Source organism: Skermanella sp. (genome assembly GCF_059503625.1).
The window spans coordinates 1-57,671 of the sequence record NZ_JCACHA010000818.1; the positions used below are offsets into that span (position 1 = coordinate 1).

44 protein-coding genes and 6 pseudogenes (1 of these 50 running past the window's edge) are annotated in these 57,671 nt (G+C 64.6%); 16 read left to right on the forward strand and 34 right to left on the reverse strand.

Annotated features, from left to right (window positions below; genetic code table 11):
• Nucleotides 1-31: 31 nt before the first annotated feature.
• The 6 genes from AC5JJ6_RS29145 to AC5JJ6_RS29170 form a co-directional block, all read right to left on the reverse strand.
• The gene (locus AC5JJ6_RS29145; RefSeq protein ID WP_496045416.1) at nucleotides 32-310 is read right to left on the reverse strand and encodes a hypothetical protein; all 279 of its coding nucleotides are present in this window, start codon (nucleotides 308-310) and stop codon (nucleotides 32-34) included.
• Between the two features lie 812 nt (nucleotides 311-1,122).
• Nucleotides 1,123-1,299 (reverse strand): putative quorum-sensing-regulated virulence factor, encoded by a 177-nt coding sequence (locus tag AC5JJ6_RS29150; RefSeq protein ID WP_496045417.1) that lies wholly within the window; start codon nucleotides 1,297-1,299, stop codon nucleotides 1,123-1,125.
• A gap of 18 nt (nucleotides 1,300-1,317) precedes the next feature.
• Entirely contained in the window at nucleotides 1,318-1,833 is a 516-nt protein-coding gene (locus tag AC5JJ6_RS29155; protein WP_496045418.1) for an exonuclease domain-containing protein, read from the reverse strand.
• A gap of 244 nt (nucleotides 1,834-2,077) precedes the next feature.
• Complete coding sequence (locus AC5JJ6_RS29160) at nucleotides 2,078-5,515, reverse strand: TM0106 family RecB-like putative nuclease (RefSeq protein ID WP_496045419.1); 3,438 nt, start codon at nucleotides 5,513-5,515, stop codon at nucleotides 2,078-2,080.
• A 70-nt stretch (nucleotides 5,516-5,585) separates the two neighbouring features.
• The gene (locus AC5JJ6_RS29165; RefSeq protein ID WP_496045420.1) at nucleotides 5,586-5,939 is read right to left on the reverse strand and encodes a hypothetical protein; all 354 of its coding nucleotides are present in this window, start codon (nucleotides 5,937-5,939) and stop codon (nucleotides 5,586-5,588) included.
• Between the two features lie 9 nt (nucleotides 5,940-5,948).
• Entirely contained in the window at nucleotides 5,949-6,818 is an 870-nt protein-coding gene (locus tag AC5JJ6_RS29170; RefSeq protein WP_496045421.1) for a hypothetical protein, read from the reverse strand.
• Between the two features lie 96 nt (nucleotides 6,819-6,914).
• Here AC5JJ6_RS29170 and AC5JJ6_RS29175 point away from each other — a divergent pair, with 96 nt between their 5' ends.
• The 3 genes from AC5JJ6_RS29175 (at nucleotide 6,915) to AC5JJ6_RS29185 (ending at nucleotide 11,606) form a co-directional block, all read left to right on the forward strand.
• Nucleotides 6,915-7,364 carry a hypothetical protein gene (locus AC5JJ6_RS29175; protein WP_496045422.1) on the forward strand — a complete coding sequence of 150 codons (450 nt, stop codon included), beginning with the start codon at nucleotides 6,915-6,917 and terminating at the stop codon, nucleotides 7,362-7,364.
• Nucleotides 7,365-8,005: 641 nt separating this feature from the next.
• Nucleotides 8,006-10,129 (forward strand): AAA family ATPase, encoded by a 2,124-nt coding sequence (locus tag AC5JJ6_RS29180; RefSeq protein WP_496045423.1) that lies wholly within the window; start codon nucleotides 8,006-8,008, stop codon nucleotides 10,127-10,129.
• 466 nt (nucleotides 10,130-10,595) lie between these two features.
• On the forward strand, nucleotides 10,596-11,606 hold the full coding sequence (locus AC5JJ6_RS29185; protein ID WP_496045424.1) for a helix-turn-helix transcriptional regulator: 1,011 nt from the start codon (nucleotides 10,596-10,598) through the stop codon (nucleotides 11,604-11,606).
• 432 nt (nucleotides 11,607-12,038) lie between these two features.
• Here AC5JJ6_RS29185 and AC5JJ6_RS29190 read toward each other — a convergent pair whose 3' ends face one another.
• The gene (locus AC5JJ6_RS29190) at nucleotides 12,039-14,195 is read right to left on the reverse strand and encodes a VIT domain-containing protein (protein ID WP_496045425.1); all 2,157 of its coding nucleotides are present in this window, start codon (nucleotides 14,193-14,195) and stop codon (nucleotides 12,039-12,041) included.
• Nucleotides 14,149-14,556, reverse strand: a complete 408-nt coding sequence (locus tag AC5JJ6_RS29195; RefSeq protein WP_496045426.1) for a helix-turn-helix domain-containing protein — start codon at nucleotides 14,554-14,556, stop codon at nucleotides 14,149-14,151. The genes AC5JJ6_RS29190 and AC5JJ6_RS29195 overlap by 47 nt, the downstream gene beginning before the upstream one ends.
• Nucleotides 14,557-14,751: 195 nt before the next feature.
• Here AC5JJ6_RS29195 and AC5JJ6_RS29200 point away from each other — a divergent pair, with 195 nt between their 5' ends.
• On the forward strand, nucleotides 14,752-15,786 hold the full coding sequence (locus tag AC5JJ6_RS29200; protein ID WP_496045427.1) for an IS630 family transposase: 1,035 nt from the start codon (nucleotides 14,752-14,754) through the stop codon (nucleotides 15,784-15,786).
• Between the two features lie 95 nt (nucleotides 15,787-15,881).
• On the opposite strand, the gene AC5JJ6_RS29205 is transcribed toward AC5JJ6_RS29200, so the two are convergent.
• Entirely contained in the window at nucleotides 15,882-16,007 is a 126-nt protein-coding gene (locus tag AC5JJ6_RS29205) for a hypothetical protein (protein WP_496045428.1), read from the reverse strand.
• Nucleotides 16,008-16,073: 66 nt separating this feature from the next.
• On the reverse strand, nucleotides 16,074-16,574 hold the full coding sequence (locus AC5JJ6_RS29210) for a hypothetical protein (protein ID WP_496045429.1): 501 nt from the start codon (nucleotides 16,572-16,574) through the stop codon (nucleotides 16,074-16,076).
• Between the two features lie 260 nt (nucleotides 16,575-16,834).
• Between AC5JJ6_RS29210 and AC5JJ6_RS29215 the strand changes: the two genes are divergently transcribed.
• Complete coding sequence (locus AC5JJ6_RS29215; RefSeq protein WP_496045430.1) at nucleotides 16,835-17,530, forward strand: hypothetical protein; 696 nt, start codon at nucleotides 16,835-16,837, stop codon at nucleotides 17,528-17,530.
• Nucleotides 17,531-17,639: 109 nt separating this feature from the next.
• Here the strand turns inward: AC5JJ6_RS29215 and AC5JJ6_RS29220 are convergent, their stop codons facing one another.
• The 14 genes and pseudogenes from AC5JJ6_RS29220 to AC5JJ6_RS29285 all read right to left on the reverse strand — a co-directional run bounded on the left by AC5JJ6_RS29220 (nucleotide 17,640) and on the right by AC5JJ6_RS29285 (nucleotide 33,302).
• Nucleotides 17,640-18,581, reverse strand: a complete 942-nt coding sequence (locus tag AC5JJ6_RS29220; RefSeq protein ID WP_496045431.1) for an IS5 family transposase — start codon at nucleotides 18,579-18,581, stop codon at nucleotides 17,640-17,642.
• 665 nt (nucleotides 18,582-19,246) lie between these two features.
• The gene (locus AC5JJ6_RS29225) at nucleotides 19,247-19,633 is read right to left on the reverse strand and encodes a hypothetical protein (RefSeq protein ID WP_496045432.1); all 387 of its coding nucleotides are present in this window, start codon (nucleotides 19,631-19,633) and stop codon (nucleotides 19,247-19,249) included.
• Nucleotides 19,634-19,959: 326 nt separating this feature from the next.
• Complete coding sequence (locus AC5JJ6_RS29230) at nucleotides 19,960-20,682, reverse strand: NAD-dependent deacylase (RefSeq protein ID WP_496045433.1); 723 nt, start codon at nucleotides 20,680-20,682, stop codon at nucleotides 19,960-19,962.
• A gap of 121 nt (nucleotides 20,683-20,803) precedes the next feature.
• The gene (locus AC5JJ6_RS29235; protein ID WP_496045434.1) at nucleotides 20,804-21,001 is read right to left on the reverse strand and encodes a hypothetical protein; all 198 of its coding nucleotides are present in this window, start codon (nucleotides 20,999-21,001) and stop codon (nucleotides 20,804-20,806) included.
• A gap of 1,202 nt (nucleotides 21,002-22,203) precedes the next feature.
• Nucleotides 22,204-23,592: a hypothetical protein gene (locus AC5JJ6_RS29240; protein ID WP_496045435.1), complete on the reverse strand. Its 1,389-nt coding sequence runs from the start codon at nucleotides 23,590-23,592 to the stop codon at nucleotides 22,204-22,206.
• 202 nt (nucleotides 23,593-23,794) lie between these two features.
• Nucleotides 23,795-25,341 (reverse strand): annotated as a pseudogene (gene tnpC, locus AC5JJ6_RS29245) (IS66 family transposase).
• Between the two features lie 96 nt (nucleotides 25,342-25,437).
• Nucleotides 25,438-25,785 carry an IS66 family insertion sequence element accessory protein TnpB gene (tnpB, locus tag AC5JJ6_RS29250; RefSeq protein ID WP_496045436.1) on the reverse strand — a complete coding sequence of 116 codons (348 nt, stop codon included), beginning with the start codon at nucleotides 25,783-25,785 and terminating at the stop codon, nucleotides 25,438-25,440.
• Nucleotides 25,785-26,234 (reverse strand): IS66-like element accessory protein TnpA, encoded by a 450-nt coding sequence (gene tnpA / locus AC5JJ6_RS29255; protein ID WP_496045437.1) that lies wholly within the window; start codon nucleotides 26,232-26,234, stop codon nucleotides 25,785-25,787. The genes tnpB and tnpA overlap by 1 nt, the downstream gene beginning before the upstream one ends.
• Before the next feature lie 210 nt (nucleotides 26,235-26,444).
• Nucleotides 26,445-28,598, reverse strand: a complete 2,154-nt coding sequence (locus tag AC5JJ6_RS29260) for an N-6 DNA methylase (RefSeq protein ID WP_496045438.1) — start codon at nucleotides 28,596-28,598, stop codon at nucleotides 26,445-26,447.
• A complete protein-coding gene (locus AC5JJ6_RS29265; RefSeq protein WP_496045463.1) occupies nucleotides 28,595-28,756 on the reverse strand; it encodes a hypothetical protein in 162 nt (53 codons plus the stop codon). Before AC5JJ6_RS29265 ends, AC5JJ6_RS29260 begins: the two co-directional genes overlap by 4 nt.
• Nucleotides 28,757-28,804: 48 nt before the next feature.
• Nucleotides 28,805-29,920 (reverse strand): annotated as a pseudogene (locus tag AC5JJ6_RS29270) (5-methylcytosine restriction system specificity protein McrC); the annotation flags it as partial.
• Entirely contained in the window at nucleotides 29,921-31,468 is a 1,548-nt protein-coding gene (locus tag AC5JJ6_RS29275) for an McrB family protein (protein WP_496045439.1), read from the reverse strand.
• Between the two features lie 221 nt (nucleotides 31,469-31,689).
• Nucleotides 31,690-32,595 (reverse strand): DNA adenine methylase, encoded by a 906-nt coding sequence (locus tag AC5JJ6_RS29280; protein WP_496045440.1) that lies wholly within the window; start codon nucleotides 32,593-32,595, stop codon nucleotides 31,690-31,692.
• A gap of 110 nt (nucleotides 32,596-32,705) precedes the next feature.
• Nucleotides 32,706-33,302 carry a recombinase family protein gene (locus AC5JJ6_RS29285; protein ID WP_496045441.1) on the reverse strand — a complete coding sequence of 199 codons (597 nt, stop codon included), beginning with the start codon at nucleotides 33,300-33,302 and terminating at the stop codon, nucleotides 32,706-32,708.
• A 187-nt stretch (nucleotides 33,303-33,489) separates the two neighbouring features.
• On the opposite strand from AC5JJ6_RS29285, the gene AC5JJ6_RS29290 reads away from it, so the two are divergent.
• Nucleotides 33,490-34,685, forward strand: a protein-coding gene (locus AC5JJ6_RS29290) for an IS3 family transposase (protein WP_496045442.1) whose coding sequence is annotated in 2 segments (ribosomal slippage) — nucleotides 33,490-33,787 and nucleotides 33,787-34,685 — 1,197 coding nt in all. Because the reading frame shifts where the segments join, the coding sequence is not laid out codon by codon here.
• Nucleotides 34,686-35,460: 775 nt separating this feature from the next.
• On the opposite strand, the gene AC5JJ6_RS29295 is transcribed toward AC5JJ6_RS29290, so the two are convergent.
• The 8 genes and pseudogenes from AC5JJ6_RS29295 to AC5JJ6_RS29330 form a co-directional block, all read right to left on the reverse strand.
• Complete coding sequence (locus AC5JJ6_RS29295; RefSeq protein ID WP_496045443.1) at nucleotides 35,461-36,075, reverse strand: M23 family metallopeptidase; 615 nt, start codon at nucleotides 36,073-36,075, stop codon at nucleotides 35,461-35,463.
• Nucleotides 36,076-36,216: 141 nt separating this feature from the next.
• Nucleotides 36,217-37,177 (reverse strand): annotated as a pseudogene (locus AC5JJ6_RS29300) (IS5 family transposase).
• A 276-nt stretch (nucleotides 37,178-37,453) separates the two neighbouring features.
• Nucleotides 37,454-37,948, reverse strand: coding sequence for a hypothetical protein (locus tag AC5JJ6_RS29305; protein ID WP_496045444.1), 495 nt, complete (start codon nucleotides 37,946-37,948; stop codon nucleotides 37,454-37,456).
• 257 nt (nucleotides 37,949-38,205) lie between these two features.
• A complete protein-coding gene (locus AC5JJ6_RS29310; RefSeq protein WP_496045445.1) occupies nucleotides 38,206-39,138 on the reverse strand; it encodes an IS5 family transposase in 933 nt (310 codons plus the stop codon).
• A 350-nt stretch (nucleotides 39,139-39,488) separates the two neighbouring features.
• A pseudogene (locus AC5JJ6_RS29315) lies at nucleotides 39,489-39,762 on the reverse strand (transposase); the annotation flags it as partial.
• Between the two features lie 205 nt (nucleotides 39,763-39,967).
• Nucleotides 39,968-40,879, reverse strand: a complete 912-nt coding sequence (locus AC5JJ6_RS29320) for an NAD(P)-dependent oxidoreductase (RefSeq protein ID WP_496045446.1) — start codon at nucleotides 40,877-40,879, stop codon at nucleotides 39,968-39,970.
• A gap of 11 nt (nucleotides 40,880-40,890) precedes the next feature.
• Nucleotides 40,891-42,204: pseudogene (locus tag AC5JJ6_RS29325) on the reverse strand (ABC transporter substrate-binding protein).
• 253 nt (nucleotides 42,205-42,457) lie between these two features.
• Nucleotides 42,458-43,332, reverse strand: a pseudogene (locus AC5JJ6_RS29330) (IS5 family transposase).
• Between the two features lie 274 nt (nucleotides 43,333-43,606).
• Here AC5JJ6_RS29330 and AC5JJ6_RS29335 point away from each other — a divergent pair.
• From AC5JJ6_RS29335 to AC5JJ6_RS29345, 3 genes are all read left to right on the forward strand, one after another.
• Complete coding sequence (locus AC5JJ6_RS29335; protein WP_496045447.1) at nucleotides 43,607-44,266, forward strand: nucleotide-binding protein; 660 nt, start codon at nucleotides 43,607-43,609, stop codon at nucleotides 44,264-44,266.
• Nucleotides 44,263-45,057: a hypothetical protein gene (locus AC5JJ6_RS29340; protein ID WP_496045448.1), complete on the forward strand. Its 795-nt coding sequence runs from the start codon at nucleotides 44,263-44,265 to the stop codon at nucleotides 45,055-45,057. Before AC5JJ6_RS29335 ends, AC5JJ6_RS29340 begins: the two co-directional genes overlap by 4 nt.
• A gap of 278 nt (nucleotides 45,058-45,335) precedes the next feature.
• Nucleotides 45,336-45,572 carry a transposase gene (locus AC5JJ6_RS29345; RefSeq protein WP_496045462.1) on the forward strand — a complete coding sequence of 79 codons (237 nt, stop codon included), beginning with the start codon at nucleotides 45,336-45,338 and terminating at the stop codon, nucleotides 45,570-45,572.
• A gap of 155 nt (nucleotides 45,573-45,727) precedes the next feature.
• On the opposite strand, the gene AC5JJ6_RS29350 is transcribed toward AC5JJ6_RS29345, so the two are convergent.
• Together AC5JJ6_RS29350 and AC5JJ6_RS29355 are read right to left on the reverse strand one after the other, a co-directional pair.
• Entirely contained in the window at nucleotides 45,728-46,696 is a 969-nt protein-coding gene (locus AC5JJ6_RS29350) for a replication protein RepA (RefSeq protein WP_496045449.1), read from the reverse strand.
• A gap of 502 nt (nucleotides 46,697-47,198) precedes the next feature.
• Nucleotides 47,199-47,891 carry a hypothetical protein gene (locus AC5JJ6_RS29355; RefSeq protein WP_496045450.1) on the reverse strand — a complete coding sequence of 231 codons (693 nt, stop codon included), beginning with the start codon at nucleotides 47,889-47,891 and terminating at the stop codon, nucleotides 47,199-47,201.
• Nucleotides 47,892-49,328: 1,437 nt separating this feature from the next.
• Between AC5JJ6_RS29355 and AC5JJ6_RS29360 the strand changes: the two genes are divergently transcribed.
• From AC5JJ6_RS29360 to AC5JJ6_RS29390, 7 genes are all read left to right on the forward strand, one after another.
• Nucleotides 49,329-50,003: a hypothetical protein gene (locus tag AC5JJ6_RS29360; protein ID WP_496045451.1), complete on the forward strand. Its 675-nt coding sequence runs from the start codon at nucleotides 49,329-49,331 to the stop codon at nucleotides 50,001-50,003.
• Between the two features lie 119 nt (nucleotides 50,004-50,122).
• Entirely contained in the window at nucleotides 50,123-53,560 is a 3,438-nt protein-coding gene (locus AC5JJ6_RS29365; RefSeq protein WP_496045452.1) for a hypothetical protein, read from the forward strand.
• Between the two features lie 189 nt (nucleotides 53,561-53,749).
• Nucleotides 53,750-54,508 (forward strand): hypothetical protein, encoded by a 759-nt coding sequence (locus AC5JJ6_RS29370; protein WP_496045453.1) that lies wholly within the window; start codon nucleotides 53,750-53,752, stop codon nucleotides 54,506-54,508.
• Complete coding sequence (locus tag AC5JJ6_RS29375; protein ID WP_496045454.1) at nucleotides 54,505-54,723, forward strand: hypothetical protein; 219 nt, start codon at nucleotides 54,505-54,507, stop codon at nucleotides 54,721-54,723. The genes AC5JJ6_RS29370 and AC5JJ6_RS29375 overlap by 4 nt, the downstream gene beginning before the upstream one ends.
• A gap of 444 nt (nucleotides 54,724-55,167) precedes the next feature.
• Nucleotides 55,168-56,157, forward strand: coding sequence for a Bug family tripartite tricarboxylate transporter substrate binding protein (locus tag AC5JJ6_RS29380; RefSeq protein WP_496045455.1), 990 nt, complete (start codon nucleotides 55,168-55,170; stop codon nucleotides 56,155-56,157).
• Between the two features lie 920 nt (nucleotides 56,158-57,077).
• A complete protein-coding gene (locus tag AC5JJ6_RS29385; protein ID WP_496045456.1) occupies nucleotides 57,078-57,239 on the forward strand; it encodes a hypothetical protein in 162 nt (53 codons plus the stop codon).
• A 307-nt stretch (nucleotides 57,240-57,546) separates the two neighbouring features.
• Nucleotides 57,547-57,671, forward strand: the 5' end (the start) of a protein-coding gene (locus AC5JJ6_RS29390) for a hypothetical protein (RefSeq protein WP_496045457.1). The gene runs 136 nt beyond the window's last position; only the first 125 of its 261 coding nucleotides appear in the window; the start codon lies at nucleotides 57,547-57,549; its stop codon lies off the right edge, out of view.

A 57,671-nucleotide genomic window follows, 5' to 3' on the forward strand; every position in this document is an offset into this window, starting at 1 on the left:
TGGGTGTCTCCAACATCGGGTTCGGCCTTGCTCAAGGGCCGCGACGGTCGGCTTGAGAGCTACCGAGCCTGGCTGGAGAGCGGCGGGCCGGGGCAGTCCTCCAGCCCGGCAGGCTGCCGAAGCAGCCGCCGGGCTGGCCCGACCCGCCGCCGGTCAGGCGGACGGCCCGCGTCGGGGCGGCCAAGCTGGCGAGCCGGCCTGAACACCGCCGGCGCGGCTCCATCCGGGGCAGATCCGCCGCGGCTGGCGCGGCGGGGCCGGTGCGGCCGGCTTCGGGTGAGGGAAGCGGGCACCGGGTGGGCGTTGTCATCGCCATCCCGTGCCACCGCTGGCAGGGTCAGGGTTCGCAGAAGCGGCCGGCTCAGTGCCGGATGCGCGGTGCCGGGCACCCCCAGCGCCAGGGATGACGCTGGGGGTGCCCGCCGAATGGGATGACAAGGGGGGAGGGGAGAGGACAGCGGTCCCGCCGCTGCACGCGGCCAGGGGCAGCACTAGGCATCATCGCTGATGCCCTGGCGCCGTCCTGAACCGGCCAAGCTGTGCCTGGCTCCCGGTGGATGGACTGCGTTGCTGTCAGGAGCCAGGGGCCAAGCAGGGCCGTGCCTCTCACTACCCACATGGGAATGCCACCAGTCAATTTCAAGATCGCAACTAAAAGATTGTGGCTCCACCCACCCTCAAGCCACTCGGCAACGCCTGGGGTGCAGCCGATCAGCCTTCCGCTAGATGTTTGATCCCGGGATTTGATGGTGCAGTCTTCCAGCAAGCGTGGAAGGACGCGCTATGGGCCAGGTTCACCATTGGAGCGCCACAACGACAGCGGCGATCCGTGTTCGCGTCCGCGTCGACATCGGCGCAGATCACCTTGTTCTCCAGCCCCGCCGCCGCTGCCAGCACGATCCGGGCCCGCCGTGCCATTGCCTGGCCAGTCTTGCGAGCCCGCGCCAGTGACTCCAACTAGCGCCGCTCGGCCGCGCTCAACGTGATCGACACCGCAGGCTTGCCCACCACCGCCTCCTATGATCAGCCATGTGATCATAGGAACTTTTCGATCAGGACACTCGTGTCCCGAGGTCAACGCCGATCGAGTATCTCGAGCTGAGCACCAAAGTCCATGCTCGTTCAGAGTGTACGGCGTGCCAATTCTTGCTTGGCATTCCACACGACCTCCTGGTCCATGTCAGTCTGGCGGATCACCCACTGCAGGTAGTCGAGCGGCGCATCTGCCCAGGGCACGCCACGGTGCTTGCCGAAGGGAATATTGGGCAGAAGCTTCGGCTCCTGGGTCCAGGCGATCATCTGTTCGACTGGCGCCACCTACAGCAGTTCGGCTAACAGGTGGGCTGTCACCCAGGCATCCGGGCCCGCCCGGTGCGGCGGCATGGCCAAGCCCGGATCGAGGCGGAGCTGGCGCCAATAGCGCAGAACCTGGTTGGAGTGCCGCGGGGCTTCCGGCCAAATGCGCAACGCGACCTTGTAGGTACAAATCCACGGCAGGCCGTCGGTCACAGCCTCCGTCACGAACTGACGTTCGAACTCACAGTGATGAGCGACAAGGATGTCGGGCGGCGGACCGCCCCAGACTGCCAGGCGTAGCCGGTCGGGTGTGCAAACCGGTGTGTCGCCGGTAAAATCCGCTTCGGTTATGTGATGCACCGCCATCGTCTCGGGCGGGATCCCGTTCATGGGCCGGTAGAGGCGCGCCATTGGCTTTTCCACCGTAACCCCGCCAGCATCGCTTACTACGTCGGCACGACCGAACTCGATGATCTCGGCCGGCGGCGCCGTGCCGGTGGTTTCCAGATCGATGATGCGTAGCCGGGTCGTGTCCAATGATTGGTTCCACCATTTGGCGCTTCGTTGCCGTGGCCGCCTCTTCTGAGAAGACTGCTCGTCTCTCATCCAAGGCGGTTCCCATCAGGCGGGAGGCTCGTACGGCTGATCCAGTGCGGAAAAACTTGCGCCGGACGCTGGCTCGTGCCTGCAGCTACGTCTGGGGTGGCCTCGCTCAAAGATAGGCGCCCTGGGCATCGCGGAAGCTGCTTCTGTCGGTGCCGAACGAGAAGGACGTCGCAACCTACTCCCCGGCGACTTCGGGCACCGCCTGCTCCGGAAGCGTCCAGTTCTGACCGGGCTGACGCCAGGATGGCATGAGAGCCGGATCGGCTGCGAGCGGATCATCGCCCAGCCACACACGCGCGCTACAGAGCGTGTTGACCAAGTGCAGCTCCTCCACCGTACCACATTCGACTTCCAAAAGTCCCGGGCTGGCGAGAACCACGGCGAGGCATTTTGCCCGACTGACCGCGACGTTGAGGCGGTTGCGGCTGAACAGAAATGCGATGTCGCGCGGCAAATCCTCGCCGGAGGAAGTCGTCATGGAAACCAGCACGACCGGTGCCTCCTGCCCCTGGAACTTGTCCACAGTACCGACGCGCGCGCCTTCGGGCAGGTGGCGGCGGAGCAAATTGACTTGCACGTTGTAGGGCGCGACCACCAGCACGTCCTCCAGACCGATCACGTGCTCCCGCCCCGCGCGGTCAACCCATCGCTGGCCTACAAGCGAAGTCCAGAGGCGCACGACCTCCTCAGCCTCTTCGGGGCAGGACTGCGAGCGGTTGGCGTGTTGCACAAAGTGCATGCGCAGGCCATGCGGCGCGAGTGGTGCCGGCGCGCCCTCCGCCAGCAGCAGGCGCTGACGGGCTGCGTCCTCGTGCGCGCGCAACCGTCCCTCATAAATCGCCTCGGACACCCAACCGCAGAACGATGGGTGCATGCGGAAGGAGGTGTCGAGCAGGATGCCGCGTTCGGGGGGCACGGTCGACGCGCCCTGCAGCAGATGCTCCAGCGCGCTGACGCCCGTCCCGTCTGGGTGGGAGCCCTGGATCGGCTGTCCGAGCTGCTGCTGGTCCCCGACCAGCACGATGTTTCTCGCCGAAAGCCCCATGGCGACGAGGTTGGCGAGGGAAACCTGGCCCGCCTCGTCCACGAACAGCGTGTCCAGGGCGAGTTCCTGATCTTCCCGGGCCAGCAGGAAGACGGTGCCGGCGATGAGGTCGTAATCCTCCGTTACCGCCTTGTTGTCCGTGACCGTAGTGATGAACTCGCCGTCAAAAGCCTGCTCAGGCTTGCCGGCGGTCGCCTTCTTCACGCCAGAGAAGGAGAAGTCCTCCTCCCGCGCTGCGGCCTCGATGCCCTCGAGCAGGTTGTTGATGGCCTTGTGAGACAGCGAGGCGACGCCGACGCGGCGCCCGGCCCTCATCAGCGCCACCGCGACGCGGCTGGTCGTCCACGTCTTGCCGGTGCCGGGCGGCCCTTGGATGAAGAGGTGGCTCCCATCGAGCTCCGATACGGCACGAATTGCGCCGGCCAGAGCGACCTCGCCTTGCCGCAAGATCGGCGCCCCTGGAGCTTGGCTCACGATGCGCGGGAACTCTCGCCGCAGGATGCTCTCCACTGCCGCGAAGCGCCTGTCGCCCGCGGCGACCGAGGTCGCGAAGCGACGCATCGCGCCGCGGATTGCTGCATCCTCCAGCGGCGCGGCGGGGCCGAGCGAGAGCGTGTCAGGCAACTCGCCCGCCCTCACGCCGCGTCGGAGGACGAGCCGGCACGCATCCTCGTCGAACTCCACGATCTCGCCCGCCGGCTTCGAAGTGGCTGCGATGGTCGGCTTGCCCCCCTTACGGAGCTTCGTATCCTGCGGAGGGAATGTATAGGCACGGATGAAAGAGTGCCCGTCCTTCTCGCAGGGGCCGGCCTCGCGCAGGCCGCCGAGGCACTCGGCGTCCACGACCAACTCATCCTCCCGGCGTTCCATACGGTCGAACATCGCCCACCAATGCGGCTTCTGCTCGCGCCGGTGGAAGTCACAAAGCTCCGCGACGAGGCTGCGGTAGGGAATCTCTTCGTCCCTTACGCCATCGAGCAGGCTAGCCCGGAGGGCCTGCCGCTCGGCCTCCGCGGCTTGCTGCTTCGCCTCGCGCTCCGGGTCAGGAGTGGAGAGCGCTGGGTTGAGGAAGGATGCCTCCGCCGGCTTCAGGTCGAGCAGCCAAGCGTGCAACTCGGCGGTCGAGCGGCAATCGATCGCGTTGTATGCCTCGATCTCTGCCAGGAGTTGCGTGTCGCCCGACTCGCAGTACTCTTCATAGGCCACGATGCTGTCGGCAGCGGTGCCGACTTCTCCTTCCCGCCGCTCGCGAAAGAAGCGCTCCACGTATTTGAGCGAGTAGCTTTCCTCGCCGATCCGCAGGGCCTCGCGCAGCACAACGTAGAGGTCCACGAAGCGGCGCCGACGGAGCATGTCGTCCAGCTCCGCCTCCCGCGTCGCGTGGCGCATGGCCAAGAGCTTCAGCGCGGTCGGCTCGTAATGGTTATAGTGGTAGACGTGCGCGTTTGGGTGCCCGTCGAACTGGGTCTTGAGCCGGTCCATGAACTGCTCGAAGGCGTGCTTCTCGGCGGCCCGGTCGTGACCCCAGAAAGCTTGGAAGCGCCCTCCGCTCTCCATCCCGAAGAGGTACTCCAGCCTGCCGTCCGGGAAGAGCGGGTCGCCCTCCATGTCGAAGTAAACATCGCCAGGGTCGGATGGAGGCAGGCGCGCGAGGCCACGGCCGGGCTCAAAGGGCAACACTTCATGCACCCTCTCGCCCGTCACGCGGGCCCGGTGCTGTAGCAGCGCCTGCGACCGCAGCTTGGCAAAAGCCTCAGGAGCAAGGTCGGGAATGCGGTGGCCTTCGGGCAACGCTGCCAAGGCCTCTAACGTGTCAACGCCAGCCGCGCGGAGCTTGTGACGTTGGCTTGCGCGGATGCCGGCGACGAGGCTCAAGTGGTCGCTCAGCTGCCAGTCTTCCTCGCATCCCTCCAGCCAGTCGCAGAGGGCGCAGTAGCCGCAGGGCTCCCCCTCCGTCTCCCGCACAGCCAGCGCCATGAAGTCCTCCAGGCGCCGGCCGGCGAGGCGGGCGTAATGCACCACGTCGTGGGGCAGGATGATGTGCTCGCCTCCATTGCCGAGCTTCACCCGCAGTGCTGGCGGCGGGACGCCTTGCACCGCCTCGACAAGATCGGCGTAGAGGGCGAGTTGGATGGCATGGGAGGCTTTGGCGCGGGCGGCGAGCTTGGTGTCCCAAACTTCATAGCTCCAGGGCCCCAAGTCGGAGCCCCCCTCCACGCGCACCAGGAAGTCTGCGAAGCCGTGCCACCGCCCGCGTCCGAGCGCCGCCTGAAAGATGACGTCGGCGCCAGCGCGCATGGCCCTGACCGTCACGGCCACGCGGTCCAGCAAGGCGCGGCCATCGGGAATCTCCACGATGTTCCTACCACTCTCGCGGAAGGATCGAAGGAGCCGAGCCTCGTGCTCCAGCCCGCGCTTCTGGACGAGGCGTTGGGTGGCGTCGGCCTCGCCCTTTCGAAGGTTCTCGCCATCCAAGGCACGCCGGGCCAGGGCACTGGCATGCCGGCAGCCGAGAAAGGCGTTGAGGTCGCCCGCCGATAGCAGAAGACTTCCCTCGAACTGACGCATCGCCCGTGTCCCTTGTGCCAGCCTCATCCGGCATCAAGACAATTAGCACATCCGCAAAGAAACGCTATCGTCACGGAGTGCGGGCGGCTTGGCCGGCGTCCCCAGCTTTGGCGCGGAGCAGCGCGTGAACGTCCCGATGACGTGCGCCGTAGACCGAGAGCGACCGGCTCGCGTCGGCCCAGGTCGGCGGCGCGACAGGAGTAGGACGAGGCGCCTGGAGCGGCGCTCGGCCAGCAAGCAACGTGAGCGTCCGCAGAGAGGGACGCTCGGCCACGGGCTTGGAGGCCAGGTACGCGGCTGAGAGCGCAGTGCTCAGAATTGCGGCTCCTGCGAGGGCGCCGGCCATGCTGCCGACGCGCCAAAGCGCCACGATGAGGCCGAGGACTGCAGTGCAGGCGGCGATGATGACCAGGGTGTTGGGCATGCACGCCTCTCAGCTTTTCGCTTGGCCGGGGACGGCCGGCAGCTCGCCGAGACGCCGCAACAGCCCGTCCAGTGCCTCCCAGTGCTGGGCCAGGCCCTGCAGCACGCCCTCGAAGCCTTCCAGACGATCCGCCATGTCGGCCAGCATCTGTAGGGCATCGCGTGCGACCGCGCGGGTCTGTGCGAGGTCGGAGGATGCCTGCAGGACGCGGGCGTGGGCCGAGATCGCAGTTGCGAGCAGTTCCATACCCTGGCTCGCGTCTTCCAGGCGGCGGAGCGCCTGGCCGGCCTGCGCCGCGAAGCCCGCGACCAGACGCGCCTGTGCCTCCCTGGCGGCAAGCGTGGCCGTTTGAGCGGCGGCCTCGACCTCGGCCTTCATGGCGTCGGGTGAGTTGGGCGCTGCCGCCCGCGCCCGCGCCCTCATCGCCTCCAATTGTGCCCGTGTCACCTCAGCCTCGCGCTCCGCACCGCGCCCTGCCGCCTGCGCCTGCGCCAGGATGCCGCGGAGGTTCTGAAGCTTGCGCCTGTGCGAGGCCTGCACCTCTGGCATCCGGGCCGACAAGCGGCCGAGTTGCTCGGCGCCCTCGGACCAGATCCGGGACATCTCGGGCAAGAGGTCGTCGATCGCCTGGGTGCCACGCAGGCGCTCGAGCAGCCGCGCCTCAGCCTCGGCCATGCGCTCCAGCGTCCGGACGGCCTCCTCCGCGCCCTCCGCACGCAGTGCCTCCGCCTCGGCCTTGAGTTGCGAGGCCCAGGTCCTGACCTGATCCTCGACGCGGGTGGGCGCCGGTGGTGCCTGCGCCGCCGCCGGGGCGGCGAGCATGAACGCGGCAGCGATGCCGGCGAGCAGCGCACTCCTGAGGTGGTCTGGGGCGGTCATGGCGATCATCCTCCTGTGGCATGCCGACGATGACGGCGGTGCCCGTCAAATCCTGACGTACGCCCGGGTGACCCTCTCGACGGAGGACCTGAACAGATGAGTGGAGCTTCACCGAAAAGGATCGCCCGGCTTGGCCACGACGTGGTCGTGGTCTTCGGGGCGCTGGAATTCTTTGCACCTATTCGGCTGCGCCTGTTCCACGTCGGCGAGCGGACGTTTCTCGGCGTCGCCTATCGCATCGGGCCGGCTCCGGAGGGCGGCGAGCTTTGGACGCCTGACGCTCTCGGACCCGACGACCTCCGCATCGTAGCAGCACACATCCCCTCCGTTCGGATTGCTGCGCCAGGGTGTCCCACCACCCTTGAGGTGTCCGAGCTTGACCTCGCGCAGCTCGATCAGCTGGCGGTGGAACCAAGGCGCCGCAGGCTACGGCTTTCTCGTCGAGGCCGCCCGGCAGGGAGCGCTGCCGAACCGGCCGAGAACCGAGGGCCGCGCAGGGGTGTGGCGATCCAGCTTGGTCCTCGACGACCTCGGCGCGCAGGATGAAGAGGGTAGATGAGCTGCCATCCCGCCACGGCGGGGGTAGGGAAGTTCGGCGCTTCGACGCCAGCAGCCCCCTCGTGGCTGGGACGGCCATGTGAAGCCGAGCCACGTCTGCGGTCAGGGCGCCACCAGCGGTGACGAGGATCCGCTCGCCTAGGAAGCGGCCAGTTGGCGCATGTGATGGCACGGGCACCCGTCTCTGGGGGCGATGAGCGCAGCCTCAGGGTGGCACGATGTGACCTGCAGCCACATCAGGTCGGGGCCGTCGCCCAAGTGCTGCACCGGCAGATACCGGGCGGCTTGTCGACATCCCGGGAAACAACCCGGAGGCCTCGGTGCCGGTGGAAGTCCTCATTCTACCAATCGAAGTAGATGAGGCAGGAGAACTCTGCATTCGGCTGCACCTCCGCATCCCGGGCGGCGAGGAAGGCACCAGAAGCGGGATGGGATCAACGGCGACCGGATATGTTGCCTCGCACAGCACCTATACCGTCAAACGGAACTCGATAACGAGCGTCCAGCCGCGGACGGATGCGTGCGCGCCGCCTTCGGACTATTTGCCACTGGGGATCGCGCGCTAGCCCGTCAATTTCTGACGTAGAAGACGGCGATGGTGCCAATCCAGACAGCAAGAGGTCATCATAGTGACAGCCAAGCCGATCTCCATTCCCCGCGCGCAGTTTGGGTGGTACCTGCGCAACGCATTGATGTCGGAGGCGCGGGACGACTTGCTGAAAGCGCTCCGCAGCCACGCAGCCAACATAGCCTCAGTGCGAATGGGCGAAGATGACGATCTTTGGGAAGGCAGCGACGACAAGAAGCAGCGGCCCGTGCCTGCTCCCGGCAGCGCGAGGCACACCGAACTGGTGCAACGACTGACTTCGCGCCTCGCGCTGTACACCTCAGCTACTCCCGGCCGCGAGCCTTTTGAGACGAATGTTGGCTACGCTGCTGAAGCGTTCGGCCTCGCGGACCTGGATGTCGAAATCCTGCGGCTCGTGCTCCGCGTACGCCGGAGCGCCAGCCTGCGCGACTTCGCTGTCGAGGCCTGCCGCACGCTCAACGACGTGGCGCGCACGGTAGCAGCGCTGTTGGGCGTTGCGCCGTCGCAGGCTGAGGAATGCCTGGCTCCCACGAGCCGCCTGCTCAGCTGCGGCCTCATTAGCTACGACCCGGAGGTCGTCGACTTTGCCTTCACCCGGCATGACGGCCTGCACCTCCCAGACTCCCTGCGGACCGCCATGTGCAGCGCGTACGTCGACCGCGACGCATGGGCCGAAGCGGTCATTGGACGCCCGATGACCCCAGCGCTTGATTGGGAGGATTTCGCCCATATTGGCGAGGCGGCGGAGATGGCGGCCCGACTGCTGGATGCTGCTGCGCAGACCAGAGCGCGTGGCATCCACGTCATGCTGGCAGGTCCGCCCGGAACCGGGAAGACCGAGTTCGCGGCGGCGCTCGCGCAGCGCGCGGGGCTGGTACTCCATGCGGTGGGCGAGGGGCGCCGTGGCAAACGCGAACTCGACCGGGCGGAGAGGCTGGCCGCCCTGCGCGCCTCTCATGCCATGCTGCAGGGCCGGCCCGGTGTGGCCGTCCTATTGGATGAGGCGGAGGACGTGCTTGAGTCCCGCCAGGCACATGGCGAGCAGAAAGCCGACATGTCGAAGGCATTCGTGAACCGGATGCTGGAGATGGCGCCGGTGCCGACCATCTGGACATCCAACGCCCTGCACCAGATGGACCTGGCCACCATACGTCGCATGTCTCTCATCATCGAGGTGAAGGTGCCGGATGCACCGGCACGGGAGCGCATCTGGACCCGCGTGCTGGCGGCCGAGGGCCTCGAGGTCGCGCCGGAGGCACCGAAGCGGCTTGCGAAGCGTTGGACGGCGCCGGCGGCGGCAGCGGCCATCGCTGCCCGCACGGCACGCCTCGCCGGTGGTGGTGAGGCGGGTCTGGAGACGGCGCTCGGCGGTATCATGGCCGTCCTCGGACGCGAGCGCGCCCTGGCGGACTCGCCTGAGGCGCGTGGTGGAGCCTTCGATCCAGAGCTCACCGCATGCGCGGAGGATCTCGACGCGCTCTGCGCGATGCTGGCGCGTGAGGATGCGCCGCGAGACTGGTCGCTTTGCCTGAGCGGACCGCCCGGCACGGGCAAAACCAACTTTGCGCGCCACTTGGCCAAGCGGATCGGCATGCCGGTGCTGCAAAAACGTGCATCGGACCTGCTCTCGATGTGGGTGGGAGGGTCGGAGAAGCAGATCGCCGGCGCATTCGCAGAGGCTCGGGCCAACGGCTCGCTGCTGCTGATCGACGAGGCGGAGGCACTTCTCTTCGACCGCAGCGCGGCTGAACGCAGCTTCGAGGTGAGCCAGGTGGACGAGATGCTCACCTGGATGGAAAGCCACCCTCTGCCCCTGGTCTGCACGACGAACCTCCCCGAGCGCATGGATCGGGCGGTGCCGCGCCGCTTCACGTTAAAGCTGCGCTTCGAACCGATGGACCCTGCGCGCGCCGCGCTCGCCTTCCGGCGTATGCTGGGGCTCGAGCCGCCGGCCTCGCTGCCCGACGGTCTCACCCCGGGCGACTTCGCCGTGGTGCGGCGGAAGGCGGCAATCCTTGGTGTTGAGTGCGACGCGTGGCGGCTCCTGCGCTGGCTTGAAGAGGAGGCGGAGGCCAAGGGAAAGTCGCCGAGGCCCATTGGCTTCCACCATGCCAAGCGTCCTGTGCCGGAGCTCGAGCTCGCCGTGCCTCCACGTGCAGCGTAAGACAGCACGTGGGTGCGCGACTGCGTAGGACGGGACCCATGATCACGTCCTTTCAGGGGCGCCGAGCGGAACCACCTTCGGCAACAGCAGAACCGCGTAACTTGGCCGAGGTTTGCCAGGCAGGAAGCGCTCGGCGGAGACCGCCCGTGGTCGATCTTCCGCCGAGCGCACAGCAGACCCTGAAGTAGGACACCGGCATCCTCACTGGCCAGGAGGGCCGACACGCTAGCAAGGACGAAGCAGCAGTGATTCCGGGCTCCTGCCGGCCGCTCGATCGAAGTCCGCAAGTTTCTGGAAGGAAAGCCACCTTACGATGATCAGGAGGTTCATGCCGACTGGTTCACCCAGAAGGGAACGAGTGCGTCATGCGCGAAGGGAAGCTCGTCCTTGAGCCGCTGGAGTTCCGCCGGCTGGACGTCTCCCTTGCGGGAGCCATGATAGCGGCCGGTTGAGTGCCGGGGGGCGAATGTACGAGCGCGTCGAGGATTTGCTGCGTCTGGCCCTGCTCATGCAAGGCTCAAGGAGTGGCGTCTCACTGGAGGACATCACCGGCGAGTTCAAGGTAAGCCGCAGCACTGCCGAGCGCATGCGGAACGCCGTCTTGCGCGCCTTCCCGCAAGCCGAGGAGGTCCCAGGGACGGAGCGCGTGAAGCGCTGGCGCATTCCCGACGCCATGCTGAACCGGACCATCGCCGTCCAGGCCGCCGAACTGGAGGAACTCCACCTCGCGGCTGAGCGCCTCCGATCAGAGGGGCTCGACGAGCGCGCTGGGCTGCTGGACGGCCTGCGCGCAAAGGTCGCGGCGCTGATGACGCAGGCCGCCCGCAGCCGGATGGAGCCGGATCTAGAGGCACTCCTGGAGGCGGAGGGCCACGCCATGCGCCCGGGGCCACGCCCTGGTATCCCCGAGGGACTACTGGCAACGCTTCGCCAGGCCCTAGCGGGATGCCTGACCATCCGCGCCCGGTATCGCCGCCGGATCGGCGGCCGTGTGGCATCCGTCGAGCTGGAGCCGCACGGCGTCCTGTTCGGTCAACGCCACTACCTGGTTGCCTTCCCTGCCGGGGCCGCGGCACGCTTCCCGAAGCTTTATGCATTGGCCAACTTGTCAGACGTCGTGCCAACAGGGGTTGGATTTACTCGACGTAAGGGCTTCGATCTGCGCGCCTACGCTTCGCAGTCGTTCGGGGTCTTTCAGGAGGAACCGCAAGAGGTCGTCTGGCACTTCGCGCCGGAACTCGCCGCCGACGCCCTGGAACACCATTTCCACCTCAGCGAGCAAAAGCGCCGGCTCGACGGCGGCGGCGTCGAGGTGCGCTTCAAGGCGGGCGGCCTGCTGGAAATGTGCTGGCACCTTTTTACATGGGGCCCCGGCGTCGAGGTTGTATCTCCCGCAGCACTTCGCGACCGGTATGCCGCCCTACTTGACGCGGCACTTGGCTCGGCTGCGCCGTCCAGCCGGCAGCGAGTTGCCTGACGCCGATGGCCTAAATCCTCCTGCCATGGACCTGCGATCCGGCGTGCCTCCCTGCCGACCGCCGGATGGCAATCGTGCGGGAGCACCAACGCTGCAGCGCCTGCGCACCGCACTGCCCAATAGCCATACAGTGTTCCCTCCATGGCCACGCTGCTGCCCTTCTCCTTCGAAGCATGAAGCCCGCTACCGGGCGACACGGTGCTGGCAGTCGAGGCGCAGCCCGCAGCGCTGCTCAACCGGCTGGCAGAGCGGGTTGAGCGTCTCGTGGCCGGGGGCTACGTGTCGGAGCGGAGCGTGGTCCTGACCCGGCGCGGGCTGCATAGCCCCGTAGCAAGGAGGACTGATTGGATCGCCGGACACGTTACGCGGCGGCTGGCAGGCTAGGATGCGGAGGAGCAGGTGGCGCTGCGGCGTCCAGCGAGAAGCACGCTCCTACAACCGGAGAGCGCGCAGCACCTCCTGCAGCCGCGCGGGTGAGGTTCCTCCCAGGACGGCGCGTGCCAGTCGCGCCGCATGGCGGTCTTCCGTTGCCACGCTCTGGGCTAGCAAGGCGATGGCTGCGACCAGCGGCGCGAGGCCTAGCTCGTTGGACAGCGCAATTACCTCCGTCACGGCGGCGGCGCGCCGTAGGGGACCGGCAACCCCGGGAGGCAAGCTGTCCACCTCGCCCCTTCGCAAGCCTTCGGGGTTTGCGGACCAGTCAATGTGCTTTCCAACACTGGCCAAGTAGCCCGACGCTGGCAGGAGGCCCGCTGCGTTCCCCTGGCGGCGGAGGAAGGTGGGAATTTCGAGCCCAGTCGGTGGCGACCCATCTTGCGGCGTGGCGGATTGATTGCTCGCTCTACTGACGCGGCGGAAGATTCGGCCGAAGCCATCTTGCGCGGGTGAGGCTGGCGCGGGTATCCGGAACTGTCGGGCGCTGGAGGACAGCATCTCCGTGGGCGGCAGAGGGGCGCAGTGAACGGAGCCGCTGCCCGCCGGCGCCGATCTCGGCGCCATCAGCGGCACCTTTTTTTGGGCCGGAAGGCCCTCCTGCGCCGCGCCTGCCTCGTCCACCAGCACAAGGCTGGTGAGATGGCAGCACAAACCTTCGGCCTCGGCGAGCGCCGCAGCGGCATCCTCGGTCAGACGGGGCAGCAGCAGGGTTGCGGCAACGGCCGCCACCGCCCGGGGTAACGGATCATCCGGGCAGGAAACCGGCAGAGCAGGCTTAAGCCCGAAGCGGGCCGTCACCCGCATGCCGCCAACCAGTGCCTCGGCCTCGTCAGGCATCGCCTCCTCGGCAGCACCGATGGCTAGGTGTGGTCGGCGCAGGGCAGCGAAGGCCCGGCGCACCGCCTCGCCCGTTGCGGCATCGGCTGCGACGAAGATCCGTCCGCCGGTGAGCGCGGCGAGGTGACCAACCTGTGCCTCAAGGCTGGTCTCGCCGATCAACACCACCGAGAACCGCCGCCCTGACCTGGCCGCGGCGTGCACGTCGAGCCCCCAACTCTGGCCGTCCGTGATCAGCAGCACGTCCCGGCTCGGCTCGCGGGCCAGCGCGGCGGCGATCGCGCCGCCGATCTCGGTGCCGCCCTGTGGCGGCCCGAGCGCCTCGACGGCGGCAAGGAAGCCGCCTCCTCGCCGCGGCGCGATTGGCTGGGCGGCGTCGTCAAACTCCCAGAGACTGATCCGGTCCTCGGGCCGTAGCGCCCCGGCTGCATCGCGCAGGCCTCGCACCAAGGCTTGGTGTTTCGTCGTGGTTCTGCCGTCCAAGACGACTTGGCTGCTCATCGAGCCGCTGCGGTCCACCAGCACTACCGCGTCAATCGGTGCCTCATCGACCGGGGCTGGGGCGACCCGCAGCGTGATGGCGCTGCCATCGGCGGAGTGGCCCCGCAGGTCACGTCCGCTCCAGCCGGAAACGCGGAGATCGATTGGTTGATCAAGACGGAGCCGCGCGCGGCCATCAAGGAGGTCTGCGTCACCCAGCAGCGCCGCCTCGCCGTCCTCGCAGCGGACCTCTAGCTCGGCCTCGTGTACCAAGTCAGGGTCGGTGATCAGATCGTCGCTGTCGGGAAGAGGGGAGTGGCCGTAGAGCTCGCCCACCGTGGTTGGGATGCGCAGGACAGCCGCGCCGTCCTCGGCGGCGGCCATCGGCATGGCCCAGTCCGAAGCCACCTCGACCTCGGCGCCGGGCGGGATATGGGCGACGGACAGGACGTGCACGCCCCGCAGCGCCTCCTCGTGCAGCACCGCCGTCCTGCCCCGGTCCACCGCATCCTCATAGGCCTCTCGGGCTGCCCCGCGCCGACGGGCAGCGCCGCGTAGCACCCGCCCCCCGATCTGGGCCTGGAGCCGGAACAGTGTTGCGTGCACCGGCACTGGAAAGGTGAGCGTCGCCTCGATCGAGGCTGCTTCGGCATTCCTGAACACGCGCTCGGTCCTGACCACCGCGAGGCCGCCCGTCAGCAGCACCCGGATGCGGGTGGCTGCGAGCGGGATAGGCCGACCGGAGCCGGTCTCGACGGCGCCGTCGCGGAACCGTCCCAGCGGATCGCCCTTAGCTGCCGTCAGCGTCACCGGGCGCAGGATCGGTGTCTGGGCCATGCTTGGACGTCTCCATCAGGATGTCGGTGATGAGTTCGGTGATGCGCTTGGCGAGGGCGCAGGGGGCGGGCTGGTCCTCGGCGCTGCTGGGGAACAGCGCGGGGTCGATGCTCAGGGCGAGGCCGGGCGCTACAGGCAGAGTGACCGGCCCACCCCGGCCCTCACGCAGCAGGCGGATGGCGGCCGGCTTGAAGCCAAGGGCCCGCAGGCGCTGGTAGCCCCGGATCGCCGCTACATGCACCTCGCCGTAATAGGCATTTGAGCGCCCGCCTTCCGGCGGGGGCATCAATCCTTCCGCTATCAGGTAACGCACCTGGCGCGGCGTCTCCCCGGTGAGCGCTGTGAGTTCGTGAATGTTCATTGACCATCTTTCGACGCAATCTTTGTCGAACGTAGGTCAAGACGCAAGCCCTTTCGACATTAGGATTGTCGAAAGCTGTCGACAGCTGGGCAAATGGTTCTGCCTGAGCCCGCTCCTGGTCCAGCGTCAGCGAGCTGTTATTGATGCGGCCCTCATTGTCTTGATCTGATTGACTGGGGATCCAAGTTCGCGGGCATGAGGCACGTGGACATGCGCAAGCTGCCCGCGGCGGCTCAGGAAGAGCGCCGGCGGCAGGTGGTCGGGCTTCGTCAGCGCGGCCTGACCTTTCGAGAGATTGCCGAGCAGGTCGGGCTGAGCCGGACCGGGGTGATCAACATCTGCCAGCGCTTTGCAGCTGAGGGCGCGAAAGGGCTGGTCAGCAAGCCGCGCGGCCGCAAACCCGACGAACAGCGCCTGCTGGATACGGCCCAGGAAGCTGAGGTGCAGACGCTGATCCGCCGTCACACGCCGGACGAGCTGGGCTTGCCGTTTGCGCTTTGGAGCCGGGCGGCGGTGGGGATGCTGATCACCCGCCGGTGCGGGGTCGCACTGGCGGTGCGCACGGTGGGCAAGTACCTGGCGCGCTGGGGCTTCACCGCCCAGAAGCCGATCCGGCGGGCCTACGAGCAGGACCCGGCGGCGGTGCGGCACTGGCTGCGGCGAGACTACCCGGCGATCGTGGCACGGGCCAGGCAGGCACGTGGCATCATCTTCTGGGGCGACGAAACCGGCCTGCGCTCGGATGACGTGCGCGGCCGCGGCTACGCCCCGCGTGGCCGGACACCGCTGGTTCGGGTCTGCCACAAGCGGGCCAGCCTGAGCCTGGTCTCGGCGGTGGCCAACAAAGGTGAACTGCGCTGGATGATCGTCGACGGTGCGGTCAACGCCCCGACCCTGATCCGCTTCCTCGAGTGCCTGATCCGCGACGCTCGCCGGAAGGTCTTCCTCATCCTGGACCGGCTGCGGGTGCACCGCGCCCGCCTAGTTCAGGACTGGCTTGCCGGGCACAGCTCCAGGATCGAGGTGCATTATCTGCCGCCCTACAGCCCCGACCTGAACCCAGACGAGGAAGTGAACGCCAACCTCAAGCAGGCGGTCCCGCGCAAGGCGCCGGCGCGCAGCAAGCAGCAGCTGAAACGTGCGGCGATCAGCCATATGCGTAGCCTTGCCAAGCGGCCGCAGCGGATCCGCTCCATCTTTCAGCACCCGCAATTCCGCTACGCCGCGTAGTCAAGACAATGGGGGCCGCCTCAATAGGGGCCCGATCTCCGGGCGGCACCTCCTGACCTTGCGAGAAGGCAGGCAGGATACCGTTATGGCGGCGCTCAGCCATACGCCGGTTGACATCGAACACCCTGCTGGATGTCGGTAATGCCGAAGCCGCTACGGGAGCCCTGCAGCAGCATGGCGAGCCTGACGGCGCTCTGGGAGCGCTCGTACAGCCTGCTCATCTCATCCTGCCGGAACCTGCGTGCCACGTCGGATACCGCCCGCCCATGGCCTCCGTGCCGTAAACGTCAGCCAGCGCCATCATGTGGCTTGGGTATGAGCTTTCCATTCACCATCTCGTACTCGCGCCCCTCCCAATCACGCCAGACGGCATAGGCCTCACGGTCGTTGTAAGGAGGCTTGGCCAGGACCCATTTCACTATCTCTTCTGACGGCAAGCCAGGCGGCATCTCGTAGACTTTCTGCGGTCCGGTCGCGAGCAAGCTGAACTCGGCGACGAAGTCGGGGGAGAGCAGCAGGCGCTCTCCGGTCGCGTCGTCGGTCGAGTAAACGGGCGGCTCGAAGGGAAGCTTGAGCCACGTCCAGAAGCGTTCCGGCCCGCGCGGCGTGCTAGGCGCAGAATTCAAGCCGAAGCGCCGCTCCAGCGACCGTCGCGCCCGGAGCTTGTGTGCACCACTGGGGATCGTCTCGACCCAGTCGGCGAGCACCTCGGGCGGAGCAGGCGGAAAGTCGCCGGCGTCCTCAGCCAGCAGCCAGTCCAGGATTTGGCGGTTCGTCCTCACATTCATTGCGACGCCCCTTCATTCGGCAGGGCAGAAGCGTCGCGGTGCAGCACGTCAGGTGCTGACGCACGGATGGAAGTCGGTGCCGTTCTATCCGCAACCTGCAGCACGGTCATCCAAGGCGAGCCTCCGCGCCAACACGATGACCAAGCATTCACGCCTCTGCTCGCCGATGATCGAGAACGTGCAGATTCCAATCGCCGGACAACATGTCATGATCCTGCGGGGCTGGGAGATCGCCTATCCAAGTCTGGGGGTTTCAGAAAATGTGTGGCTACTGCACCGAGGGCATCGCGTTCGACATCGCTCAAGCGGAGGCCGAGGATCGGCGCTACGAGTGGTTGGACGATGGCCACGACCTCGTCATGGAGATGTTTGTCCAAGAGACGTCGGACGTCGATGCCGCACTCGCCCTGGAGGCCCGATTTCCGCTCTCCGCGCTGTGCCGCCAAATCGAAGCCACGTGGGGGCGTGGCAGGCGCCCGCCATCTGTCCCCCGCAGCGGGCACGCAGTGATTGGCGGGTGGGTTCCACCATCCTCAGTCGCTGCAATAGACGCCGCATCCGCCGAGGAGGCAGCCTGCGTCCTTGAGCGCTTCGTTGCATGGTGGAGTGGAGCACCGGCAGGCACGCCGGCAGACGCCTCGCTGCGCCACCACTCAGATCGCGCCTCTGTCTTCACGGTGATGCTGCCCGAGCTCTGGACGGCTTTCGCCGTGGTCAGGCTTTGCTGCTCCCCGGAGAGGGTCGTGGCTGTCGCCCAGGCTCTAGCTAAGATGCTTCACCCCGAAACCCCTTCTTTCGAAGCGCGGGAGTTGTGGCTGCAACGGAGGGCTGCCTTGGCTTGGTACGACGTGGCGGGATCGGCCATGTTCGCACAAAAGGCCTTAGGAGTCGTGCGGCCGGAACTTCTGGATTACGTCGCTGTCATGCGCAGACGAGAGGATACACCGAGGGTCTGATGAGACCTGTGCGCGGATAGCGTTTGAGATGCTTTATGGCTGAGTGCGACGGCTGCGTTCAGCGGGACTGCAACGATGTCAGATGGACTGCTCGGAGAACTCGCTCAGCTCATGCCGCTGGGTTGCTGAGCAGTGTGAGGGATCGGCGAAGGTTGTAAGCGATGGCGGTGAGATGGACCTGCAGGGTAGCCTTGGCCAGTCCTCGCCATCGCATGCGGCGCAGTCCGTAGCTGCGCTTCCAGGTGCCGAAGATTTTCTCGATGCGGCAGCGGACACGCTGGATGTCGTAGTTCCAACGACGGAGCTTGCGCAGCGTGTCATCGCCAGGGCGACCCCACATGCTGGTCTGCACGATGCGGGGTGATCCACCGCGGACAGCGACCGCTGCGCCGAAGATCGGGCCACGGTAGGCGCTGTCGGCATAGACCTCACCGAATACCTCAGGCAGGGCACCGCCGCCGGCTCGGCCGTCATGCACATTCCCCGGTGTCACGCAGAGCGCCTCGACCAGGTCGGTATCGGCATCGGCACCGACATGGGCCTTGAAGCTGTGGATCGCCTTGCGTCGCTGGTGACCAGCCCAACCGGCCTCCGGATCAGCGTGGCTGGCCGAGGCAATCACGGTGGCGTCGACAAGGGTACCGGTCTTGACCGTGATCGCCTTGGCCCGGAGTTGGTCTGTCACCACTTCGAACAGCGCTTGGTTGAGGCCGTGGGCAACGAGTTGAGCCCGCAGCCGCACGAAGGCCGTACGCTCGGGTGTCGGTTCATGGGCCGAGAAGCCGCAGAAGCGCCGGAACGAGGCGCGATCATCGAGCGCCTCGGCCAACCGCACGTCGGACAGGTCATGCCAGACCGCGATCAGCATGGCCTTGAACAACGCCAAGGGTGGCCAGGCCGGCTCCCCTTTCGCAGAACAAGAAACATCGCGCAGCTGGTGCTCGACCGGCGCCCAGTCGATCAGCCCCAGCAGCTTGTCCAAAGTTGACTGACGTGCAGCACCTACAGAGCTGAACAACAGCGTGGCCTGGCCAATCCGACGACGCGCCATGGAAGCCTCCGCCGCTGATCACCCGCAGCGAATCAGAGCCAAGCTCCAACGTCCAGCGCTATCCGCGCACAGGTCTCCTGATACCGAATCCCACTGACCAGAACCCATGCCGTAAAGCGTCTCCGCCGAGGCCGGAGCAGACTGCGTCAGGTGCGCCTCCCGCCGCTGACAGGTTGGGATCAGCGAGACTTGGTATCAGGAGACCTGTGCGCGAGTCCCGTCAGCCACATTCTGTAGCGGCTGTCGCAGGCGCCCAGGCGCCCAGGCGCCCAGGCGCCCAGGCGCCCAGGCGCCAGATGCTGTGTCTCGGGCGATCCGCGCACAAGTCTCATGAGTCCACTCTCAGGCACCTTTGATCCACAAATCAAACAGGTCACAGCCACGGTTGAATGCCCACCATACCAAGGCAGAGCGTCGCTCTAGCAAATTATACGGGGTCACCCTCATCAGAGCAGAGCTTGCCGTGCCCGTTCCAGGAACAGAGAACATTCTTAATGCACTGTCTCTGTCGACAGAGAATTTTGCTATGCGGGATCGCCACTTTGCGGCCGCGGCTTGACGGTATGCAGGATGTGATGCCGCGGTAGGCAAGAGCCGGGCGGAAGCAGTAGCTGCTCTAGCCCTTGTTCCCGGTCAGGGCATTGGCACGTGGCAAGCGGGCAGCATCAGCGTGGCGCTTTCCTAGTCTGCGGCTTGTTACTGCCATAGACCACCGCGTTGCGAACGGCGAATGGCACGTGTGGCACGCCTTTCTGCTCTAGAAAGCCCCGAAAGCGCTGGCGGGCGATTCGATAGGCCATGGTGTGCCCGCCTGATGAATGAGGCCAACCCGGGTCATTCCTGGCGGCCCGACACTCAGCATAGACCTCGGTCCATATCCGCCGCCAGTCTGCCTCGTGCTTGGCTTCCTCTTCGTCGTAGGTGCGCCGACGAGCCAGCGCCATTTCCAAAACAACCTCTGCCTCCACGTCGAGTGGCGGAAGGAGGTTGTCGGCCCGTAATTTCGCACGTTGAGCTATCTCCTCTCGGATGCGGCGTTCGACCTCGCCCATAAGCTTCACCATTTGCGGTAAGTGTTGCGTGTTTATCAGGGTAGCTGCGCCACCGGGTGTTTGGCGGGCGGTCCCGACGTACTCGCCGTCTACTTCGACTAACCGGCGGGCCGCGCGTGACGGAGTACGCAGCCATCCTCGAGAACGCTGACGAGAGAAACTTCGTCCCGCACAAGCACCCGATGTTCTCCTGCCATACCGAGCCTGGCTTGAGCGCCGGCGGACCAGACCCTAACCCGCGTGGGGCTGCCGACCGTCGGCTCACCACCGTACGAATTGGTGCGTTTCCAACACCTGAGACGTGCGGGCTACTGGAGAACCATAAACTAGCAGCCGTGTTCGCGCAGGAGCTCGCAGACAAAGGCGGGCACCACCTCGGTGGCTGGACCGTGCCGCGCCTCACTGAAGCGCCTTGTGCCTTCAGTCGGCTCAAGATTCAGCTCCACAGTGCGAGCGCGGCCCGTGACCTCGGCGACGAAGCCAGCTGCCGGGTAGACGTTGCCCGAGGTGCCGATCGAGACGAACAAGTCGCACTCGTCGAGGGCAGCGCCGATGCGCCCCATCTCCAGCGGCTCCTCGCCGAACCAGACGACAGCCGGACGCAGCCATCCGGCGCGGCTACAAGCCGGGCATGCCGTCTCCTTGGTGATATTGTCCGCCCACAGCAGCGTGGTCGCACAATGCAAGCAGCGCGCCCTCATCAGCTCCCCATGCATGTGGATGAGCTTGCGGCTCCCCGCTCGGTCATGCAGGTCGTCGACGTTTTGAGTGACCAACAGCATCTCGCCAGGCCAACGGCGCTCAAGCTCCGCTAACGCCTCATGGGCCGCGTTCGGGCCGATGGCCGGGTCGCGCAGCTGGGCGCGACGAGCGTTGTAGAATTCATGGACGCGGTCGGGATCACGTCGGAAGGCCTCCGGCGTGGCCACATCCTCGATACGGACCTTTGCCCACATCCCGTCCGCGTCGCGGAAGGTGGCCAAGCCTGACTCGCGTGAGATCCCAGCGCCGGTCAGCACGACGATAGCGGGGAGGTGGCGTTGAGGCATGAAACATTTTCTCCCGACCCAAATGGCAATCAACCGCGTAGGGGGCCTGCCGGGCAGACTGCGGGGCTCGTCCGCGACGCCTCTGGGCCTCCGGCTCTCCGGGACACTTGGGGAAAGCCCGCTACTGATCATAGATGAGGCTGGCGAGGACGTTGCCTTGCGCAATCATCTGCCCACTCGGCGTGCGTGTCCTTCCGTCGCTTTCCGAATAGTAGCCTAGCATATGGCCTGCCACCGACCGGGCGACCAAGCGCGATCCTTCCCGCCGAATCGTACCGAGCAGCTTGCCGTTGGGACTGCGGATCTCCTGTTTTTCCATCTCGGTCTCCTCTCCTACAGGCCGAAGCCACGACGCAGCGTTGGCTAGCCAGCGTCGGCCTCAAGGGGGCTGATGATGCCGGGTAAGCCCGTCAGAACCTGAAGTAGGTGTGGAGGCCGCGCCTCAGCACAGGAATGGTGGCCGGCTGGTGCGCCGCCCACTTTCGATAGCAAGATGGAGATCCCCTGTTTGCCGAGCCATAGGCAGCAGACGCAAGCAGCCTTCTGGCTACCGTCGCGCTCCGCCATGCCTTGCTACGGGACGGGCCCGTGCGCTTGAAGCAAGAGATAGCGCTGCGCGTCCTCTGGCCGATGCCGAGGCAGCTGGCGACAAGCCTCTCCGGCGGGGTGTCGTAAAGCCGGAGGGGCTGATCGGCATCGGCACGGTCTGGTCTAGCTTGGCCGCGATCCCGCAAGGTCGCAAAAGATGCAACAGAACCACCAGGACCAACCTCGCCGCCGCTAACGCCAGGGCGGGCGAAGCGCCGCTCTGGTTTGCGGTCGACGTCGGTCCGGCCGGAACATGAAAGTAAGAATTTCTACCTTCCGGATTCTCCCACGCCGGATTTCAACGATCTGAAGCGGACGAAGCGTTTCATTGCCGCCAACACCAATGAGCTGGTCGAGGCGTTGCTCGGCTGGCGCGGCCAGGTACGGCAGATAACCGCGGAGAGGCGGCCGCAGCACGCCCAGGGGTTGCTCCGCGACGTTGCGGACGGGGTCTAGTCCGAGGTCACCATCGAGGCTGTGCGCCGCCTCGGGGCTGTCAGCCTACAGATGAATTCCACCTGGGCACAGCTGCCACCCACCTGGATCTGTCCTTGCTGCCAGCGGGCGAAGCCCGACATCATCTTCCTTTCCCCGAACGGTGCGGCGATGTACGAGGCCATCGAGCACCATGACCATTTTGGAGGCTACATTAACCATGCCTTCCGCCGGATCTCGAGGCTAGTTGGAGCCGCTCGCATCCAGGGGCGAGCGAAATCCGTCAGCGTCTAGCATCGTGTGTTGTCGCCTTCGACGCCAGCGTCATCTGCGAGGCATGCAATGTTGCCGAAGGCAAGGCGGCGCCTGGCAGCAAGGCCTTCAGCCGCTCCAGCAGATCCTCTGCCGGCGCGACTGGTGCCGGCGTGGCCCGGAGGTGGCTCAGTAGTCGGTCGTCGGCCAACAGTGCAGCTTTCACCGTCAGGTCAGGGAGGGCAACTAGGGAGCTTCCGGCAGCGCTGGGCCATCCAGTTCCCAGCGCATCATCGCAAGCCACTTAGGATAGAGGATCTCGATCGCGTCGATGACCTTCGGCAAAGCCTCGATGACGGTGTCCTTCGCCTCCATGCCAGGCTCGCGCTCGAGATAGTAGCCGAAGCCTGGCCCAAGTCTGGATGCAGCATCACGCGCGGCTCGCGCTTCGTCTGGGCCCGCGCTCCTGGCCTGCCGCTCCAATTCCTCGCGTTTCACGTCGGTCAAACGGGGTTTGAGTTTCAGGCGGGCCTTGCTCGCCAGGGTATTTCGCAGCTGGTCGAGGCATGCCCGCCCGCAAGCGAACATTGATCGCTTACCGAGCCTGGGTCCACTGACTGTGTAAAATTCAAACCGGCTACGCTCCGCACCGATGTTGAGCCGTAACAAGCCTTTGTTGCCAGGGCCGACGATGTCGATCGTAACTCGCATGTTGCCCTCGGGAAGCACGATAGCCTTTCCAGATCCCGCATCCGGATTGGAGGGCCTGGCCAAAAGCTTCCCAGCGAGGCCAGTAATCTCCTCCAGCTCGTCCTTGTCAAAATGCCCGGCCTTAAGCGAGGCGAACTCCTCGACGCAATGAGGCTTATGGCGTACCGGCGACTTCCACGACCGCAGCATCGCTGCCACCTCGGGCAACATCTCGCGCCAAGTGGCTGAGAAGCGGCGATGAAAGACGAAAGCTTCGGCGAAGGCGCAGTAGCGCGCCATTTCCACCTCCCAGGCGGACATGGTGTAGTTCGCAAGGTCAGATAACTCGGACCCGTCCTGAAGCCGGAACACGCGGATCGGCTTGGTTGCCCGCCTTGAGAGATTGTCTGGAGCATAGCGAAGAAATGGGCGCCCGTCGATGCGCCCTCTGCCCTCGAAGGTAAACCCTTGGCAGGGATGGCGCAGGCGCGAGAGCACTCTGTCCTCGGTGCCGAGCACGAGGCAGCGTGGAGCCACCATAGCCGCCGTGAAGGCGCCGTCGAAGTACGCTGCCGGATCCTTCAAAAACTCGACCCCAGGCACCTGCCACTTGAGGGGCACGACGTGCTCATCGATCGGATTGCGCTGCGCGCGCACGAGGCTAGCGTACCACTCCGGGTCATCGGCCGCGAGCAGCCGATCCCCCGAAACGAAGGCGGCAGGCAATGCGTAGCTGGCGGCTCTCACCCGCTTCTGTACTTCCTTCCCGAGCCAAGCAACGCGAGCGCGGTCGTCGCTGAGTAGGGATGGCTCGCGCACCACCTCCTCGATGAGCGGCAGAACCTGCCGGACGGCGTCCTTCATCTTCCCTTCGGTTACGCCGATAGAGGCATTGCACGCTTGCTCGAACTCGTCGCGGAGACGGCGAAAGGGGTCGTCTCTCACCTCCGCAGGTCTCCCGTTGCCAAAGGTGAACTGCCCGGCCGGGCGAACATGCCGGGTGACGAAGTCGCCAGTGGGCGGGGGGTAGCAATGCGCTGCACGAAGGAACCTCTCCAAATCGGCGCCATCTTCGGCCCATCAAAACGATAATGCAATAAATGACATAGCGAGCGCAACGCTGCACTGGCGCGTCTTTCAGTAAGGGTCAGCTTACAGCCACGGCTTGAGCTTTTGGGCTGAGGTTCCAAGGCAGCAGGTCATCGATTTTGCTGGCGGGGTGTCCCTTCGCCAGCCGGTCGAGCACGGTGGTGATGTAGGCCTCTGGGTTGAGGCCATTGAGCTTGGCGGTCTCGGCGATGGTGTAGATAACGGCCGCACGTTCGCCGCCTGCGTCGCTGCCAAGGAACAAAAAATTCTTCCTGGTCATGGCGATGCCGCGCAGCAGGCGCTCCGCCAGGTTGTTGTCGATCGAGAGCCGGCCGTCGTCCAGGTAGCGCATCAGCGCATCCCATCGACCCAGGGCGTATTGCAACGCCTTGCCCAGGTCGGACTTGCCGGACAGCCGGCGCCGCTGCGCCTCCATCCAGTCCTGCAGCGCGGCCAGCAATGGCTTGCTGCGGGCCTGGCGCTCGGCGTGGCGCTGCTCGGGTGACAGGCCATTGATCTCGGCCTCGATGACGTAGAGCGCCTGGATCCGTTGCAGGCCTTCCTCGGCGATCGGCGATCTGGTGCGCTCGAACTCGTCGAACAGGTAGCGCCTGGCGTGCGCCCAGCAGGCGACATGCTGGACCGCTGGTGGCTGGCCCTGCTGCGGCCGCCAGATCGCGTTGTAGCCGGCAAAGCCATCCGCATGGACCCAGCCCTGGAACCCGGCCAGGTGGCCCTGGGGACGCTCGCCCTTGCGGTCCGCCGAGTAGCGGTAGAACGCCACGGGCGGTCCGGTCCCGTTCCAGGGCCTTGGATCATGGGCATAGACCCAGACCCTCGCCTCGCGGGTCTTGCCGCGGCCCGGCGCCAGGACCCGGATCGGCGTGTCGTCGGTCCAGAGCACCCGCTGTGCCAGGGCATGGCGGCCGATCGCCTCAGCCAGCGGCCGCAGCCACCAGGCGGCATGGCCGACCCAGTCGGCCAGGTCTGCCGCTCGATCTCGACGCCCTCGCGCGCCAGGATGCCGGAGAGCCGATAGAGCGGCAGGCCGTCGACGTATTTCGAGACCAGCACATGGGCGAGTAGCCCGGGGCCGGGGCGGCCGCGCTCCACCGGCAGGTCCGGCGTCGGGGCCTGCAATACCGTCTCGCACGACCGGCAGGCGTAGCGGGGCCGGACATGGCGGATGACCTTCAGCCGAGCCGGCAGCTTCTCCAACACCTCGGTGACATCCTCGCCCAACCGGGTCAGCCGGGCGGGGTCGGTGCAGCCGCAGCGGCAGGCCAACACCGGCTCGTGCAGGACGGTCTCGCGCGGCAGGTGCGCTGGCAGCGGCTTGCGGACGGGCTGCTGGCGCGGCTTGGTCGGCGTCGTGAGCGCCGCTTTCGCCGCGGCAGCGGCCTGGGCTTGGTTCTCCTCCAGGTCGCCGATCAGCATCTCCAGCTGGCCGACCTCCGCCGTCAGCCGTTCCGAGGATTGGCCGTATTGCTCGCGCCGGGCGCGGGCCAGCTGCACCTTGAGCTTGTCGATCTCGAGCCGGCTGTTCAGCAGCAGCGCATCGCGCTCGGCCAGCGCCGCGTCCCGCTCCGCCAGCAGGCTGCGCAGCGCGGCGATCTCGGCATCGGCGTTGGGTACGGCGCGGTATCCACCGGCCAATTCTAGCCAGCGGCATGCCCCAGGCAATTCGGAATCGGCATCCAGCTACACGGCTGTCTCCGGCCGTGCCGTCCAGGCCGGCATCCGCCAGTCGATCCCCTCCAGCAGCATCGAAAGCATCGCCGGCGTCAGCGACACCACGCCACTCGCCGCCTGCGGCCAGATAAACTTGCCACGTTCCAAACGTTTGGCGAGCAGGATTAGGCCCTGTCCATCCCAGACCAGAATCTTCAACAGGTCACCGCGGCGGCCGCGAAAGCAGAACAACGCGCCGCCATAGGGATCCTGCGCCAGCACCGTCTGCACCTGCGCCGCCAGCCCGTCGAAGCCCTTCCGCATATCGGTCACGCCGCAGGCGAGGAATACCCGCGTCCCGGGCGGCGGCCCGAACATCAACGCCCACCGAGCTCCGCCAGCAGAACCCGCAGCATTGCCGGATCCACCGCACCGCTGATGCGTACCGTCGTCCCGGACGGGAACGTCACCTCGAGCAGACCAGGCACCACGTCCACCTTTACCGGCGCGACCGTCGCGGCCGGCGAAGGTTCCGGCACGACCGCGACCGGGGCAAAGCCCGACATGGCCGTGGCCAGCATCTCGCGCCGCCAAGTGGACAGTAGCCCGGTGCCAATGCCGTGCCGGTCCGCCACCACCTTGGCCACCGCGCCAGGCACCAAGGTCTCGCTCACGATCCGTAGCTTGTCCTCGGCCGACCAGCTACGCCGGCGGACCGTCCGAACCCGGACCTCAACCCCGGAGCCGGCACCACGCCGTACCGAACCCTTACGCGCCTCGTAAGCGTCGCCTACGAGCTCAGCCGCCATGTCCATGTCGTCTGCCATGCCCACGACATCAGTCAAAAGCAGCCTTCACCTCAAGGCGGGCAACAGCTGACGGTTACCGCGGTCCGAACGTGGTGCGGCTGAAGCCGCAGCCGCGAAAGCTGGAGGTGAGTGCCAAGGAGGCCACCGAGACAGGAACGGTCATCACCTATCTCAACAAAAAAGCTTTTGTCAGATGATAATCGCGGGCGCCAAGGCCGACACGCACGCCTAAGCGGCCTGCTGGACCCTACCTCGCGGGGGGCAAGAGAGGTCCAGAACCATTCGCTTGACGTCCCGTGCCCAGGGTTCTGCGGCGTAGAAGCGCCACATCCCGCGTCGATCTGAACGGTCTTCATCAAGCATGGCTTCTACCATTGCCCGCGTAAGTCCAAAGCTGCGTGCCACAGTCTGCTCAATCAAGACGTGCGCACGGACCGGGTCCTCCGCCTCGCCGCGGTTCTGCAAGTAACTTTCGAATCCGGCCTCACCGAAGCGCGGGTTGGCATCGGAGAGCGTGAGCGCGGCGGCGGCGAGCCGCTGCAAGTCCACTTCTTCAAGCTTCGGCCACCACATGGCTTCTAGGTAAAATTTGTTGAGGTGCAGGCCGGACACCAAGCGCCGAGCAATCCAGTCGAAAATCATCGAGTTGAGCACCGCCAAGCCCACGAGTGCGGTCGTCCTGTCCCTGAACACGAGCACGGGCGCGGTGTTGCCGCACCACCATGCGTCTGGGACGAGCGTGGCATGGATTGTCCGTGTGTTCGTGGCGGAAGTCACATCGCAGATGGCCACGCGCGCTTCGGTACCAGTACGCGGCGCGATGACGAACTGAGGACGGCACGAGGACAACGACCGGTTGCTATTCGACTCCCACCGAGCTGTCCGGCCAGAGCCGCTGATCCAGCTCTTCTGGAAAAAATCGTACTGCCCCACCATGCGGCCTTCCACCAAGGGCACCAAATTCCGCCTTGCAACGCGCTGGACCGGCGTTGTTCCGCGCGTCGATGGCGAAGCATCCTCCCAGCGCGTAAACAGCCCCTTTGCGCGATCGAGTGTGAGGTCCACCTCGCGCGTGTAGTGCACCTTCCCAAGGCTGCCGCCTTCGAAGAAAGGCGAACCGACTGCTGCGATGTGGGACAGGATTTGAAGATCTTGCTGGGAGCGAACTTCGGGTATCATGCTGCCGATGCCACCGAGCTGCTCTAAGTGCCGCCGCTGGACGAGAACATGCTCGGCGCCGAGCTCCACCAGCTTAGTACACATGCCACGGACGCCGAACGCTTGTGTGCCGGCGTCCGATCGAGTGCCGACGAGGACGCCGAACTTGTAGCGACTGTCGATGGGGAACAGCTTGTCGACATTCTCGATCACCGACCAGCGCTCTAAGGACATCTGCTCAAGGTAGCGCCGCCGAAGCGGCGCCATCCCTGCGTCGGACGCCAGAGCTGCCGGAATCAATGCACCTAGGCGGCCGCCGCCGCGGAGCAGGTGCGGGGCGAGTTCCACGAAGCCCTTGTACAGGTTCTTGTCGCCGCGGCCCTGGGCGCTGAAGAGCGGAGGCAGATCTGGAGCGCCTGGTCGTTGCTCGGAGAGGCGTTCCGCAATTGCTCTCCTCGCCTCTGCGGCTGAGTGGCCGTCGGGCAGTGCTTGGCGAAGAGATTCCCAAGGCGGGTTCATCAGAAGGGCGTCAAAGGGAGCACGTGCTTTTTCTGCCCACCAGTCGGAGGATAGCGCGTCCCCGACTACGATGTTCGCAGCGATAAGCGGCAGGTCCGAGGGGAGGGCGCCAGACGCGAGCCATAGGAGATGACAGCAAAGCTCTCTGGCATCTGGGTCCAGCTCAGCACCGTAGAGGTGGAGAGCGACGGTGCGCTGCCTTGCTGGCCCGCCGCAGCCCGCCAAGACGCGGAGCGCCGCAAGCAACAAAGAGCCCGCTCCCGCGCTCGGATCCACAACACGCACTGTCCTTCTTTTTAAAAGAGGCTTCAGTGTGAGGCGGGCGAGTTGGTCGGCGAGCTCGGTGGGTGTTGCATAAGCGCCTTGCGACTTGCGACCTTCGCCCGCCGCCTGCCACTCCGCCACCCATGCCTCAAGCGCCGCCGGTGCGTTGACGACGGGGGCCACTCGCGCTGCGGCAGCTGCCAGTCGGTCCCAGGCCGCGTCTTGTGCCCGAAGACGCGGGAGCGGATGCAGAACTACACGCGGCAGCATCGCAGCGAGCGTCGTGCCGCCCCAAACATGTGGAATGCCATAATGATAATGGTTCGGTGCATGCACCGCCGCCGCGATCATGGACAGATTTGCGAGCCTACGCGCAGTTTGCGGTTCGCCGGCCAGCCGAGCCGCCGCTGCACACACTTCCTCCCATGCCTGCTTCGTCATGTTGCCACCGCGTCGGACTGTACCCCAGCCTCCCAGGCCCCTGCCTTCATGTCGAGGACGGAGAAGATTCGGTGTCCTAACTCGTCGTCACCGGATCCCGCACGGTAGGAGAAGAGGCCAAGTCCCAGGGCGACCACCCGCCCCGGCGCCCCGCTCATCGAGGGGACCTGCCAGCAGGCAGCCTCGAAGCGCCCTGGGTAGACCAGTACCGAGAGGGGCGCTCCACACGCTGACGCGGTGCAGAGAGCCTGGAAGTAGTCCTCGCGCCGTGGCCACACCTTCGAGCCCGGTACGAAGTCCGCGTACTTCGCCTCGAATGTTGCGATGGTCCGACCGCCCTCGGCAAGTTCGCCGTCTGGCACCACTAGCCGCTCCCCAGCAGCAATGCCGCACGGCTGCACGAGTAGCGGCACGTTCCGCTTGGGAACCGCGGTGATCGAACGGCCATGAGCCGACGAGATCCGAGCGGCGGCGCGAAGACCACGCTGTAGCAGACGCTCAAGGAGCGGCCACGCCTCGATGGCGACTGAGACCGCTTCTCGCCGTCCGCTAGGGCCTAACAGCGACCGACGGGCTAATATCGCGCTAGCGATCTTCCACGCTGGATCGTACGAGAGCCATTGGGATGGTAAACGCCGAAGCTCGACACCAGGCAGCGATGAGGCAGCATTGGGCGGCAGACCGGGTCGTAAGTCTTTTTGCGCAGCAAGAAGACGGGCGCGAATATTTGGCGAGCCAGCGTAGTTGGAGAGCTGGCCAGCCACGGCCGCCATTGCGTTTGTGAACGCGTTATCGGCAGTCAAATGGCTTAACTCGGTAGGAAAAATATGAGGTCGGTGGAGCGCATGCCGCAGCCAGCTGCTTGCATCCAATTTCCCCCGGAGCGCGGTCCGTATGCTCTTATGCTGTTGAATCAGTAGAAGCGGCCCGTCTCGACGCAAAGCCCGCTCCAGCCTAGTGGCGTATATCGCAGCTAGCAGGGGCAAAAGAGACTTTCGCTCCCCCGATAATCCGCCACTTCGCTCTCCCGCTGCATCAATGCGATCAGGCCCAAGTAAAAGGCTCAGGATTGAAGCAACCCAATCGCCGTCTGGCTCTGTCTTGGGCGTGACCTCCAACGTTCGGCCGCCGGACAGGCTGATCGCACCAACAACACCCTGAATTATAAGCTTACCTGCACTAGCATCAGATAAGGGCCATGACCTAAAGCGAAGCACCGATTTCAATCTGGTAAATGCCAAGTTTATTTCAGCACGCGTCGCGGCATCTACCCATATTGGCTCCCCTTCTACACAAGGCAGCAATCGAGAATCACCGTACATTTATAACAAGCCCCAAAAGGCTACAAGCACCTCTTCAAATGGGCGCCTAGCCTGCGGCACGATTTCCAACCGCGGATAAGAAACTGTTTGCATGTCGTCGGCCGGTATGTGCCATCGGGAAACGCCCACGGCGGATTGAGTTGGTGCCTGTGAGGCACCAGAGTCGCCTGCTCGAAGGATGGCCGCTAATGCTTCGTCTTGATCGGTGAAAGTCAGGCGCAGCGTTGCTCCAATCCTGTCATCAAATGCATGCGCTGCCGCTCGGGTCAGTTCCTCAACTGTTGTGCCTGCGACCGGCCACAACAAGGCATGCCCGAGTTGAAAGTCAGTTCCAAGAACTAGGCTAATTCTGCTGTTGAGGCTTCGGAGCATTAAAACCAGCAGTCTCTTAACTTCCTCCTTGGACCAGTTCGCCGGATTCGAGTCGGATGGCGCAAACGTTTCGTTTAGCCTAATGTCCGAGATACCAAAGTGCCGTGCAAGCGCGTTATAATCCGGCGGTACAGAGATAATTGCGAATCGGCGCCTTAACGCCGCGTCGAGGGGAGTAACTGAGCGGTCACTACTGTTGAGCGCGGCGACAATTGAAAGGGAAGCAGGTAGACCGAACTCTGTAGCGACAGCAGTCTCCCTACCCGCGTTTGCATAAGTCGGCTCAACATTCATGGCTTCGCGCGGATATGGTCTGGTAATTTTTGCGCCCCAACCTTCAGGCCGATCTAGGCGCTTGTCAGCGTCCAAGAGAGCAAGAGTGTCCCCGAATATCGCTGCCGTAGGTCCTCGATTAAATTCGTCAATGATCAGCATCGCTCGACGTTGCGGCGCACCCGTAGCCCAATGAGCTAGCGAGACGAGCGGACCAGGCCGTGCCGTCAGTTTGAAACCGTCTGCAACCATCGAGGGCAAAAGGCCCGCTACAAAGTCCTCGTACCCATAGGAGGGGTGGAAAACGACGGTCAAAGCCCGGCGGTCGTCAGCACTGATTTCTTTCCAAGCGTAATCCCAGGCCTTTGTGTCAAAAAATACTCGCCCGGCTTGGCTGAGGAACTCAGCGCGGAGGTCCTCAAGCGCTACGGTTTTTCCGGTGCCAGGTGGACCAACTAGCAAAACGTTCGGGTCGCGGTAGAGCGAATCTGTTATTTGCTGAAATAGCTCCTTCGCCCTAATCGCGGGCGGCGGTGGAGTTTCGAAAGTTACGGCTCCACCACCAACGTTGTTGGGAAGAGCGTTGATTGCGTCGCGGACCAGTTTAGGAAGAGTTGCTATGCCTCTTCCTTCCTGCCCCGCAGGAGGATTTCCAAGATATGCCCGAGCATGCAGGTTGTTACCGTCGTCTCTTAATTTAATCGATACAATCCACGGGTTTAAGTTTTTTGCAAAAAGGGAATGGAACTCGGCATCCGCTCCTGCCTCGGTCGTTATATGTGGAGTACCAGGAATCGTTATCGATAAATCGGCAGCAGGATCACCAACTCTCCATGGCAACGGAGACTCACTCATTGGTAGCCAGGAAAGCTGGCCTCGAAGGTCTCCTTCAGCGGCGGACATTCGCCATTCGCCGGGTCTCTCACCGCCAGGCCATACATGGCTAACGGGCACTGACGCATTACCGGTTCTGCCAAGGGTTCTATCTATGACGGGGTATTGCGCAGCTGGAGACTGCAGAAAATCTTTAGAATATTTTGTACTTCCAGAAATGCGGCCGTAAGTAGCTGCAAAAGCAGCCTTTCCATATCGCCAAAAAAATACTGCCTGAACTTCGCGGAGGTTCATTTTTTGTAATCCGATCCGGTAATTATTACTTCAGGCGAAGCGCTAGGTTCGACATCCCTGCGATTCTGGGCTGCAACTGATCGCCGCGTGGTTAGACGTATGACATTCGCGAAAGAAAACAACTCTCGTACGGTGGATGTATCGCGGTTCGAAAGAACCCACATTACTCCACGGCGGGATAAATCTTCACACCCAGCGGCCAGATCGGCAAGGCTGGCAAGTCGGAACCTAGTCTCGGTATACCCGGCAAATTTACTTGTGTCGGAGACCGGAAGGTATGGTGGATCTAAATAGACAAAGTCACCGCGGCGAGGCTTTTTGAGAGCTTCTCTGAAATCGAGCTCTTCGATGTCTGTTGAAACCAGCACCGAACTTATGTCGAGTATAGTTGAACGGTCGATGCCTCGAAAGGGTCTAGCGCCCCATGGCACATTGAATACGCCCCACCGATTGACTCGCCACAAGCTATTCCACGAAGTCTGGTTCAAGTAAAAAAACCGAGCAGCGCGTGCTATCGGATTTATAGGTGTTTCGCTCCGAATTAGGTAGTAATCGGCTTCACTGTCTCGGCCTACGTATGCAGTTAATGCATGTAGAAAATCATCCGGTTGTTCGCGGACAATTTTCCATACGTTTATCAACTCACCGTTTAAGTCAGACAAGAACGCGCGCCCTGTTGCCCGCTGCCGAACAGTGAAAAAGACTGAACCGGCGCCAAGAAACGGCTCGTAGTAGTTTTTGAACCGGCCAGGAAAATGAGGAAGGAGTGATGGCATTAACCTTGTTTTACCGCCAGCCCATCGCAAGAATGGCTTGACACTCTTTTCAAGCTCTAGGCCCTCTAGGCCCGGAAGCCAAGAGCTTGACGGCGCCATCTTGGTAGCCATGGTAGTAAATGGCATGTCTTCACTTGCTGTGATTGTGGGCCGTCGCAACGGAGAACTAAACTCTTTTGTCAAGATCGTTGGTGTCCGAATGGGTGTGAAGATGGTTGTTGCTCAGGCACCTGAGCTTAGCTTGCGATTCGCTGAGTGCCGACCTGCCGGGCGGCAGAAACCAGCCTACTGATTGTTGCGGGATTGACCTTGAATTGGCGAGCAGCTTCGGCGCCCGTCCCTCGTCCAGTCATCACTATTTCCAAGATTTCGGCCCGCTGCTCTTGGGTCAGCTTGGGTCTGCGGCCGCCTCTCCGTCCACGAGCTACGGCAGCAATCAGGCCGGCGCTCGTTCGCTCTCGAACCATCGCTCGTTCGAATTCCGCAAATGATCCGCACATCTTCATCATCATTCGACCGGCTGGAGTGGTCGTGTCGATGGCCTCCGTGAGCGATCGAAAACCAGCGCCAGCGCACTCAATCTGGTCCATGACGTGCAGGAGATCTTTAAGCGATCGGGACAGGCAATCGAGCTTCCAAACCACGACGACGTCCTCGTGCCTAAGCTGCCCAAGCAGTCGTTGAAGTTCTGGCCGATCCCAACGTCCACCGCAGGCGTGTTCGGTAAATAGGCACGAACAGCCGGCTGCATTTAGTGCTTTGACTTGAGCATCTGATCCTTGCTCTTCGACCGAGACGCGCACATAGCCAAAAAGCAAAAGCGACTCCATCATGGCGGTAGGGTAGGTGCCTAGAGACTCGCTTAGGCAATAGGTTTCTGCAACAGGAAAAGCACGGGTTTCGCGGGAGGGGTACCGACCTTGGGGTAAGCGTCCGTTGCCTCCAAGACCGGCCCTCTGATCCTCCCCGGTTTGGGTGGACACCTCTGATACGCTCTTGAGGAGCGAGGCAGGTGATCCGATGGCAGCGAAAGCAAGACGGGAGTTCACCCTGGAGTTCAAGCGTGAGGCTGTTGCCCTGCTGCAGGGCAGTGGGCGACCGCTTGCGCGGGTCGCGGCGGAGCTGGGCATCCAACCCTCGATGCTGCGGCATTGGCGGGCGGCCCACAACGGCGATCCCGCTCGCCCGCGTGCCGGGCAGCCGACGGGATCGATCGCGGCCACGGGACCGGCGGCTCCGTCTCCCGCCGACCTCGCCTCGGAGAATGCCAAGTTGCGACGCGAGCTCGAGCGGACGCGGATGGAGCGCGACGTGCTAGAAAAAGCCATCGGCATCTTCGCGGAGGTGCCGAGGTGAGGTTCGCCTTTATCGAGCAGCATGCCGCCACCTATCCGGTGCGCCTCATGTGCCGCGTGCTCGAGGTCTCGCCGAGCGGCTACTACGCCTGGCGGTTGCGTCCCGAGAGCCCGCGCTCGATTGAGAACCGCGCCCTCGTGGACGAGATCCGGCGCCTCCAGGCCCGACACAGGGGCCGCTACGGCAGCCGACGCATGCATGCCGCCCTGCGGCTCGAGGGTCACCGGTGCAGCCGAGGCCGCGTCGAGCGCCTCATGCGCCGCCACCGCATCCGGGCATTGGCCGGGCGCCGCTTCCGGCCTTGCACCACCGACAGCCGCCATCACCTTGCGGTCGCGCCGAACCTCCTGGCTCAGCGCTTTGAGGCGCCGACCCCCAACCGTGTATGGCTTGCCGATCTGACCTACATTCCAACCGGCGAAGGCTGGCTTTATCTCGCTGCCGTCCTCGACCTCGCCACCCGGAAGGTGGTCGGCTGGGCGATGCGCGACCATATGCGGGTCGAACTCACTCTCTCGGCTCTCATGATGGCGGTACAGCGACAGAGGCCGGGGGCAGGCCTGCTCCAACACTCGGACCGCGGCAGCCAATATGCGGCCGAGGCCTACGTCGCGCAGCTCACCACGATCGGCGCGGTCGCCTCCATGAGCCGCAAGGGCTGCTGCTACGACAACGCGCCCATAGAGAGCTTCTTCCACACCCTTAAAATCGAACTCGTCCACCAGCAGCGTTGGGCAACCCGTGACGATGCCCGCCGTGAGCTGTTCGCCTATATCGAAGGTTATTATAATCGAGCCCGTATGCACTCGGCCCTCGGCTATCTCACCCCCGAACAGGCCGAGCAGCGTATGGCAAGCTAAACCCCCGTCCACCCAAACCGGGGAGGATCAGCTTTCAGCAGGGCAGGGTTGTGGACTCTGTCAGCCATCCAGGCGAAAGCATCATACTTATCTGACTACGGACTGACCTATTGAGCCCATTCGAAATCCGTTAGGGGCTGAATGCACCTAGTCTCGGCGATCAACTCATCCAAGCCTCGCACCAATGATCCGACAACTCGGCTGGCCTGTCCTCCGTCGCCAATAGGTTGAGATCAACGGGACTTGGTATCAACGAGTCCAAGTTCCCCACCTTGGCTGACAAAGTCCACATTCCATGGACGCTTGTGGCCCTTAACAGTGAAGCTGGCTATCGGGACGAGCCGCCAAGTTCGGCCCAACTTGGCTGAACGTGAAGTGCTGCCGCGAATGGCCCGATTCTCGAAGGGAAAGGGACTTATACCAAGTCCCTGTCATCCCGACCTATCAGCCGCGGATCGGACGTTGCAATCCGCAGTGGTTGCAACCGCTATGCTTGGCGCTTTCCCGTGATTGCGGCAAGCCCTGCATCACTTGCGGTAAGGGGGGTTTATCGCATGTGTGGATGCCCCCTGCGGGTCAAGGCGAATAAGCGACGCAGGCATCGAGAGCACGAGCGCAATCCTGTGTTCGACCTGGTATCCGGCCGATCTTGGCAAGCCGGGAGGCGCCAAGCCGGGCCATGAGGGCCACAGCCGTGTCCGGATCCCCACATTGACGGCATGAACCCCAACCTTGGCAGCAAGAGCTGGACGTTCAATCAGACAGTCAGCCAGGATTAAGGCTGTCTCCCATTCGAGCCAAGCGGAGGACTGCGGTCCACAGGCAATGGGGTCGTCGATGCCCGACAGACCATCTCTACACTGTCGTCAATGCCACCAATCTGTGCCGAATTTGCGCTTAATAGATAATAGCCTAGCACCGTGGCCGGATCGACCCGCCCAACAAGCCCCTTTCCAAGCTGTTTGCTCGTATCCCGGATCTCGAAGTGGAGATGCGGATAGTTTTTGGTTTTCTTTGCATTTCCAGTGAGTCCAGTCTTAGCAATGACCTGTTTGGCTTTCACGAAATCTCCGGATTTGACCAACACTTCGCTTAAGTGGGCATAGAATGCATATCGAGTTTCTGAACTGCTTTGATCGGACGAACCGATAAGATTGAATTGAATAAGAACCTGTTTCCCGTAGTCGCCTACGTCATTGGGTTCTATCCACAAAACAACACCCTCAGCGATAGCAAAAGTATCTGTGCCTTCTGGAGCATAAAGATCCCAACCCTGATGGTTCTTCGTATTGTTGTTTCGAACCTTACCGTAAGCTGCGTGTGAAACTTTATGTTGGACGCCTTGGTCGCTGCGGAGGCGCATGACGGCGAGCGGATTATAGAGCGGCATTTGATTTCCCCGGCTTCTACCTTCACCATCGCAACATAAAACTCAAAACAGTCTCGTTGGCACCTGTTTTTGTGGAGTACCAGGCCAGCGTGTTGCATGGGTCAGGGGCTTGGACGCATTCGTCCCCGCCTGCGCTTGCGATCAGGCGACGCGGACGTATTCGGGCCGCCCAAGCTCGAGCATACGGTTCAGCACGTTGGCGGCGATGGCCACCTCAGTCGCCTGTCGCCCATCCGTTCGCGAGCGAAGCCAGTCGCCGATGACGCGTTTCCACCGGGAGATGTCGGCCTCTACCAGGGCGCGCCAGTTATAGCCCGACGCGCGCTGCCAACCCATGCGGCCGCGTTCGGCGATACATCGCAAGTGCGCATCCCGCTGCGTCGGCGCGGTTTCGGCTGCGACGCTCGGCACCGCGCTCGCGCGTGGCGGGACGACGACGGCCGCCTCGGGATGGCGTGCCGCGACCTCGGCATCGACATCGTCCCGGTCGTAGGCACCATCGCCGATGAAGGCCGCCACCGAACCATCGACCCGGTCGAGCAAGGGGCTGACTTGCGAGCCGTCGTCAGCATCCCTGTCGGTCAGCACCGAGGCGACGATCTGGCCCGTGTCGGCGTCGGTAGCGAGGTGCAGCACCCGCCAGGCTCGGCGCCGCTTGCTGCCATGCTTCTCCTCCAGCCAGCTGCCGGGACCGCACAGCCGTAGTCCTGTGCTGTCCACCAATAGGTATACGGGCTCACGCCCGCAGCGCGGCCGCGCCACCTCGAGCGTCTCGGCGGCTGAGGGTCGAGTGGTCCGGCACGGCGAGGTTGAGGCCAAGCAACTGTAGAATGGAGCCGATCAGGCCCTCGGTCTGGCGCAGCGCCAAGCGAAACATAGCCCGCAGGGTCAAGGCGGTGGCGATCGCCAGCGCGGAGTAGGTGGGCTGCCCGCCCCGGCCAGTGCGCGGCTCGGCCCTCCAGGCCTCGATCGCCTCCAGCGTGAACCAGACGGTCAGGCTGCCGCGGGCGCGCAGCCCGGCATCGTACTCGGTCCAGTTGGTGACCCGGTGCTTCTGCTTGGGAATATGGTGGCGCCGATTTCCGTTCGTTTTGAAAGGCACGACGGCGGTCCCTGGAGGGTTGAGGGGGATTCGCCCCGGCTTCACCCTACCCGAAGCAGCCCAAGCCGCCGACCCCTGCAACAAAGTGCCCCCGAGGAGCTCAGCCCCAACCCGTAGCTGCGAACGCCGCCCGCCGCCTAACCTCGGCATCCGCGGCCTTGGCCGTATGGATTCGAAGAACATCGCGGCCATGCAGGAACAGGTCGAGCGCTTCGCTCGCGCCTACTACGCGAAGAAGCTCGGGCTGCCCTTTGAGGGCAAGCCCGAGGAAGAAGGCTAGAGACCGCGCGACAGGCCGGTGACGCCAGGCCGATACACGATGATGCAAAGCTCGGTCAGCGGGAAACGGGAAAGGCCGATGCTGTTGTTGCCGGGCACATCTGTCCAAGTGATCCTTTCGGAATACTGGCTGCGCTGATCGCCGGTACCTGTCCCGTAGCGCGCGGCGAGCGCCGCACGGTAGCGGTCGAACAGGTTCGGACTGCAACTCTCCTTCTCCAGCGCCACAAGCTGAAGCTTGGAAGCCGCATCGAAGCAAAGCCAAGCCTCGAAGGAGTCCCTGTCTACCGAGTAGTTTCCTCTTACAACGCACGCCAAGTCGGCGCGTGAGTATTTTTGATCGAATGGCACTCGGCGTAGGCTGCCGCGCGAGGCGGCGACAGCATCGTCAGCGGACATTCCCCATCGGGTGAATTGCCAATCGGCGCGCGATGGTGCCGCGCCGAGCAGGAGGGCCGCTCCAATGGCGGCGAGAAAGCGCAGGCGCGACACTGAATACCTCACGTTACGGAGGCGCCATTATATGCGCGCGTAGGTTTATCTGCGAGCGCAAAATGACGTTTCGAGCGCTGCGCTCGGGCTTGCTATGCGAAGAAGCTCAGTCTGCCCTTTAGGGCAAGCCCGAAGAGAAATGCTAGAGCCCGCGCGACAGGCCGCTGCTGCCTGGCTTGTAGAGGATGTCGCACACCGCGACATCTTGTTGCACGGGTCAGCGGCCTGGACACACTGAGCCCTGCTCGGTTCTAGGATCATGCGGTCCGGATGTACTCCGGCCGCCCAAGCTCGAGCATGTGGTTCAGCGCCTTGGCAGCGATGGCCACTTCGGTCGCCTGACGCCCATCCGTTTGTAAGCGTAGCCCGTCACCGATGACGCGCTTCCATCTCGAGATGTCCGCCTCTACCAGGGCAAGCCAGTTGTATCCTGATGCCCGCTGCCAGCCCATGCGCCCACGCTCGGCAATACAGCGCAGATGTGCATCCCGCTGTGTCGGCGCGGTCTCAGCTGTGCCGCTCGGCACCGCATTCGCCCGAGGCAGGACGATGATGAACGCATCTGGATATCGCGCTGCAATCTCGGCATAGACGCCGTCTCGGTCGTAGGCTCCATCGCCGGTAAGGGATGCCATGGAACCATCGACCCCGCCGAGCAAAGGGCCGACTTGAGAGCCGTCATCGGCATCCCTGCTGGTCAACGCCGAGGTGACGATCTGGCTGGTTTCGGCGTCCGTGGCAAGGTGGAGCATCTTCCAGTCCCGGCGCCGCTTGGTGCCGTGCTTCTCCTCCAGCCAACCGCCCGGACCGCATAGCCGAAGACCGGCGCTGTCCACCAGCAGGTGCACCGGCTCGCGCCCGCAGCGTGGCCGCGGCACCTCCAGCGTCGCGGCCCGACGGCTCAGGGTGGAGTGGTCCGGCACCGCAAGGTCGAGGCCAAGCAGCTGCAGGATGGAGCCAATCAGGCCTTCGGTTTGGCGCAGCGCCAGGCGGAACACGGCACGTAGCGTCAGGGCGGTTGCGATTGCCAGGTCCGAGTACTTCGCTTGGCCACCCCGGCCAGTGCGCGCCTCGGCGCGCCACCCTGCAATCGCCTCGGCCGTGAACCATACAGTCAGGCTGCCACGGGCGCGCAGCGCGGCATCGTACTCAGCGGAGTTGGTCGCCAGGATCTTCCGGAAGGTGATCACGGGCAGCCAGACTGCCTCTGTGACAGAACTACGGTGGTTTCAGACGGGACTGCTTTGACGGCTCTAGTCAGGTCGCGAAGCGCTGCAACCTGGGCAGTTGCAGAACTCTTGATGATGGTCCCGAGCCGCTCCACCACCTCGGTCAGGGACGGGCCTTCCTGGGGCTTGGGCGTCAGTAGCTTGACGATGTTGTCCCACCTCGCCCTGCTCGAACTGCCGCTGCGCCAGGGTAGCGAGCGACTGGTTCATGAGCGTCAGGGTGTCGTTCAGGCCCTCGAAGACGGCGATCAGGTCTTTGTCCATGATCCCGAGGGTGACCCCTCGTGGCGCGAATGGGTCCCCCTATCCGCACGGTCGAGGACTGCACGCAGGAGGCGGTCCGAGACGTCCGCCTCCTGCCAGTCGGGCAGGCGGCGCCAACATGTCATGCCGGGCCCACAGCCCGTCTCCTGCGGCAGCATCTCCCACGGGATCTCCGACTACAGGACGAAGAGGATGCCGGTCAGGGCCGCGCGGTCGGGCAGATGAGGCCGACCGCCCCTCGGCTTCGGCGGCAGTAGCGCTTCACGCCGCCCACAGCGCATCGGGGATAAGGGGCCTGCTCCTGCGCTCAAAACACGCCAAACCAAATTGTTAGACGCTCTTAAACCGCGTGGCTGATGACTTCGGCAGGAAAGCGGAACCCGGCGTAGAGGGAGCTAGCGGCTTCCGATCTCATTCCGGATATTTACCGGACCCGGGGCAAGCGGCCAACTCCTGCTATGCTGACGGTGCCGATTACTCTGCGCAGTTGCCGCTGAGTCCGATCACAAACCCCTAGGGCACTGAGCTAGCCCTCGTTGCGGCGGGCGGCGGCGATCTCCTTCCCTGCCCAACCCTCGGTGATCTTCACCAACTCGGTGACGTCGCCATTGGCCCCGCCGTCCGCCATGGCGAGGCCATAGAGCATCTGCGCGGCGCGGCTCGTCGGCATCACCAGCCCCAGCGCCTCGGCCTCCTGTAGGGCGAGCCGCATGTCCTTGGCCATCAGCTCCATCCGAAAACCGAAGTCGAAGCGCCGGCTCAGCACCGGGCCGGTGGCAAAGCGCTCGGCCGGAAAGCTGCGGCCGGAAGATTTGTTGATTGTGTCGATCATCAACTCGGGGTCGATCCCGGCCTTGGCGCCCATGGCCAGCGCCTCGCAGGCCGCAGCCCAGGTGGTCGCCGCCAGCAGGTTGTTCACCAGCTTCAGAGTCTGGCCCTGGCCGACCTGGCCGCCGACCAGCACGGTATTGGCGCCGATCACCTCGAGCACCGGGCGCACCCGGTCGAAGGCCGCCCGGTCGCCGGCCACCATCACCGCCAGCGTGCCGGCCTCGGCCCCGGCGACGCCGCCGCTGACCGGGGCATCCAACGCCACGACGCCGCGCGGCGCGAGGCCGGCCGCCACCACCTGCGCCGCCTGCGCCCCGGTGGTGGAGAGGTCGACATAGATCCGCAGCGCATCGCCTTCGGCTAGACCGGCCACGCCGAGCGCCACCTGCCGCACCACCTCGGGCGTCGGCAAGCTGACCAACACGATGGCCGCCTCCCCAGCGACGGCGGCGGGGCTGTCGCGTCCCTCCGCCCCGCGCGAGACGGCGGCGGCCTGCGCCACCGGGTTGAGGTCATGCGCCAGCACCCGGTGCCCGGCCTCAAGCAGGCGCCGGACCATCGGCACGCCCATGGCGCCGAGACCGATGAAGCCCAATGCTTCCCTCATAGTGGCTTCCGTCACGGCTGCACCAGCGGGCAGCCGCCCTCGGCCAGCGGGCGGAAGGCCTGCTCGCCTGGGACGGTCGAGAGAATGCGGTAGAGGTCCCACGGGCTAGTCGATTCCCCGGGCTTCTTGACCTCCACCAGATGCACGTCATGCACGTGCCGGCCATCCGCCCGCACCCGCCCACCCCGGGCGAAGACGTCGTCGACCGGCAGCTCCCGCATCTTCGCCGCCACCGCCATCGCCTCATCCGTACCGGCGGCCTCGATCGCCTTCAGCCAGTGGCGAACGCCGGAATAGACACCGGCCTGGTACTGCGTCGGCATGACGCCGCGATGACGCTCAGCGAAGCGGCGGGCGAAGGCGCGGGATTCCTCGTTCTGGTTCCAATACCAGGCATCCACTGAGACGACGCCTTGTGCAGTTTCCAGACCGAGCGACTTGATGTCGGTGATGTTGACGAAGAAACCGACCAGCCGCTGGCCCTGCCGTGTCAGGCCAAACTCGCCCGCCTGCTTGACCGCATTAACCGTATCCGTGCCGGCATTGGCCAGCGCCACGACTTGGGCGCGGGAGGATTGCGCCTGCAGCAGGAAAGAAGAGAAGTCGCCCGTGTTTAGCGGATGCCGCGCCCGGCCGAGGACCCGGCCGCCCTCGGCGTTCACCACGGCTTCCGAGCCGCGTTCCTGGGCATAGCCGCCCTCGTAGTCAACCGTCAGATAGTACCAGCTCCGGCCGCCCTGGGCCATGACGGCGTGGGTGATGCCGCTGGTCAGGGCGTAGCTGTCCAGCACCCAGTGAAAGCCGACCGGCGAGCATTGCCGCCCGGTCAGTTCGGTGGAGGCGGCCGAGGTATTGATGATGATGCGGTTGCGCTCCCGCCCCACCTGCTACACCGCCAGTGCCACGGCGCTGTTCGGCATGTCGATGATCATGTCGACCCGGTCGGTGTCGATCCAGCGGCGGGCCAGGGCGGCGCCGACATCTGGCTTGTTCTGGTGGTCGCCGCCAACCACTTCGATCGGCTTACCCAGCGCGCGGCCGCCATGGTCCTCGGCCGCCATCCGGGCGGCGACCATGGAGCCGGGGCCGGAAAAATCGGCGTAGGGGCCAGAGACGTCGGTCAGCACGCCGACCCGCACGACGTTGTCAGAAACGACTGGGGCCGCGGTTTGGGCAGGTGCCAGCGACGGCGCGAGCAGCGTGATAAGGGCCGCGACGGCCCTGCGGATCCTGGACATCGGTCTTCCTCCTGTGTGGCGCTTTGGGCACCTTGCCGCCCAGGCTACACCACCGGAGGAAAACGGCCAGCCGCGCCCCGCCAACATCCCGCCCCGCTGGCGTTCCTCCCGGGCAAGGCAGCAAGAGGGGCACGGACGTGGAGACCGGATCGGAGCCAGCCAGACAGGTTAGCCAGACAGTCGGGTCACAGACCCTAGCGCCCAGAGGGGAGACCAGATTTCTAGGCCTGGTATGATGAAGGGCTGCCGCAAGAAAGTGTGGTGACATTACGTATTCATCGTCCGGGCCCTGTTGCACAATCCAGGTGAAGGGCCCGACTACCTTTCTGTTCTGGTTTGATCAGGCGATGGCGACGGTGTCGGGCATGCCGAACCGGTTGTAGGTGTTGAGGATGGCGCAGCGGATCTGGACCTCGGCAACCTGACGGGCAGGACACGGGCCCACAGCCGCTCGCCTAGGCGTTTGAGGCGCGACATGGCTGTCTCGGCCAAGCTGCGACGGTGGTAGCCGCTCTATCGTTTCCAGAGACGTCGGCCGAGGGGCTTGATGGCCCGCTGGGTCTCGTCGCGCTCACCCGCTCCTACGGTCAGCGTCTTCCATGGTTTGCCGTTGCGCCGGGGTGGCACGAGCAGGGCTGCGTTGCGGGCCGCTGCGGCCGCGTAGGCCGTGCGGGTGTCGTAGGCCCCGTCGCCGCCGATGTCGGCGATCCGCTCATCGTCGGCACCTGCGTCAGCAAGCTTGGAAGGATCTCGCCGTCGCCGTGCCGGTGGTCGGTCATCTCGACGGCCCGGACCTCGTGATTGTCTGCATCGACCGCCAAGTGCACCTTGCGCCCGACCCGGCGTCGATCAGCGCCGTGCCGGCGCACCTTCCACTCCCCCTCGCCCAGCACCTTCAACCCCGCGCTGTCCACGATGAGATGCAGCGACTCACTCCGGGAACGGTAGGGAATGACCACCGTCAGCCCCTGCTGCCGGCGCGAGAGGGTGTTGTAGTGCGGCACCGGCCAGCCGGAGCCCGGCCAAACGGATGAGGCTTCCTACCAGGCCCTGGGCCGCCGGCAGCGGCAACTGGAACCACACCGTCAGCGTCAGCGCGCACTGGATCGCCGTGTCGCTGAGGACCCGAGGCCGGCCCCGCTTGCCTGTGCCCTCCGGCGCTTGCCAAGCCAGATCCGGCGAGAACCACACAGTCAGGTCACCGCGAGCTATCAAGCCCTGATCATACTCGCACCAGTTCTAGATCCGGTAGCGCTTCCTCCGCCGGTCAGGCCCCGCCGTATCCCTCCTCATGTCCGATCACCTACGACCTTTCTGCAACATCGCCCTTTCTAATTCTCATTTCGATTATTCATAATACTGGAATTTCGGCCTGGGGCCGCGTACCAAAGTCCGATCCGGACCTTTTTCACGCGGGAAAACATTGGAGCGGCGCTTGCGCCCATAAGTTCGGTCCCGCATCATCCGGTCTCACTTTGGGAGATGGGAGATGGCTGCAAAGGCTACCTGCCGCATGCTTGTACTTGGCGGTTCAAAAGGGGGTTGTGGCCGATCAACGATTGCACGGAACCTGCTAGTCGCCGCTAGTTTAGCCGACATCAAGGTGGTCGGTGCCGATCTCGATCGGCAGGGTACCTTCCTCAGGTGGAGCGAGCGACGCGAGGTTGCCCGGCAGAAGCTCCCTCAGATTGTTCCAACGGAAGTCTTCAGTGCAGAGGTGGGCGACTGGCGCTCAATCCTTGACCAAGTGAAGAGCTACCAACTCGCCATCGTGGACACCGCGCCCGGCGTCGAACACGATATGACTCCAATGCTCGAGTTGTGCGGCAGAGCCTCGCTGGTCTTGGTGCCGACTTCGCCCTCCGGTGACGACCTTGAGAGTGTCGCACCTTGGTTCAAAACCTTGACAGATGCAGGTGCCAACGCCGAGTTCGTGCTGAACCGTGCGAACCGCCGCACCCGCTCTTACGCCGCCGCCCGAACCACGCTGCTCCGGTATGGCGCAGTCGCGCCGGTGGAAATTCCGCAGTTGGAAGAAATCATGACGCCGTTCAAGGCGGGCCTCTCAGCCGTAGACTACGAAAACAGCAAAGCCGCCGACGCAATGAATGACCTTTGGCTCCACGTGCGCCGGGCAGTGAAACTGTGAGCCGCCTTCGAGCAGGCGCCGCTAAGGGCGCACTGAAAGACCTCGAAGCAGCCGGTGATGCGCGTGACCTCGTCGCCGGCGACCGCCGCTTCGGTCAGGCACAGGCGATTAAGCGACAGCAGGATGAGGGCCGGGAAATCATCCACGAGGTGTTCGCGGGCTTGCCCATCGCTCAAAACCCCGACCGCATCCGTGAAATCCTTGGCGCTCGGTCCGTGATCTTTGAGAACTGGGGCAAAGCTTCGACGGCCTTCTTAGCGATCGGCCGCACCCTCCTGAACCTGCGTGAAACTCTGAGTCCAGAGGAAGATCGTGCTCTGCGCCGAGGCGCGAGCCGACTGTTTCCGTTTTCAGACAGCATGGTCTCGAAGCTTGTCGAGATCGCCCGCGCGGTACGGGAGGGCCGCATCCCCGAGCCGCAGCTTCCTGCCGCCTACTCGACGGCATACGACCTCGCCAAGGCGCTGCGCGACGAGCGCGGTCTGCAGCTGGCAACCGAGCGGAATTTGATCCGTAACGACGTGCAGCGGGTCGAAGTCGAGGCGTTGAAGCGCGATCTGCGGGATGGCCGCAGGCTTGGCGGGCGGATCGTTGATGCCACCGCAGATGATGAGGCCGTGGAGGCCGGGGGCGTACCGAACGGCCGCGTCAGCCTCGATGCCCTCCGTGCACGGCAGGCAGACCTCCGTCGACAACGGGACGAGGCTGCCGCCCGACTAACCGAGCTCGACCGCGACCTTATTGAGGTCACCGAGCAGCTCCGGATCGCGGAAGGCGACGTTGATGAGTGATGGCACCTTGCCGCACAAGCCGTGCGGTCGGGCGGGTTGGGGTAAGCCGGCGTAGGGGCAAGCCCTCGCTTCATGAGGAAAGCACGCTGTGCTCTTCAAGGAGGATGCCGATCGGCGCCCCACATCCCCAGGCAGCGCAACAAGCCAACGAACTGGGCGGTGTGAAATGCCGGCCCCGCACGTCCGCGGTAGTTTGGCCTTGTGGTTCTCCGAGGCGGCAGTTGAGGGCTGGCGCGCTGAACCGCACATATCTGGGCGGTTAGCCGAAGTGGCCGGCTCTGGCGATCGCAACTACCCTGACGCCTCGGGCCGTGTTCCGCTTGGCGTGGCGCCAAACTGATAGCCTGATCGGCTTCATCTTGCAGTTGCTCGGCCTCGATTTCGCGGTGCTCGACCATTCGACCCTGAGCCGCCGGGTCGAGGCGTTGGAGGTGGCGCGGCCGCGCTGTGGAAGCGAGTCAGTGCACCTGCTGGTGGACGGCACCGGGCTGCGGCTGTTAGGGCCGAGTGGCTGACTAGAGGAGAAGCACGGCACCAAGCGGCGGCGAGCATGAAGGGTGCTCTACTTGGCCACCGACGCCGGCACCGGCGAGATCGTTACTTTAGTTCTGGCAAAACAGATGTTGCGCATGGTTTATACCCCTTCCCCTGGATAGGGGGGGCGGGGGGATCACTCCGGACGAGAGAGGCTACCGAGGGCGACCAGCTTCGGTCCGACCGGCGGGCGGGAGGGATAGAGGATTACCCCGTCATCTGCGACCTCGACACGTGCCTCCGAATAGGCGGCAACCGCTGGGGCAAGCCACCGCTTGAAGTCGCGGCGGAAGGTATGCATCTCGGCGTAACCGAGGCCGAATTGCTCCTTGAGCGCCGCCCAACGGACCGGTGTCGGCGCTTTCAAGGTGTGTAGCCGGTAGGCGAGCCAAATGTAGATGTCGAGGCTGACGCTGAGCCCGGACAGCTCCCGCAGCGCCGTTTCGCGCAAAGGAACGGGATGTTGGCGCAGTGCTTGGTAGAAGACCTCGTCTAGGACAACGCGGTCTTCCCAGAGATCACCTTGCGGGCCGCCAGCGTCTTCGACCGCCCGTTGGAAGCGCAGCCCGGAGCGGACAAAGCGCCCTGCCTCCCATCCGCTTGCCATCTGGTTTTCCCATGAAAATTTGAGGCTGCAGGCTGCGATCCTGGCCGCTTGCTCGCGCAGGGCGCGCCCGGTCTCACCGCCCCAGGTAAGACCCATCCTTCCAAGCCATTCCCGCATGCTGCGACCGAGTTCGACCTCGCAGGAGTTGGTCCGCACGGCTTGCGTCTGCAAGTAGAGCAGGATCATACGCGCTCGTGCGCCATAAGGGACGCCGTAAAGCTTCGCTTGGCCCATACCGCGCCGAAGGCGGCCAGGTTCTATCATCAATACGACACGGTGGCCACGCTTCTCCCAGACTTGCTCGTCCGACAACCGCTTGTGTGGCAAGCCTGTGAGGCAGAAGCCAGTATAGGTAATACCGATCTTGCCGGCTTCGTCCCCGAGCACCTCTGCAGCAATGTCGATCAGGCCGCGTTGTTCGGGCGCCATCATGGCTCGTGCTTGGTCACGCCCATGGGCAAGCACCAGCTTTCGAGCCCCGTGGTCCGCGTCCTGCACTATGCTCTCTTCCTCAACGCTGTTGGACCATGGCGAGACGCTGTCCACTGCGTCAACGGGGGGATCACTCCGGGGACTAGTAGGAGGGTAGTAGGATTCTAACTAGTTGAAGTACGGAGTAATCCCCCCGTGGATAACCCCGATTCCCGGAGCTTTCCCCCCATTTCGCGTGAGTGATTCCCCGTGGATAGATGTCACGTCTAAGGATAAGCCGCTCCGGAGTGATCCCCCCACCCGACTGCGACTCGAAAGCGGGCCGGAGTGATCCCCCCACCACCGCCGGCGTCAGCGACTACCGGAGTGATTCCCCCAATAGTCTCGCTAGCGCCCAGGAATGTGCCTAGCACCAGTGGCGTTCCCCAATGTCGAAGGCGTGCTCAAACCGACGGCGCCCGAGGTGGGAGTGCCTGATGCACTTAATCCCCTAACCGCCTGCGGGCGGCATGTGCGGTACCTCAGGGGCGCGAGATGCGCGGACATGGCGATGTCCCGGCAGGCTTGACTAGAACAGGGTGGTCTGCGGCCGCTGCGGGGTGCTGGCGGCCGGCTTGCGGCGCGGCAGGGCAGGGGGCAGGGGGGCCGGACGGTTGGGGGTCTCGTCAGGCCCGGCATAGCCGTCATCGGCGATCAACCGTAGCTGGACCCCGGTGCCAGCGGCCGCCGTCGCGGGCAGCTCCAGCGGCACCGGCCAGAAGCACTCGACCCGGTCCTCGCCGCGCAGCGCCAGGAACACCACCCGGACCACCCGGCCAGCGCCGTCCGTCTCGACCGCCAGGCGGAAGGCCAGCCCCTCGGCTGCCGCTTCGCCCAGTGCCAGGGAGAGCTGCTGGACCTCGACCTCCTGCCGCTTGAGGGTGCGCTCGGTCGGCTCCTCGGCGGCGCCGCGGTAGAAGCGCACCGGCACGCCGTTGCCATTCCCACCGATGACGAAGACGAAGTGGGCGCTGTCATCCAGCACCTCGAGCCAGGGGTAGTCGCCCGAGCTGGCAGCCCGCTGCAGCCGGTGCCGGCCGAAGGCAAAGGCGCGGCAGCCGACCGACCAGGGATCGTCGCCCAGCTCGTAGCTGGCCATGGCCAGCGCATCGCGCCGTGCATTGGCCAGCATGCGGGCGCAGATCCGGAGCCGCTCCTCGGTCAGCGCCGGGTGGAAATCCCAGGGCAGGCGTGAGGGCGAGGGCGGTTCGGCGTGCTCCATGGCGTCACCATACCATGGTGCTGATCAATAACAGCTATGCAGCGGCAGCGACTTGCTGCACCGATCTACCTTACAAGCTTGTCGACGCAATTACCGGGTAATGACATTGCAAAAGACAAACACACCCGTAAATCGCTAGGAGAGCTACCCGGGTTGCCTCGGCAATTTGGACGATGTCACAATCCGCGACCGTCACCTCGTAGAGTTTTGAGTATGAAGGTGCGGCAGCCATGTCAACTAGAAATAGACCATGACCGGTTCAGCCTTGTAGAGGCGGCCGTTTTACAAATGGATACCTATGTCAGACGCTAATCGCGTATTTTCGGGCCAACCCAGGCAGGCTACATCTTCCAGGCAAACGCGGCACATTGTCACCGCACCTCGAAAGAACAGCGGCGGGACCGTCCGCGGTCGGGTCGTGGAAGTCGTGCATGTCGCGCGGCGTTTGTCGGGCCCGATCAAGGATCAGCCGTCTTCGACACCATGGCATGCTCACGCCGAAGCTTGGCCCGACGGGTTTCATGCAAAGCCACCTGGACCAGCCTTGCCGCAGGAGGCGCAACCCACGGCGTCGGAGAACCGGCCTCCCATCGTCCACGTCATGCCGGCGTGGGAGCCATCGGTGCAGCAGCCAGCATCGGCGGATGCTGAGCCCGTCGAAGGGCAGAACAGCACGCAGGCCGTCGAGGGCCGCAACCGACGTGATGCAAAGCCACGTCCGCCGAAGTTGAGGATGCGGCGTTTTGCGGACCCCTTCGCCGACGGCGATGACGGCGCCAACTGCATCCGCTGTGGGTATCTCGTCGAACGGACCCGGGAAGCGCGTGGCCTGTGGACCTGCACGAAGTGTGGCTGATGTGTCGGCGGTGAGACTGCCGAGCTCGCTGATGATTACCACATGGCATCACCACCTTCTCTGAACTGAATCACCTGTGTTTCGCACAACAACCGCGGTTGTTGTGCCACCTGCGCCAAGCAGTCAACACTGTCCGCTGCGATCTTAAGCTCGCGTTTAGAGTGGCGTCGTCATGCTAGAGGGTTAAGCGGGTCCTGCCGTCTTCTTTGCGCCTTGGCTCGACGAAGCCAAAGCGGGCACCGAATGGGTCCTCCGCAACCACGGCGAAATCGCCGCCGGGGATCTAGTCGGGGCCGCCAAGCACGCGTCTTCCAACGCTAGACGTTATGTGGGAGATGGACCTCACCACCACCTCGACCGGCAAGTGGCAGGCGGCGGTCGTCGTCGCCGTCGACCACTACTCGACTGGGGGCATCGGCTTCCAGACACCTCAACACCTGCGACTGTAGTCGAATGGACGCGCGTAGCACAGCGCTACCTTGTTCGATCTGGCCTCGAGCCTCTTCAAGCCAGGTTTGGTGCGCTAAGCTTGACTTGAAGATGAGAAATAGGGAAACTCTTAGGGCATTTGGTACAAAGTCATGTTCACGACACAGGACGCTATAGACGCCTATGCAGCAGAGCTAGGCATGAAAAGTGCTAGCCTTTTTCGTTATGCTCGCGCACTTAAAGAAGCTGTGGATGCAAGTGGAGAGCGACGGGAACTCTGGCCTGTTAGTGGTCCTGGTGGTGGAAAAAACGCAGCTCATCCCACAGGAAGTCATTTAGCAAATCTAATGCTTTCCCTGGTTGCAATACAACCGGCCGATGCCGTGCGTGTGGTTGATGAATTACGGACTTGGCAGCAAGGCTTAAGCTTCGACGCCGCCGGAAAACCATATGAGGACCATCAGAGAGAAGATGCAAATTTAGGGCATTTTTTGCAGTTTTCTATTGAGACTTTAGCTTGTGTTGACACAGCTACGCGTAGGCAGTGGGCAGTTAGCATGGCTGAGGGCAGTCTTAGTGTGAACCTTGAGCGCGGTGTAGCGATGGCAATAAATTTCAGCGTCCACCAGTCTCATTCAAGAATGCACACTTTTCTCTCTTCGAAAAAAAGCGGACACATCAGTGTGGGGAAAACACAGGTGCAACGCATTGTTCAAATTCCATTAAGCCTTATCGCGGTTGCGGCAGATCTGTTGGCTGATATTGCTCACTCGAATAAAGACGTTAAAACGGCGGCAGGGAAACTAATGACGATATCGGTGTCGTAGAATGTTGTTGTCATGAATAAAATAGAAATCGAGGCGCATACACTTAATATATTGTTTGTTTGGAAACAGATCGTGGCGCACGGTGGAAAGGTAGCAAAGCTGTATACAACTGGTGCTGCTTGACTTGTGGCAGCATCACCATCCTCCGCACGACTCGCACCCGCGATGGCGAGCGCTTTGCCACGAAGCGGTGGCGCTGGAATGCGACCCTCAATCAGTGGATCAGCATCGCCTATGACGCCGGCGCGCGCTTCCTTTTCGAAGAGCGTGCCGTCGCCAACCTCGAGGACGTGGCCGCCGTCATCAACGTCGTGCGGCGCGATCCACGGGCCTTCATCGTACGCGGCGTTCCTACCGAAGCCGTGCGCGCCGAGATGGCCGAGCGGCCGGGCCTTACCTATCGGCGCCGTAAGATCGACAAAGCGGGCGTCCCAGCGACGCTGGCCGAAGCCCCGTTGCGGTGGGTCATGTTCGATATCGACGGGTGGTTGCTGCCGGCCTGGGCTGACCTCGCCGGCGACCCGGAGGCCGTTATCGATGTGGCGATCTATGATCTCCTTCCCGAGTGCTTCCATGATGCGATATGCTTCTGGCAACTCTCGGCATCGGCCGGCTTCAAGGTCGGCATCCTGAAAGCGCATTTGTTTTTCTGGCTCGCTGAGCCGATCGGCAACGCCGAGATTAGGGCCTACATGAAGGTTCACGCCCCGCTGGTGGACCGTGCGCCTTTTCAAGCAGCCCAGCCTCACTACATCGCGGATCCCATCATCGAAGGCGGCCATGACCCGCTGCCGCGGCGCATCGGCTGGCGCCAAGGCAGCGACGATGCCGTGGTGCTACCGGCAATCGATCTGGCTGCCCTGCAGGCGCAAGTTGCAGCCCAGCGGACGCGCACGCTGGAAGGCGCCGGGCTCTCCGGCATCGCGGCCAATACCGTCGAGGCCGCGCTCGCCTTGCTGGGTGACACGCAGGGTCACGAAGGCTGGCACCACCCGCTGCGCCGGGCGACTATGCTCTATGCACTGCAGACGCCGGTTCGCCAGCGAGATACCGACGCGTTGAAGCAGATATGCCGGGCCGGCATCCGCGCCGCTGTCGAGCGCGAAGCCGGGATGCACGCCGCCGCCGACATCGAGCGGTTCTGCTCCGACTTCTACCTGAATGCCCTCATTGAAGGCGCCTTCCGCCTCGCCGACAACATCAATCACGACGCTCCAGAGGGTGTGCGCCCTTTCCACGACGCCCCCGGACATGACGCCTCCCCAGCGCGGGCCCGGCTTCAAGAGCTGATAGACGACTTCTTGACCAAATCTGAGGTTTGGCACGCCACACCTCAGAGTGAACGTGGCGAGCCCCGTCACCTCGGCCTCGCCATCGATGTCGGCGGTGGCAAGAGTACCATTGGCCGAGAATGTGTCGCCGGCTTCAGCTACCGTCAGCGGGAGGAATGCCGCCCTAGCCGCGTGTTCTGGGGTGTGCCCACTATTGCCCTTGGCCGCGATGCAGAGAAGCACTTTGTCGAGCTAGCCGGTGTCAGAGTCGCAATCCACCGCGGCCGCGAGCAGGACGACCCGTTGGTCCTGGGCAAGAAGATGTGCCTGGATCTGCCCAGCGTCGCCTCGGCGCTGGCCGGCGGCGAGAGCGTGGACAAGGCGGTGTGCGGTAGTTCGGAAGGTCGCTGCCCCTTTTTCGGGGAATGCGGGTATCAGCGCCAGCGCCAAGCCGTTGACGCGGCAGATATTATCATTGGCGCGCATGAGCTGATCTTCCGCCCGACAAAGGGCATCACCAATAACCTCGGTCTGGTCGTGCTTGACGAAGCCTGGTGGCAGGATGGCATTCAGACCGAGCGCTTCATTACCCTCGACGGCCTTGCCGCCGATCCGCTGGCCGAACCGGTGTTCCGCATGGACCACAAGCCCCAGGTGGTCGACGACGAAGCGACCAACGATTTGCACACTATCCGCGCCAAAGTGGAGCGGGCACTCAAAAATCACCCCGAGGGCTATGTCACCCGTACCGCGCTGGTGGACGCCGGGCTGACTGCCGAAAATTGTGGTCTGGCCGGCAAGCTCGAATGGCAGCGGAAGCGCGAAGGTCTGCAGCGGCCGGGTATGAGCGCGCAGGACCGGAAGAAGGCGCTGGAAATGGCCGGAGTCAACGCCCAGCTGCCGCGCTTCGCCGCATTCTGGACGATCCTGCAGGACTTGCTCGGCAGCCAGGACGAGGCCACCGGCCGCGCCGAACTCCAGCGTCGCGAGGGCAAAGATGGCGCGCAATGGGTGGTTGCCCTGAACACTCGGCGCGAGGTGTCGGAAGCGATCAACGGCCTCCCGATCCTCCTGCTGGACGCCACGCTGCCGGCTGAGTTGGTGAAGCCGTACCTGCCCGACCTCGAGGTAGCCAAGCCGGTGCGGATTCGGGCGCCTCACATGGAGGTGCATCAGGTGGTCGGCGGCTTCGGCAAGACGAGCCTATTCTCCTACTCCAGGCAGCAAGCGCTCGTCGGTGCCGAAAGCGGTCAGGAAGAGCAGAGGGAAAGCGCTGCGGACCGAGGCAAGCGGAAGCGCGTGACCGAACTCCGCGACTTCGTGGCGGGCATCAGTCGCGGCCAGATTGGATGGGATGGCGGCGTCGGCACGCTCGTCGTGACCTATAAGGCGATCAAGGCGCAGTTTGCCAATCTGCGCGGGGTGGAGACGGCACACTTCAACGCCGTGGCCGGCCATGACCGCTGGCGGAAGGTCCGCAACCTGTTCGTGATCGGGTACCCGCAGCCCAAGGCCACCGATGTTCGGAAGATAGCTGCCGCCCTGACCGGCCGCGCCATCAACCTCGCCAGTCCTGCAAAACAGAGCCGGGGCCTTCGCATGAAAGACGGCATCCTCCGGGCTATCGAAGTCCGCGTCTATGAAGACCCAACCGCCGAGGCGGTCCGCGCCGCCATCGCCGATAACCAGGTAGTGCAAGCGATCGGTCGGGCCCGAGGGATCAACCGGACCAGCGCTGACCCGGTCCGGGTGTGGCTGCTGGCCGCCGTAGCGACTCCGCTGGAACTGGCCGAGTTGCATAGATGGGCCGACCTCGCGCCGAGTCAGGTTGAGCGCATGGCCTGCCGAGGAGTGATCTTCACCAGCCCCAGCGATGCGTCGAAAGCCTACCCCGATGTCTTCGAGACGCCTAAAGCAGCCGAGCATGCCCTCCACCGGGCTGGCCTGAATAGAGAGTCGATTTCCCCCCCATTCCCCTATGATTACCTATTCGAAGGGGAATGGGGGGGAAATACCCCGGTCAAGGTTTCTTACCGCCCGCAGGGCCGGGGGCAGCAAACCCGAGTGGCCTGGGCCCGCCTTGATCGCCTGAACGGCCTTCGGGAAGAACTCGAAGCGGTGCTCGGCCCTCTAGTTCTCTTCAATCTGGACGGGACGCCTGAGGTGTCAAACCCGCCGCCCCCACCTAACCAAGCATCAGCGGCCCAGGAACCGGTTAGTGCCTGGGAGGCAGTTTTGCACAGGTCTGCCCCGTCCTCTGATTCAGAGATTGATGGCGGTCGTTAATCCGGGCCGAGATGAGCACATGAGGAATCCGATCCTCGCTGCTAGTGAACGGACGAAGCCACGCACCTGAAACTAAGCCGCTCAACTGAGGCCCTACCACAAAGAGCGGCATCGAGAAGCGGGTAAGCAGTCCACCTTCTCATGCCGATCCGGCCGACAATGCGGCGATGGCCCCAGCCTGGAGCTCTTATGAGCGACGTTCCCGATACCCCATACGACCCGAGCTTGCGTGTGTTCGTAGACAAGCGCATCCGCAATGACGGCGCCAGACTGGGCCGCGTAATGAAGATGGACGCTACCAGACGGCGATTGCGAGCCCGCCAGATGAGCGAGCGAGGGGACCATCATGGCGCCGAGCGTGAGAGCCACGATGCCGCCTTCCTAGAATGCCAAGCCGATCGCCTCTGCGATCCACTCCAGGTGGTGGGCAGCCCGCTCAGTCCCGGTATAGGCGGCGAGATGGCCTCGGCCGATCCCGAGAAGCCTACGCCCTACCAGGATGAGGTGCGGCAACCGCCTGACCTCCTGGCCGCCGAAGCCACCGAGCACCGGCTGGCCCTCACGGGCAAGGTGTCGGGCGCAGCGTTGACCCTGGGCCTGGAGATGACCGATAGCATCGGCGCGCGCAATGCGCTGGAGCGCAACCTCGCTCACCAGATCGCGGCGATGCACGAGCTCGGAGTGACCTTGGCTGCCCGGGCGAACAGCTTCGCAGCTGGCATCCAATCCTTTGCCCCCGAGCCCAGACAGCAGGTCCAGAGCATCGAGGCAGCCCGGATGGCTCGGGCTGCGGCAAGGGCCCTGGAGGCTTCACAGCGCGGCATGCTGACCCTGGAGAGGCTGCGGAACGGGGGCCGGCAAGTCGTGACGGTCCAGTACGTGAATGTGCAGGAAGGCGGGGCAGCCGTGATCTCGGGGCGCATGGACAGGGGGGAGGGCCAAAAATGAGCGACCCTCTCGCGTCCCCGGCGAAGCCCCGACCCGGCGCACGAACAGCCGAAGGGCTGGAGCGGTGCCGCCGGGCGACCTGGAAGCACGGCGGCCGGAGCGCCGAGGTCATCGCCGGCCAGCGGCTCCGGGGCGAAGCGAGCCGTGTCGCTGCAAGCTTGCGCAGACTGATCCAACAGGCCGAGGCACTGTTGGACACTCCAGCCGGTTGCTGACGCCGGGCTTGCTGACCGTGGAGGGCCTGGGCCCCAGGGAACATCCGTGCCGCTGACCTCGTGCGAGAGGATGATCGACACTTAATCAGCGGCCATGCCAGTACGAACTCCCACGCCCGGCGGGCCGTTGGGACCACTAACGGCCTGCTGCGTCTGTCCGTTGGCATCGAGGCGGAGGCGGCCTTGCCGGAGGATCTCTTCCTCAGAGCCCTGGCGTCGACGCGCGGCTGATGCCCACCCATCGCCGTGAACCTGCCAGCCGTCGCGGCACACCGCACTGTCGCATGGCCCCACGACGGACACCGCCGCGGGCGCAGGGCGGCCAGGCGCGGCGGGGCAGACAGCCTGGACCGGCAGATTGATCGGCCGTCCCTCCTGCAGCATCGTGGACCCCAATCAGGCTGCAGCGAATGCGGCCGACGTCCCCGCCGGAGGAGCCCGCCCATGAACCGCCGCCGCCTGCTTGCCGCACTCGCCGGGGTGCCGGTCCTTCCTGGGATCCACGCGCATGCCCAGCCAGTTGTGCCGGGCCCCAGCTGGAGCCCCGAGCGTCCGGTCCGCCTCATCGTCGGCTTCGCCCCGGGCGGCAGCACCGACACAACCGCGCGCGTGATCGCCCAGGGGATCACCGCCGGGCTCGGCCAATCCGTGGTGGTCGAGAACCGCACCGGCGCGGCCGGCAACATCGCAACCGAGCACGTCGCTCGCAGCGCTCCCGATGGACACACCCTGGTTGTCGCCTCGATGGGGTCCCAAGCTACGAACGCGGCGTTGTACCGCGACCTGCCCTTCGACGTGGTCCGCGACTTCGTCCCGGTCTCGCTCGTGGCCCTGAGCGCGTGCCTGCTCGTGGTCCACCCATCCCTGCCGGTGCGTAGCGTCACGGAGCTTATCTCCCGCGCCAGAGCCGAGCCGGGAAAGTTGAACTGCGGCATCGCTGGGGCCGGAAGCTCGCAGCACTTCGCCGCGGCGCTGTTCGAGCACCGGGCCGGCATCCGCTTCACCCAGGTCTCCTACCGCGGCGGCGCGCCGGCGATGGCTGATCTTATCTCAGGACGGCTCGATCTGATGTTCACCCCCTTCGTCGAGACCATCCAACAAGTGCGATCGGGTCAGGTCCGGGTGCTCGGCACCACCCGGGCGGAGCGCTCCCCGCAGCTACCGGACGTACTGGCTGTGGCTGAGGAGCTGCCCGGCTACGAGTTCAACAGCTGGCTCGGCCTGTTCGCGCCGGCCGGTACCCCGACCCCAGCCGTGGCGCGTCTCTCGCGCGAGGTCGCGGCGGCGCTGCGGGCGCCGCAGACGCGTGGCCGCATGGAGGAGCTTGGCTATCAGCCGGTCGGCAGCACGCCGGAGGAGTTCGCCGCTTTCTTCGCCGCCGAGCTGCCTCGGGTCGCCGAGTTGGTCCGCATCTCCGGCGCCACCGTGGACTGATATCTGGCTGTGGAAGACGGATTCAAACCGGCTACACCCAACTGGGGATGCGCCCGGCAACCCCCTCCGCACCAGCATCTACTGGCCATCCGACTGGACGCTCTGGTGCCCGCACTGGCGTGCCAACCAGCCCGTCTGACTGGGAGGGGCCAACGGAGAGCCGCGCGGCCGCGATCCATCCCGCAGGCGGGCTGTAACACAGGCACGAAAGCCGGAAGCCGGCGGCTTGCCTACCCCAGCGGCAGGCCAACCCGTCAGCGACCGGACTTAGAGTAGCCTTGGTCGAAAGGGTGTTTTGACGCCCTCGCCGGGGTAATCGGCCGTGGTGGGCTTGGCGGTCAAATTCAAATTTGAACCTGGAGCGCCTACTATCCTGCTCACGGACGACCGCGGCTAGCGGCCGCACACCACGATGCTGGCCAAGGGGGAGGGGCGAGAAGGTGCCGCGGATACCACGCGAGGAACGTGCAATGATCCTGCGCCGGGTCGACCAGGAGGGGCACAAAGTGGCTGAGGTCGCGGCAGCCTATGGCTGCACGCCAGCCAACATTTACGCCATCCTGGGCAGGCTGCGCCGCCAGGGAGCCGGCAATGCCGACGTGGCCCCGACATCTGGCCCAACGACGACCGGGCCTGAGCCCACGCCTGCGCCGATACCAGCCGCCGCGGAAGACCTCTTCGCCAGCCAGCCCGAGGCAGCCTCGGTGCCCACGGCACCGCCACCGCCGGTCGACCCAGCGCCTGATCCGCTGCCGGCTGCGGCCGAGGCCCCACCGCGGCCCACACCACCCGCGGCTGAGCCACCCCAACCGCCGCCCAGACCTTCCGCTCCGTCTCGCGCGGGGCAGGGCGCGGTCGTACCGAAAACGGCAAGGCCGGCAGCGCCACCGCGAGCGGGGCGAGCCGGCTATGCCCTGCTGATGCGGACCAGCGATGGCGATGACGCGGTGCACCCCTTCCGCAGCCTTGACGAGTTGCTGTCTGCGGCGAAGCCCATCCTGCGCACCGCCGCGCGCAGCCCGGAGCCGATCTGGTTCTCGATCCAGCCGGTGGACCTCGACACCCTGGAGGAGGATGGCTGACCGCCGCAGACTTTCCTGTAAGCGCGAGATGTGCGAAATCTGCCCTGGTGTTGGCTGGCGCTGAACCGCGCCGATGCGTCGGAGCGTCGAGCGCCATCTGATAGCCGACCAGGGTCACGAAGCCTCCTGTCTCGTTCCAGAGCTAGTTTCCGGCGAGCGCCAGCCTTGGCTCCTGGGTGGGCCGGAAACGCAAAAAGCCCCATGACCTCGCTCTGAGGCCATGGGGCTCTTGCTGTTCTCCGTTGGGGAGGGGGGCTGTGGCTACCCGGCCGTACCGCCGGGCTTGGTCCGGCGCCGGTGCTCGAGCATGGCGCCCTTGGAAGGCGCGGAATTCGGGCATCCGCATGAAGCGGACGAGGTAGCCACCGCGGGTCAGTTCGGTCGCGAACTGCGTCACCGTTTCCCAAAGGCCACCTACAATCAGCGTTGGTA

Bases quoted from the DNA above. Each gene is read 5' to 3' on its own strand.
- AC5JJ6_RS29145 (WP_496045416.1), bottom strand. From the start codon at position 310: ATGACAACGCCCACCCGGTGCCCGCTTCCCTCACCCGAAGCCGGCCGC.
- AC5JJ6_RS29150 (WP_496045417.1), bottom strand. From the start codon at position 1,299: ATGATCGCCTGGACCCAGGAGCCGAAGCTTCTGCCCAATATTCCCTTC.
- AC5JJ6_RS29160 (WP_496045419.1), bottom strand. From the start codon at position 5,515: ATGCGTCAGTTCGAGGGAAGTCTTCTGCTATCGGCGGGCGACCTCAAC.
- AC5JJ6_RS29165 (WP_496045420.1), bottom strand. From the start codon at position 5,939: ATGCCCAACACCCTGGTCATCATCGCCGCCTGCACTGCAGTCCTCGGC.
- AC5JJ6_RS29170 (WP_496045421.1), bottom strand. From the start codon at position 6,818: ATGACCGCCCCAGACCACCTCAGGAGTGCGCTGCTCGCCGGCATCGCT.
- AC5JJ6_RS29175 (WP_496045422.1), top strand. From the start codon at position 6,915: ATGAGTGGAGCTTCACCGAAAAGGATCGCCCGGCTTGGCCACGACGTG.
- AC5JJ6_RS29185 (WP_496045424.1), top strand. From the start codon at position 10,596: ATGTACGAGCGCGTCGAGGATTTGCTGCGTCTGGCCCTGCTCATGCAA.
- AC5JJ6_RS29190 (WP_496045425.1), bottom strand. From the start codon at position 14,195: ATGGCCCAGACACCGATCCTGCGCCCGGTGACGCTGACGGCAGCTAAG.
- AC5JJ6_RS29195 (WP_496045426.1), bottom strand. From the start codon at position 14,556: ATGAACATTCACGAACTCACAGCGCTCACCGGGGAGACGCCGCGCCAG.
- AC5JJ6_RS29200 (WP_496045427.1), top strand. From the start codon at position 14,752: ATGAGGCACGTGGACATGCGCAAGCTGCCCGCGGCGGCTCAGGAAGAG.
- AC5JJ6_RS29205 (WP_496045428.1), bottom strand. From the start codon at position 16,007: ATGAGCAGGCTGTACGAGCGCTCCCAGAGCGCCGTCAGGCTCGCCATG.
- AC5JJ6_RS29210 (WP_496045429.1), bottom strand. From the start codon at position 16,574: ATGAATGTGAGGACGAACCGCCAAATCCTGGACTGGCTGCTGGCTGAG.
- AC5JJ6_RS29215 (WP_496045430.1), top strand. From the start codon at position 16,835: ATGTGTGGCTACTGCACCGAGGGCATCGCGTTCGACATCGCTCAAGCG.
- AC5JJ6_RS29220 (WP_496045431.1), bottom strand. From the start codon at position 18,581: ATGGCGCGTCGTCGGATTGGCCAGGCCACGCTGTTGTTCAGCTCTGTA.
- AC5JJ6_RS29225 (WP_496045432.1), bottom strand. From the start codon at position 19,633: ATGGGCGAGGTCGAACGCCGCATCCGAGAGGAGATAGCTCAACGTGCG.
- AC5JJ6_RS29230 (WP_496045433.1), bottom strand. From the start codon at position 20,682: ATGCCTCAACGCCACCTCCCCGCTATCGTCGTGCTGACCGGCGCTGGG.
- AC5JJ6_RS29235 (WP_496045434.1), bottom strand. From the start codon at position 21,001: ATGGAAAAACAGGAGATCCGCAGTCCCAACGGCAAGCTGCTCGGTACG.
- tnpB (WP_496045436.1), bottom strand. From the start codon at position 25,785: ATGTTCGGGCCGCCGCCCGGGACGCGGGTATTCCTCGCCTGCGGCGTG.
- tnpA (WP_496045437.1), bottom strand. From the start codon at position 26,234: ATGGCAGACGACATGGACATGGCGGCTGAGCTCGTAGGCGACGCTTAC.
- AC5JJ6_RS29260 (WP_496045438.1), bottom strand. From the start codon at position 28,598: ATGACGAAGCAGGCATGGGAGGAAGTGTGTGCAGCGGCGGCTCGGCTG.
- AC5JJ6_RS29265 (WP_496045463.1), bottom strand. From the start codon at position 28,756: ATGAGCGGGGCGCCGGGGCGGGTGGTCGCCCTGGGACTTGGCCTCTTC.
- AC5JJ6_RS29275 (WP_496045439.1), bottom strand. From the start codon at position 31,468: ATGTCCGCCGCTGAAGGAGACCTTCGAGGCCAGCTTTCCTGGCTACCA.
- AC5JJ6_RS29280 (WP_496045440.1), bottom strand. From the start codon at position 32,595: ATGCCATTTACTACCATGGCTACCAAGATGGCGCCGTCAAGCTCTTGG.
- AC5JJ6_RS29285 (WP_496045441.1), bottom strand. From the start codon at position 33,302: ATGATGGAGTCGCTTTTGCTTTTTGGCTATGTGCGCGTCTCGGTCGAA.
- AC5JJ6_RS29295 (WP_496045443.1), bottom strand. From the start codon at position 36,075: ATGCCGCTCTATAATCCGCTCGCCGTCATGCGCCTCCGCAGCGACCAA.
- AC5JJ6_RS29320 (WP_496045446.1), bottom strand. From the start codon at position 40,879: ATGAGGGAAGCATTGGGCTTCATCGGTCTCGGCGCCATGGGCGTGCCG.
- AC5JJ6_RS29335 (WP_496045447.1), top strand. From the start codon at position 43,607: ATGGCTGCAAAGGCTACCTGCCGCATGCTTGTACTTGGCGGTTCAAAA.
- AC5JJ6_RS29355 (WP_496045450.1), bottom strand. From the start codon at position 47,891: ATGGAGCACGCCGAACCGCCCTCGCCCTCACGCCTGCCCTGGGATTTC.
- AC5JJ6_RS29360 (WP_496045451.1), top strand. From the start codon at position 49,329: ATGTTCACGACACAGGACGCTATAGACGCCTATGCAGCAGAGCTAGGC.
- AC5JJ6_RS29370 (WP_496045453.1), top strand. From the start codon at position 53,750: ATGAGCGACGTTCCCGATACCCCATACGACCCGAGCTTGCGTGTGTTC.
- AC5JJ6_RS29375 (WP_496045454.1), top strand. From the start codon at position 54,505: ATGAGCGACCCTCTCGCGTCCCCGGCGAAGCCCCGACCCGGCGCACGA.
- AC5JJ6_RS29380 (WP_496045455.1), top strand. From the start codon at position 55,168: ATGAACCGCCGCCGCCTGCTTGCCGCACTCGCCGGGGTGCCGGTCCTT.
- AC5JJ6_RS29385 (WP_496045456.1), top strand. From the start codon at position 57,078: ATGCGGACCAGCGATGGCGATGACGCGGTGCACCCCTTCCGCAGCCTT.